The following is a 57,671-nucleotide window of genomic DNA, read 5'->3' as shown; positions in this document are numbered from 1 at the left end:
CAGGACTTTACCTTTTCAATGCCGACGGTACCGAGCTGATCCGGAAATTCACATCTACCGACAGCCCGCTGCCAGCGGATGTAATCAACGCGCTTCGGTTTGAAGCGGAAACCGGTTTGCTGTTTATCGACACGCCGGCTGGAATGGTTTCTTACCAAAGCGATGCCAAAGCGGCGACCGAAAACATTAGCCGTATCACCATTTTCCCAAACCCCGTCCGGCCAGGTTATTCGGGCAATGTGGGCATCAGCGGCCTGACCGCCCAAACGACCATTAAAATCACCGACCTCACGGGCAGGCTCGTATTTGAAACGCGTTCAGAGGGCGGGCTGGCTTCATGGAACCTGAACGACTACACGGGACGCCGGGCGCGGGCAGGAATCTATATGGTGTTCGTTGTATCGGCCGACGGCACTGAGCAACAGGCCGGTAAGTTGGCAATTATCAATTAAAATCATAAATTAATCCAGGCGTTCCGATTATTGGGCGCAGCAGACTGTATGATGTCGAATCAGGAAAAAGCACCTTACATTGTAGGAATTACCGGCGGAAGTGCGTCCGGCAAGACCTATTTTATGAAAAACCTCATCGACGCGTTTGGTACGGACGAGGTTACGCGGATTTCGCAAGACAATTATTACCGCCCCATCCATGAAATCCCGCGGGACGAAAACGGGGTTGAAAATTTCGACCTACCCGAAACTATAGACCATCATCTCTTCGCGGAGCACATTGCCGTACTCCGGGCCGGTCGTTCCGTGCAGCAAAAGGAATATACGTTCAATAATCCGCTCATTACGCCCGAGATATTACATTTCGAGCCAAAGCCGATTATCATCGTGGAAGGTATTTTTGTTTTTTATTTCCCCGAAATTGCCCGGCTGATTGATTTGAAAATTTTCGTAGATGCGAAGGAGCACGTTAAAATAAAACGGCGGATTATTCGTGATAATAGCGAGCGCGGCTATGATCTCGATGATGTCCTTTACCGTTGGGAACACCACGTCGCCCCTACTTACGATAAATTTATACTTCCGCTGCGCGCCGAAGCAGATATGATCATCAACAACAACTCCCGGTTCGATACTGGTTTACAGGTGCTGATTGGGTTTTTGAAAGGAAAACTAAAAGAGCAATACAAACATTCGTCATAGTCATCAAAATTTAACCGAGTTAATGAAGAATTCTTTACAGACGATTGGCGGGATTTTCGCTAAACACATTACTATTCTTGCAATTGCTTCAATCGCTTTTTCCGCTTGCGACGACACAACCGAATCGCTTAATCCCAACGAATATTATCCACTTGAGATCGGGCACTATATTGTCTACGATGTCAATCAGGAGGTTTATTCCGCCGGTCAGGCAGCGCCCGTTGTCACCAAGTGGCAAGAAAGGGACGAAGTCGATCGAATTGCGTCCGACTCGGCTGGGATTGTCACTTACATTATTGCCAGATTAACCCGCAATTCATCAACGGACTATTGGCAAAAGGTAAAAGAATACATCATTCACAAATACCCGGACAAGTTGGTTACCAATATAGATAATCAGCCATTCCTGTCTCTTACGTTCCCGATCGATTCACGCACAACCTGGAACGGCAACAGCTACAACAACCTCGATAAACAGGATTGTTATTATGAGCCCGGGTTCAAATCGGTTAAAATCGGGGAACAGTCGTTCGATAACGTACTGACGGTTGTTGAGCGGAACGACACCTCGATCATCAACAAATATGTAACTATCAAGCAATACGGCTTAGGCGTGGGACTTATCTCCGATGATCAGACCGCCTTTGAATTTTGCCAAAGCGACGACTGCATCGGATCTGGGAAAGTAGAATCAGGTAACCACAAAACGCGGAGAATCGTAGAATTTGGCAGCCGGTAACTAGCTAAACAGGCCCGGTTCAATCAGCCAAAACTTGTTTTTTTCATATTCGCTTGCAATAATGTTTGCAAATTCAATTTATCTATCTAAATTTACGACGGATACTGGTATTAATCATTCATTAACCGATAAACAATGAAAACATTGACATCGCACTCTACACAGACAAAAAAGTCTTACCGCAAGCCGGTCCTCGTTCAGCACGGAAGTGTTAGCAAGTTGACTAAAGGTAAATTAGGTAGCCAATTGGACGATGCTACGAACGAAATGGACTACGCACCAGATGCTTGATTTAAAGTGATCTGAGGCCTTGCCTTTTGAATTTGTCCTAAATGCTGATTCAGGGTGTTATACTACTAGGAGCAACTTTTCAGCTAGAAAAATCAAAATCAGGCCTGTCAATCAACTGGGAAACTGGGGTTCTAAAATATCCAAGCGTCTCAAATCAGCGTCTATTCCGCGAGACCACAATTGTTGGTTTTGAAGGATATCATGAAAACGATGTTAAAATATGGAGTTCAGACACTCCTTTTTTGACATCGTTTTTTGATTTTAAGACTTATCTCAAATCCTCTGGAAGCAAGCTGGGAGTAGGGATTTGGTATCAGGAAACTGAAAAAACTCTCCACCTTGCAAGGAATATCTTTGGCACTCACCCACTATACTATCTATTCATACCCGGCCAATTCTGTTTATTTTCTACCGACTTACATTCACTCCTGATATCAGCCAAAAGCGGAGGTGCAAGCGTCACTCCAAGCGATAGTCGTCTTCACTCCTTTCTTACTTTTAGGCGGGATCAGTCCATAGATTACAATGGTGAAACGTTCTACAAAGAAATAAAGAGCGTATTGCCCGGGCATATACTGTCAATAACACCTCAGGGATGTTCTTCCGCTCCGTACACTAAGTTTCAGCCTCCACAAAATGCCGGTACACTGCCTGAATATGCGGAGCAATTCAAGGCATTTCTCAAGAATTCAGTACACAATTCTCTCCCTTTCGACACCGTACCTATTGGCTCTCATCTAAGTGGAGGCCTGGACTCCTCATCCGTTAGTACATTTGCCAAGATACTAGCACCTGAAAACCACTTGTATACCTTCTATTACGACACCCAGGGTGCAGGTTCCGACGATAGAAATTATGCCTTAGAAGTTGCCAGAAATATCAAATCGGATCATAGGGAAATTGTGATATCGGATGACCCACTTGGAGCCCTCGCATCTCACACCAGAATACTTGGGTACCCTCAGGCTGCATTTGTTGCACCTACATTTTATGACGGCGTTTTGAAACTTGCTTCGCAACTCGGATGCCAGACCGTTTTAAATGGTAACGGAGGCGACTCTATCGTGGGTAGTGGCTTCGAATACCTCACGGTGCTTTTCAAAGAGAGAAAATGGGGTCTTTTGAAGGAATTACTTTCTAAACGCACTCAATACTATTCCAAAGCCGATCAACACAAAAACTGGGATCAGCTAAGCTTTGAGCAGCGGAACAATATTGTGGAACAAAACTTTTTTTATCGCAGGCTTTCCACTTCGATCAAGACCATGGGCTTCCGCGAATTCTGTGCCTTATACCGTGAAATTTCTGCTCATTTCGACCTTGCCCCAAGTTACTTCGCAACCCGTGCCCTTTCGTCCCTCGTTAAAAAGTTTAAAGGAGATACACTTCCAGCCAGTTCTCTCTTAAGGCAGGATTTTCTGAAAACCGCCAACGACTTAGCAGGTGACTTAGATGTGCTTTCTACATCGTTACGGGGTGATCTCCCAGCTATTTTTCGACAATCATTTGAGGAGATCTTTAATCAACACGCTGTATGTGAAAACGAGAGCAGGTTCATCTTTGGGCGCCATTACGGGTTCGAGAACCGCTCCCCATTTTTAGACAAATCGCTTTTTGAATTGTGTATGTCCATTCCAGAGGCCGTCAAATTTGGCGATGGTTCAGGACGAACGCATTTCCGCGAGGCCATGAAAGGCCTGTTGCCCGAGAAAGTGAGACTCAGGTCACAAAAAGCGCATGTCGGGCAACAGGGGAAAAGTGCCACCCTTCAACTTTATGCACAGGCGAAGGAAATGCTTTATGATACAAACGAGGTCTGGCGATACATCGATAGAAGGAAGTTCGATGATACAATCAGATTCCTCCAGACGGAACATCTACCAATCGAAAACTACAACCGAAGCATGTTTCATGTAACAAGAACAGTTTCGGTTGCAGCCTGGTTTGAATGGCTTAAATCAGAAAAACTCCTGCAATAGCTCCAGGAAAATTCCTCTAACGAAGTATATTCACTCTTCCTGTGATTGTTTGCTTTGAACCATCACTCTTACTCACAATAGCCTTGTAAACATACATTCCCGATCCTATGTCTGACGTCCAATACCAGTCGGAAAGAGTAGAAACCGGTTTAAAGCTATGGTCCAGGAGCTTGATGCCACGTGAATCGTAAATGATATACTGAACCTGCTGAACAGTTTCCAGCTTAAAGCCCTTTATGCGGAATCGTACATAATCAGTTGCCGGATTTGGTGAGGCTATGAGCGCTAACCCCTCGTCTCCTTCGCCTATTCTGAACTTAATCTGATATGGGTTTGCGGCCGCATTGCCTGAATTATCCTGCGTATTAACAAGAAGTTCATAACCACCGACCACAGAAAGATCTGTGCGGTATTCTACCTGGATCACGCGGTCCCCCAATTTGGTAACTACCAGATTCTTGTAACCCAATTTCTTAAAGTCACAAGTATTATCGAGGCATGGTTTAATGAAAATATCCATTAGATTAGTATCCGCCGACATCAGACGATCATCGGTCAATACGAACTTAATCGTCGGCTTAGCGCCCACATCTTCGCCATCCTCTATCACCCGCTCGTTAAAGGTTACATTCAACACCGGTGCTATGATGTCTTTTACTCTTTCAGCAGGGTAAATATGCTGCGTTTTCGCTATTTCCCAATCGACCGTAAGTTCGGTAATATTATTGGACTCATTTATTTCCTGGATCACATTCGCACGATCCAATCTCACTTGTACGAACTTCAGTGCTCCTTTATTAGGGAATGTAATCCTAATTGTGTCAGAATAAGGTATTGCAGCCACAGTCTGGCTCTTCACTTCAGTAGTGCCGTCTTGAAAACCATAGGTGAGCTCCACAGGCAGTTTTTCGCCTGCATTGTATTTACCTTGATTCTTAATGGCGATCGCAGCAGTCAATGTCGCCGACTTTTCTATTGTCTTATCAGAGGACTCGGAATAGATGAGGATACTTTCGTCGGGATCAACCGAGTAGTCGGGTGAAGCGACGTATATCATTTTTAATGCAGGATCTCCCTGTAACAATGCCTGATGGACATTAGCAACGTCATATGCATTATAGCCGTCTGCAAAAATACGTTTGGCAACTTCCAACTGAACTTTCCCAATCGATTGCTTTGAGGTGTTTGCATCAAGAAACAGCGTCGTATAAAGCTTATCGAGATAATTGCTGGTGGAAGAAACATACGTATCAAACGTATTTGCGATCAATGCTACCGTTCCCCTCTTTGCAGCTAAAATCCAGTCGAGCGACAATGCAATCCGATCCGAAGATGAAGGGCTCGTATTAAAACGTGCACTAAACACATTCCCAACTCCGCAACCATTGAAATACAGCAATGGATATTTTCCTTGATTATTATAAGCACGCGCCGCGTCCGTGATGTAACCAATGTCCAGGTCCGTAACAGTAGTGGAACCGTGCCCGAAATAAGTCAAAAGCCCTACACCTGCATTAATTTCCGGCGTAATATTAACCGATTCGACCTCACCTATTCCTTGTTTTTTTACGAAGGGCGTAACTTTTGCGCCGATATATCCCTTTTCGGCCTGAGGAGCCAAGCCTGCAAGGATATTCTTGAGCTGAGTGATCTCCGACGACGATTTGCCCCCATTCAAATGCAGGATGTTCTTTTTCCAGCTTACATCCTGGACATTGCTATGCTCATATTCCTTAACTTTGGCCAGATAGTCATACACGTGTTGATTCGTTAACGCGGAAAGCCTTCCGACGGGGATTGCCGGCACTTCCCTGGGAGCTCCTGCCAGCCCCTCTACCAATAGTACGTCCGATCCGGGAAACCCGATCGTCGGAACTTCTTCCGGAAGTTCGCGTACCATTCTTTCGTTAAAGGTGATCGATTTACCCATCAGAAACAGGTACTTTTCACGGTTATTATCCGAAAGCATGTAGTCAACAAAGCGCCGTATTCCCACCGGGCTCGGCTCTCCGTAGTTGAATTGATCATAGATGTCAGTGATCCTGATAACAAGAGGAACAAATGCTCCGCCCTCTGTCGAGGCACGATAAGCTGCATAAGTTTTGGCACCTTCTTCCAGCGTCTGATTTGTAACGATCAGATAATTATATTTCTTAACGTCCGGTTTAATTAGCGTGACTGAGTTGATCTTATTAGCACTAATGCTCAGCACTTCATTCGTCAAGAGTAATTTTAGTGCCTTGTCTTTGATGCGAGGCACTGTAAAATCAGCTCCTGTACCGGGAATAATTCTTGGAATATCCGGATTAGAAATGTCGTAGAGTTTGCTGGTAGGTAAAGTCCCCGCAATTTTTGCGTGTGTGGTAGCATCCGACGTCTTCGGAAAATTAAATTCCAGGCTCTTTTCAGTACCAATACTTGATGCCTGGTTATAAGTAATAGCATAGTAAGCCAATGAAAACCTATCACGTGAATCTGAGGACACAGATTTTAGAAGAAATATGCCGCTACCGTCTGCTGTGAGGTCGGCCTCTTCGAGTTCAAATGAATATACGGAAGCTACAAAGTTCGCATTGGGAATGGCTCCAACTTTCCGAACGGCGCTTTCCGTTTTACCCACATACACTTCAATCGAGCGTGAGTTGTTGCTACGCCCATGTACCATCAGTTTTACCTGCGGCTTTGTTCCCGTCACGCGTTTGGTCAATTGGAAGTTGTAAGTGACAGATTTCCCGGGCAGGACTGTAACACCGGTTTTACTTGCACCATTTTCAAAAAAGCTATTAAAAAAATTGGCCCTGATGGCGCTTAGCGTACTAAGGGAATATTCGTTGGCAAAAGCCTTCACATCCGTTTGCATATGCGACTCTACCGCCACACCACTTCCGGACGCAGACCCGACAGTTTCAGCCCGTAACCCGTTGACCTTTCCTACGGTAAGGAAATACGAACTTTCATCGGAATATAGGCTCGTATAAGGATTTAACCGGCTGCTCATCGGCCGGTACAAAAGCGAATCGAGGGCACCATCATTGGGGATACCGTAAAACAGAATTTCATTATTTGCTACGCTGAGAATCGCAACTTGAGTGCCTCTATGCCAAAGTTGAAGCTTTTCAGGCTGGTTAACCGGAAAACCCGCCGGCAAGGCCGAAAACGGCACCCTGTAAACGCCCTTCTGGGATACTTTCAACTTAACATAAGGCTGATCGTATGTGATCCATGAGTTAGTGTATGGTGCTCCCCATTGAGCAAAGGCTCCCTCGCACACTCCCATCATAAGCAACAGAACAAGTTGCAAATACCGTAAAACTCTCAGTGACATAGCTCAAATAAAAAATTGGGGCATGAGTATGATACCCATGCCCCTAAATATTACAGTTTGATTACTTTCTTGATGTATTTATCGCCATTGACGGTAACAACTTCGATAATATATTCACCCGGAGAGAGGTTCGAAAGATCCACCCGGCTGCCGGTCCCGTTGTCTTTTACCAACCGGCCATTGATATCGACCAGTCTCCACTTGCTGATCTTCGTCGGAACGTCGAGTTTGATTTCAAAGTACTCTATCGAAGGATTCGGCGCAACCGACATTGCAGAGGTTTTATCAAGTTCCACTGAAACGATTCTTGACAACGTCTCTTCTCCCTTTTGAACAGAGCCTTCTACCACCGAATCAAAATCAACCTGCTTCAAACGATAGTAACTCGTGCCCGCCAAAGGCTTTGAATCAGTAAATGAATAAGAAACTTCGGAATTTGAATCTCCTTTACCTTCAACTCTACCGATTTCCTCAAAGTTGCGGGCATTGTAACTTCTCTCGACTATAAAGTGGCTGTTATTCCTTTCAGAAGCAGTCTTCCAGGTAACTTCCACCTTGGTTCCCGCAGCCTTCGCATTGAACGAGATTAAATTAACCGGTAGCGGAGCTTCATTAATCAGAATCTTAAGAGCTGGATCACCTTGTAGAAGCACCTGGTGGATGTTCGCGCGATCCGCATCGTAGAATGCCGCTACACGGCTATTCTGCCCTGGGTTGTAGGTATAACCCTTTGCTATTTTAGTTTGCAGTGCAACTTCCTTCAGGATCTCCCCGATCGTTCCACGCGCTTTATCCGATTTCGAGAAAATCAGCGGGTAAAGACGATCAAGGTATTCATTCGAAGTGCTTGCATAGGCATCCCAGGTATTTCCGAAGACAACAATGGCTCCTTTACCTGGCGCAATGAGCCAATCGAGTGAAAGAGGACGTGAAGTACTGGTATTCGGTGTACTTCCAAAAAGGTTGCTGAAAATGTTATTCACACCACAACCGTTGTAAAACAACACCGGGAATTTCGTCGTGTTGTTATAATTTTTGGCGGGATCAGTTACATAGCCAGGGTTGAGGTCCGTGCGGTAAGTTGAACCATGCCCAAAATAACTGATCATACCGAGCCCGGCGCCATTCAATTCAGTCCCGATATTCACCTCTTCGATGACATCAGCCGCCTGTGTCTTGATTTTCGGGATTACGGTCCCATTAAAGGGAGAAGTATTAACGATATTACCGATTGTCGAAAGATAGCTCGCGAATTGATTGATTTCCCCTGTGTCTTTACCACCGCTCACGTGCATTACATTCTTTCTCCAAGCAATGTCCTTTTGAGCTTCGTAGTCCTTCACCTTCTGTAAATAGCCATTTACTTCAGCGTCGGTCAGAGCGGAAATACGGCCTACCGGAATTGCCGGAACATCTTCCGGAGTACCAGCAAGACCATCCACGAGTAGTAGGTCGGAACCTGGGAAGCCGACGGTTGGAACTTCGTCGGGCAATTCTTTCACAATTTTGTCGGGACGTGTAATTGATTTACCGATCAGTAATAGAAACTTTTCCTTGTTTCCGTCTGAAATCATGTAGTCAACAAAGCGTTTGATAGCAACAGGGCTTGGCTCACCGTAGTTAAACTCATTGTAAAGATCCTTAGCCTTGATCACAAGTGGCGAATACTTGACGCCCGGAGAGTCATTTTGGCGATAAGCACCAAAAGCCTGTGCTGAACCAAGAAGGTTATCGGCTGCTATAATCAGATAGTTATACGACGCGGGATTAATGTTCTGAAATGTTACAGTCGATATGTTCCCGGCTTGAACATTGATGTTCTGGCTATCATTTGTCGTCAGCAATTTTAAGGCGTTGCCATTGCGACTTACCATCAAGTTGGCCGCAGCCCCTTGAATAATACGCGGGTTATCAACACTTGATATGTCATAGAACAGCGCATTGGCCGGTGGGTTTGCGATGGGAATTCTTGATTTTGACCCGGCCGAAGCAGCAGGAAAATTGAACTCATACGAATTTAACCCCTGGGCATCGATCGTCTGATTGTATGATACCGTGAAGTAGCTAACTGAAAACCAAGCCGACGGGATAACACTCTGAAAACCGAGGGTACCCCCGTTAGCATCATAGTCTTGCGCCGGATCAAGGTCGAAATTCACCTCCAACGGACCAAAATCAAATGTGTTGGCAGTAGTAACTTGCCGCAGGGCAGAAGAATTCTTACCCACTTTGATCTGAACCTGTGCACTTCCTCCCCGCCCACTCAGTAGTATTTTAACCTTTGGAATGGAGCCTCCATAAACATTTTTAGCTGCAAAATTAAAATTGGAAGCAGGAGTAGCCGGTTGCGCACTCGATACCGGGTTGGCTGTATAAACCGGGCTGGTAGCCTGGGCACCAACCGGAAGACGCGTTCCCGTTCCGGTTTTCCCATCTTCAAAGAAGCTGTTAAAAGTAGCCGGACGTGTCGAATAGAAAGTAAAGTGAGTATACTCGGTCTGATAAGTTTTTAACTCAACCTGATTATGAAATTCAGATGCAGGTACGCCGTTATCAACGGGTGTATTCTCCACTTCTGCACGCAAGCCGTTATCGGTCCCAATGGTTAGAAAATAAGCACTTATGTTCGAATAGGTGCTAAAATATGGGTTCTTTCGTGAAGTCGGCAAGCGGTACAACAATTCATCGGACGCACCGTCATTGGGCACACCATAAAAAAGTATTTCCGTATTGTCGGCTTTCAGAATGCTGACCTGATTTCCGCGGTGCCACAGCTGAAGCTTCGCTTTGTCGGCAGACTGGAACGCTGCAGGCAATGAAGAAATGGCAATGCGATGAATTCCCTTAGTGGAAACACTTACACGCACCCACTGCTGCCCATACTTACCCGCAAGCCATTCATTCCCATTAGCTCCGCTCCATTTTTGGGAAAATACATTGGATATGCCAAGACCGAAAAAAAGTAAAAGCACACCAAAAAGTGAAGTAAAATTTTTTAACCTCATAAGTTCAAATTTAATAGTGCATAAATTACACGATAGTATATATAATAAACGATAAACTCTTTAATGATTGCAACGTGGGAATTGGAACTGTATTATAGTTAAACAAAAATACAACAATTTCAAAATAGAACAATGAACCGCAAACCTCCCGATTTAAAGAACGAATCATTTCGACAACCGCCGAATGATGTTGCCGCAGGCATGATTTTTTCAACCGGCGAATAATTTCATCCTTATATTTGTCCACAACAAGTACTCTAATATTCTAACCAAACCAACGATCAGTATGTTGAAACGACTAATTTTCTTTGCTTCGGTTGTCTTAATCGGCATGTCACTAGTAAACTGTGAAGGCGAAAAAGGCGATGTGGGGCCAGCAGGTAAAGATGGGGCCACCGGGCCCCAGGGCCCGAAGGGCGACACAGGCGTAGCTGGTAAGGACGCGCTCGGTGCGAGAGTTATTACTACCGGTCCTCTCAAAACAGAACCTGATGGCGGTTATACATTCGGTATCAGCAACCTGACACCCGCAGACACACTGATGCTTGACGACGCAGGCATATTTGTCTACATCAAAAGCCAGAACTCGTGGTGGTCTATTCCTGGACCGGTAGGCTTCGCAAGCGGTGATAGCACCACATTCCATTTTCGTTATGCACTTCGCAATGGCCGGACTTTCTTCGTCTTCATAAAGCCCACCAGCTGGACGACTGACACACCGAAAGCACCAGCAAGAGATCTGGAATCCGTAAGGGTTGTTATCGTTCCAACGGAGAAATTCAGACGTAGCGCAGCTATCGATTGGAAAGATTACAATGCAGTTGTGAAAGCCCTGAATCTTAACGAATCTGACGCGATTAGTGCTGATCTTTAATCGTTAGCCATCGTATTGAAAAAGCTGCCGCCAATCGGCAGCTTTTTCTTTTTTGAACCCCTGCTTTTGCAACATAGAAAGTTTTAATTGCCCCCTGCCAAGAACTTACACCCCGTCATAACTTTTATTTTTGAAATTATACTATTTTCGAAACAAATATTGTTAGGATGATTGTTACCTAATAGCAATTTGTACTTTTCCGGGCTTAGGCCTTCTTACCATATTTCCTTTTTTCGTGATGAATACCAAAAAGTCTTCAAAAACGAGCTCACCTGACGTGGTTTTGATTGGGGCAGGCATTATGAGCGCTACGCTCGGGGTTCTACTGAAAAAGCTTAATCCGTCCATTACTATCTCCGTTTTCGAACGTCTTGACCGCGTCACGGCGGAGAGCTCAGACCCGTGGAATAATGCCGGTACCGGCCATTCCGCTTTCTGTGAGTTGAACTACACGCCACAGCTGGCCGATGGTTCCGTCGAAACCAAAAAGGCTATTAAAATCGCTGAGTCATTCGAAGTTTCGAAGGAGTTCTGGGCATACCTGGTCGAAAATGGTGTAATTGACTCGCCTGATGAATTTATCCACAATATTCCTCACTTGAGCTTTGTGTGGGGAGAGGAAAACGTGGAGTACCTCCGTAAGCGTTACAAGGCCTTAACCAGCCACCATTTGTTCCACGGAATGGAATACACCGAGGACAAGGATAAAATCGAAAGCTGGATACCGCTGGTCATGAACGGAAGAGATGCAAGCGAAAAGGTAGCAGCGACCCGCATGGAGCTTGGCACCGATGTAAACTTCGGCGCATTGACCAAAGCGATGTTCAACTACCTTGAAAAGCAGGATGGCGTAAATCTTTTCCTCAACTATGAGGTTGATGACCTTTCGCGCAAGAAGGATAACTCCTGGCTCATCGAGGTTAAGGACCGCGCCACGAAAAAAGAAAGCAAGATCACCACTAAGTTCGTATTCATCGGAGCAGGCGGCGGCTCGTTGCCATTGCTCGAAAAATCGAATATCCCGGAAGGTAAAGGATTTGGTGGTTTCCCGGTGAGCGGACAATGGCTGGTGTGCAACAAGCCGGAAATCATCGAGAGACATCAGGCAAAAGTGTATGGCAAGGCGTCGGTTGGTTCACCGCCGATGTCGGTTCCCCACCTCGACACCCGCATTATCGACGGGAAGAAAGCATTGCTTTTTGGACCGTATGCTGGTTTTTCAACCAAGTTTCTGAAAAACGGCTCCTACCTGGACCTCCCGCTTTCCATTAAACTGAACAATATCAAACCCATGCTGGCAGCAGGATTGCACAACATTCCGCTGACCAAATACCTGATCGATCAGGTTCGGCAATCGCCGCAAGACCGGCTGGAAGCGCTGAAAGACTATTTCCCTGAAGCGAAACTCGAAGATTGGGACCTCGAAACAGCCGGCCAGCGTGTTCAGGTGATCAAAAAAGATAAAAAAGCAGGCGGCGTACTCGAATTTGGTACCGAAATGGTGACTGCTGCGGATGGTTCGCTGGCTGCATTGCTGGGCGCCTCCCCGGGAGCTTCGACCGCCGTATCGATCATGCTGGAATTGATTCACAAATGTTTCGCAGAAGCCAAATCCCCCGAGTGGCAGCGCGAATTCAAGAAGATCATCCCTTCTTTCGGCAAATCGCTTTCCAAAGAAAAAGATCTGGCCGCTAAAACCCGCGCCTGGACTACCGAGGTACTGCATTTGAGCGCCTCGCGTTTGGAAGAAGAAGTGACTGCCTAATTTTTGGATTAGCATTATAAAACAAAAGCCCCGGGAAAGTCGCGGGGCTTTTGTTTTACTCTGAAAATACTTCGGAAAGATTGATAACAAGTTCCGGAAAAACAGTAGAGCGCAGCAATTCTCCGTTATTCTTAGGATGTTGGCCTATAAATTTGCCCGATTCATCCAATAAAAAGATATTGACGTGGCTATATTCCGGATAAACGACCCAATATTCCCGCACGCCGCTTTCTTCATAAACATTAAACTTCTGATCTATTTCCCTCAGTGAATTGCCGGGTGACAGCACTTCAATCACCAGATCCGGAGCCCCTAGGCACCCTTTGTCGTCTAATTTTGACAGATCGCATATTACACAGATATCCGGCTGCAAGACTGTTGTAATTTCCTGGTTGCTTTTCTTATCCTTAACGGGTAGTCTTACATCAAATGGGGCTGAATAGGCTTTACAAGGCTGTCCCTTAATATGGTTACCTATCGCTACGTTCAGGTTCCACACTATATCCTGGTGACGGCGCGACGGAGCAGGCGACATCTTATAAATATACCCCTTAATCAGTTCCAGACGCTCCTTGAACTGCCATTTCAGGTAATCTGCGTAAGTATACTGCTTAGTGAGGTCCAGCTGGTCAAAACTTGTGATCATGAGCCGATTCGTTTTTACAATATTACCGAATTCCCGCACCTATTCCCACAACAAATGCCCTACCTCCTGTTTCAACTCGCAAAACAGCCAATTGAATAATCCACCGGTTAAAACGCCAGCGACCGCAAAAATCGCAGCCCTTCTACCGCAATAGCCTCACGCGAGGGCTCGACCTGCCGCCAGATGGAAGCGGCTTTGGCAATGACCTTCACATCCGGCGTGAATGACTCAATCGCGATGTCTCCCTGGTAATGGATGTGGTCCAAGGCTGCGAAAATGCGATCCCAGTTGATCTGGTCGCCGCCTGGCGTGCCGCGGTCGCTGCCGGAGGCATGCAGCAGTCCCAGCTTGTCTCCCGCCTTCCGGATGGCGAGCGCCGGGTCCTTTTCTTCCAGGTTCATATGAAAAGTATCGAGGTGTACCTGCAATGCATCGCTACCAACGGTTTCGATCATCCGCAACGCTTGTTCGCAAGTGTTGATAAAATCGGTTTCATAGCGATTCAGCGGTTCTATTGCCAGCTTGACATCGTGATCGGAGGCGAAATCCGCCAGCACTTTCAGATTACCAGCAACCAGGTCCCACTGTTTACGTTTCTGATCATCGGGTACCAGCTCCGCACGGCCTACCGCAGAATAAATAGGTCCTGCCACCAGATCGCTTCCCAGTACCGGTGCAATACGGATAAGTGCCTGCACATATTCGATGGCCGTCACCTGGTCCTTACGCGTACCGCGCAGGTCGCGCCCCGGGCCGGTAGCCGCGCACACGGATCTGCATTCGAGCCCGTTATCGTCTAAAGCCTTCCGTACAAGCACGGGGTCGATATTCGCAGGATCCTCCAACGCAATCTCCACAAAGTCAAAACCCCAGTTTTTAAACTGAGAAAAAAAAGAGGTGCTTTCGTTCGTGAATGGTGAAGAAAACAGGTAGGTATTAATGCCAAACTTCATCCGAGCTTACTTCCCTTTTTGCTGTGTAAAAATGCGTACGCCTTTTTTATTGCCGGTAACGATGTCGAGCAGGCCGTCGCCATTCAGGTCTTCGACGGTCACATGCAGGCCTACACCCGAATTGTCATCAATATCATGCCTGATCCAGGTCGGTACTTTACCGGGTTTGTATTCAAACCATGATATGAATGCAGGCTCGAACTCGCCGGGGTCGTTTCCATTGTGTGCGAAATAGCGTTTACCCGTAATGAAATCGGGATGACCATCGCCGTTCATGTCTTTCAGTGCCAAACCATGCGTCTGTGAAATCGTTTTGTCGATGTCGTGGTGGATCCAGACGGTTTCATTACCCTCCTTCCGCTGCTCATGCCACCAGATGCCGTAGTTATGCGCAGAGGCGCTGAGTACGTCATTCAGACCGTCACCGTTTAAATCCAAAACATACATTTGGGAGCAATCCTGTCCCAAATCGGCCGGATGAAACTTCCAGTCTTTGTCTTTGGGATACTTGGCAGGCCCTTCCGCTGGTCCCTCCCACCATCCGTTCCGCACAAGCACATCCTTCCGGCCATCACCGTTAATGTCGCCATAGCCGATTCCGTGCGTATACATATGCGTAGAGTTATTGGGATCATTGCTGATTATGTATTTCTCCCAGGTCGTGTCGCCTTTTTTGGACGGGCATTTCAGCCAGATCACCTTCTTACCTGTCGGGTCATTGCAAAGCAAATCCAACCGGCCGTCACCATCGATATCCACCAGCTGCGGTGACTCATTCCCAACCGAAGAATAAATGGTATGCACCGGCCAATGTCCCGGTTTGTTTTGCGGGTTCTCGTGCCAGGCAGCGGCCTTCCCCGGCCAGTCGATACGAATGAGGTCTATCCATCCATCCTGGTTCACATCCATGGCGAAATCCAGGAAAGAATCGCTGTAACTGCCATTCACAATAAATTCTTGCGGCTTGGCAAGTTCATGCTCCTCCCAGTCAGGCGCTTCGAACCAATAGGCGCCGGAAAGGATGTCTTTTTTACCATCTTTATTCACATCGCCCATCGCTGCACCTTCCGCAATGAATCGTTTGGTAAGCTCCGTTTTTTTAAATGTGAGCGCAGATCCGCTCTTCGCTTTCTTCTGCGCCGACACATTCGTCCAGGCAAAAGCAACTATATTGATCAAACAAAAACATTTCAGAATTCTTCCGGTTAACAGCATCGGATTTATGGGTTAGGATTAATACTCAAATATCATTTTACCCCCAGTAGGTAGTCGAGCAATGCATAAAAGTCTTTTTCAGGAATGATATTCCGGAACTGGTCGGGCATTAGCGTGTATTTGGATGCCCGGTATTCTTTCATATCGCCTTTCGCCACCGAAAACTCCTGTCCTGTCATGTCCGCGAACACGATCGTCTCGCCTTCTGTCCTGCGGTACAGGCCCGTGAGGGTCTTTTCATTTTTCAACGTGATATTATAAGTACGAAACGCCTCAGTTATATTCCTGTTAGGATCAAGGATTTTTTGGGTCAATGCCTTGTGCCCCCAGTTTCCGATTCCGTCGAGCTGCGGGCCAACGAGCCCTCCCGAGCCCTGGATCTGATGGCAGCCGCTGCAATTTTGCATGAAAATGACTTTTCCCGCATCCGAAAACGCAGTAGCCGGTTTGAAATTTGCGATGCGCGCATCAATTAGCTTCTGGCGCTCCTCGCGCTCGGATGCGCCGGCTTGGAGCAACTGCCGCATTTGTGTTTGCTGCGAAGCGTCCGCGTTATTGGTAAGCCGCTCCTGCACCGCCACCTCGGTAGCAATATCCGCTCCAAGCTCTTCGTCCTTGAATGCGTTCAGCAAATAACTGATACCTTCCGAAGTATTTGCCAGCACACTCGCGATCACGATCTGAAGGTTTCGCGCCCCACTCGCTAATTGCTTTTTCAATGTCTGATAAACGGAAGGAGACGCCGCTTGCCCCATCGCCACAGCCAGTTTCTCGCGCAAAGTAGGCAGCTCCGACGGATCATTGAACACCTCCGAAAGCACATCTACATTTCCTCTCGGATCCATGTTCATCAGCGCACTGGCTGCTGCGCTTCTTACCGTATAATCCATCCATGTGGTTTGCAAAATACTCCTCAATGTGGGTTGAAGGGATTGAATGCGATACTCCCCGGCTATTTCCGCCGCTGCAATTCTTTGCTCTGAAATAGTAGACGGCCCCTGCGCGGGAATAGTAATCACCGCCGGTTCAAAATGTCCGATTCCCACGGAGCCCGTCTGCGAGCTATCCACCGCCTCGATATACCCCATTTGCCCTTCATACCCGGCCAGGTTGAACGTCGCATTGCGAATCAGCTCTTTGAACTGCATTACCTCCGTCTGGTTAACCCGATACTCCGCAACCACCTTTCCGCTATCGGCCAGATGAATTTTAACCGAGTTTTTCGAAATGCCCTTTTTCTCCGCCCGATTAAGAACATCATTGTCAAACACATTCATTTTCAATGTCGCCGGCAGTTTGAATGGCACCGAGTACAATGCCGATTGCGGCCCATACCCTCCTTTTTCACTTAAAACAATGCGGAATGCGGGCACTACATCCACGAGAAAGTGGTCCGACACAGTCCAGGAATTCACCGGATCGGCATTCTTGTTAACCTTCCTGATTTTCCAGGTCTCAGCCGAGGGAGATATATTGTTCAAAAACTTCCCGGCCAATTGCTCGCCCCACGCGACCATCTTCGGGCTTGGTGCTACCCCGCTTTGCCGGATCCCAGCCTGAATCGTCCGGTACAGCGAAAGTTGCTTTTCCGGTTCATTCGCAAACTTCATATTGATCAGACCAATGGCCTTTTCGATCTGGTAAGGCGCCGCGAGCCGGCCAATGTATTCAAGGTTGTTTAAAAGATCTCTGGAATCCAGCTCGTGCGTAAGCGTATAGTCGAGCACAAATGCAGCGCCCGCGGACGACGGCACGTCGAGTAGTGCCTTGTTCAACAAGGCCAGCTGCGTATCCGTCCATCGCATGGCAGGGATGCGCCACATTACGCTCGTATTTTTGAGGTTATTCCGGACACCCAGCAATGCGGTATAGCGTAAATGCGTATCCTCCACCGGTGTTTTTTCATACAGATCCATCAACAACGCCAGGTTTTCAGGTTTGGGAAAGCGCGTCAAGACTTCCGCAGCCCCTCGCCGGATAAATGGGTCACCGGTCTTTAATGCTTCGGCGACCCTTTGGAAGTGCGCATCGGTAATTGTATGTCGTTCTCCCAGAATACGCAATGCATGAACTTTCACAACCTGTTCGGTACTGGAAAGCGCATTATCGAGCAGGCGGTCATCGAGCGCATTCAGGCGATGCAATATCCACAATGCGTGCACCCGAGTAACGGGATCTGCGTCGGCCAAAAGACCTTTTACGGGTATAATCGCCTTCTCTTTCCAGGTATCCACGAGCCGGTCGGCTACTTTGAGGCGCGTATTCAGTTGCGAATGCCTCAGTCCGTCCAGCAATTGTGCCACGGAAGCTTTCGACCAGTCAGTAACCGGCATGTTCTCATGCGGCTCATTGCCTTTGTAGGTAACCTTCCAAATCCGCCCGCTAATCCGATCGCGGCCGGGGTGGTTTAAGGCAACTTCATAATGTCCGATAATCCGGTTGTAGAAATCGGCGATATATAACGCTCCGTCCGGCCCGACTTTGATATCCACTGGCCTGAACCACGGGTCTTTGCTAACCAGAAGCGGCTCTTCTTTTTTTGAAGACGGTGTGGAACCATTGAAAGTAACGGTATTCCGGTCAATGCGGCAAGTAACCACGTCGCCGGTAAAGAAACTACCTCGGTACTTTTCCGGAAACTGTTTTCCCGTGTAATAAACAAGTCCCGCCAATGCGGTCGAACCCAGGTCGTAAGTCATCATCGCCGGCGCGAAACCCAGGCCGACAGGGGCCTTCTTACCAAAATGCGGATAATCCCCGCCAAAAATGAGCTGAGTAATGGGTTTGGTATGACAATCCACTGAATACAAATAGCCTTTCTCGTCATACGCATAGCCAAACGGGTTCACGCGTCCGAAGGTCGTCTGTTCCACATGGCTTCCATCCATTTTCACTCTGAAAGTATTCCCTGAATTCATGCGTATCGAATCGCCATCCGTGCCGGCGACATGCGAAATATTGGAAAAACCGTGGCATACATGCAGCCAGCCGTCGAATCCGCGCATCAGGTTATTCACCATTCCGTGCGTGTCTTTATGCCCGAAGCCGCCGAGCAATATCTCTCTGCTATCGGCCTTGCCGTCGTTATTGATGTCTTTGAAATAATAAAGATTGGGAATACTGTATCCGATTGCCCCATCTGCAACCGGCATAATACCGATCGGGATATTGAGATTGTCGTCGAAATGCGTGAAAGTGTCGGCCCGGCCATCGCCATTTTTGTCTTCCAGGATCGTAATGCGATCCTTTCCATCGCTTTCTCCCGCCGCCACCGGGTACTCCGACGATTGCGTTACCCACAACCGGCCGCGATCGTCGAATTCCATATTCATCGGCTTCGTAATGTCAGGTTCGGAAGCAAAAAGCGTTACTTCGAAACCTTCGGGCAGTATGAAGCTCAGGCGTTCTTCTTCCGGCGTTTGGAAACCGGTTGTCCGGATATGTTCTGCATAAATGTCGGTCTCAACCTTTTGAGGCGCATTGGCCACGGTCACATTCTGGCCTGACTTATTTTGGGGAGGTTTACAACTTTGGGCACTGAACAGCAGGGAGGCGGTCAGCAATGGCAGACCGATTCTGAAACTACTTCGGAATGGCAGCATACGATCGAACAGGAAAAGCAGGGTTAAGGAATCTCGTTGAATAAATACTGGTAACTAAACCCGGCAAGCCGGTGATTTTACTATGAAAATTAGGATTAAAATCAGAATCCAGGCTACTGTGTGCGTTACCAATCACACCATAGCCCGGATCAGATTACTATCAATACTTAACAAAATGCGTACGTTCAGAACTTCCGTCGCGGTACTTGATTTCCAGAATGTAGCTCCCCGGTTGAAAGCCAGTTAGCAGAATGTATTTTTCCTTTGCCCCTCTTGGACCGGCGGTTTCTTTCACAATGCTACCTCCGGCATTCAGTACGCTTATTTTCGTCACTCTTGACCAGTCTTTCACATTCATTTCAAGCCTCTCGCCTGCAGGGTTTGGAAACACAACCAGGTCCGTTCCGTCCCACGACACTTTCCTGATCTGGCTGAATGCAAAAGTCCCATCACGGTCGACCATTTTTAACCGGTAATAGCCTATACCGGCAATCGGATCCGCGTCTGTATAGGCGTAGTCTACCTGTTGACTACTTTCCCCTGCCGAGCTCACATGATCCAACACTTTCCAATTCTTCATATCCCGGCTTCGCTGGATTTCAAAGAAATCGCTGTTAGCCTCAAAAGAGGTTCTCCATGTCAGCTTTACACGCCTTTCATCCTTTTCGGCATCGAATGTCACCAGCTTAACCGGCAGTGCGCTTTGCGCATTTACGAGTGTGAGTAGCCTGATGTCCAGGTCCGCAACATCCTTGGATACGAAATGCAAGCCTAAATCACGCGTGGAGCCCGACAACGTCACAAACCCCGCCTCATCCGACCACGAATTCGCCAATTCCAGCATCGATTCCGTGTTACCATTCAATTCTGCCGGATCATAAATAATACCCACGTTTCCATGAAAATTAACCGGATTATTGAAAACATATTTCTTCTTAATACTTGCAGTCGGGTTACCGGGCACAGCCGTATGTTCTACTGTTAGCGAGTAGTTGTTGCCGAGGTTGAGATCTTCGGTGGGTACGAGTACGAGGCTGTCGACCGAAAATACCGTACCTATTTTCACATACAAATCACTGCCTGTAACAAACTGACTACGCACCTCCATCGCCCACATGCAACACAGTGCCAATGCAATTGATGTTTTGATTCCCATTTGAAAAAGTTTTGTGTGTGAATTATCTATTCGCAATAACCCCCTTCCGTTTGCCTGTGCCCCGTATCCGCGAATTCCCTGCCAATTGAGCCTTGATTTTTGATAACTCTTCAAGCAGATCATTGTTTTGTTTTTCCAACTGTTCGGTCCTTTTAACCAGCGCCTGAATGGCAATCAGATTAACACCATCAAAATCAGCTTGGTTAATCGTCGTATCCGTTCCGATCGTTCCGTAAGCATCCTGGCCAAATGCGTTATAGAAATCCTGAGCCATCGGCCCATAATGCCGGAGCGTTTTAGGATCCTGGCCTTTATAGTTCCAGGAGGTCAGGTTCATTTTGCTGATCTTTTGCAAGAAATCCTCGCCATTGACAGGAGCGAAGTTTTCCTTTTTGTTGACGTCAGAAGTAACCTGCCAGGCATTTCCATTGGCTGGAAGCAGGACTCCGACAGTGGCCATATTGTCCGTGTATAATCGGTATCCTCCTGTAAATGCCATTGTCATTTGATTATTAGAAATGCTCTTTACCTGCGTATTTCCATAGCCCAAAACAAAAGAGCCTGATTTACCGTTGGTAGAGCCGTTTCCTATCACGACAGAATTAATTGCATCTGCAATCGCGCCGCTTCCCAATGCAATCGCGTTGTGCCCGCTCGCCAGGGATTGGCTCCCATATGCATATGAATAATTACCTGACGCACTCGTGCTAAAACCACCGGCGAAGGAGCCAATTCCGCTTGCCGATGTACGTTGTCCAAAACAGAAAGCGCTGTTCCCGCTAGCGAAAGTTTCATAGCCTGCAGCGAATGAAAAAGCTCCAAACCCTTGCGGATCGAGTCCACCGACTCCTATACGCTGCCCAATTGATCGAAAAGCCCCTTTGCTCTGAGCCCATAGCAGACCATACTCTACGGGCTCCGGTGCGCTGGGGTCGTAAAACGGATCGTTTTCGGCGGGTAGTTGGGGCGTTGAGATTAAAAATGACCCATCATAAACATGCAATTTCTCCTGGGGAGTTGTAGTCCCTATCCCAACCTGAGCCTCGGAAAAGTGTGCAATTAAACTCAGAGCCATTGCACCCAATGCAATGCACCCTGCATTCTTTAAGTGTTTCATCGTGCGTGATTGTAAAAGTTAACATTTGACATTTTTATGCCGAATGTCAGCCAATTACCTTACAGTCACACAGATCGATACCCAAGTGGTACTTCATGTTTATTTACCGGAATATAGCTACTTCGCCGATACTACTTTTGAATCGCCAGTATACGTTTCTTCTTCCTTCCCTGGTCAGATCGAGCCTCTGCTAGCTCAGCCTTGATGGTAGCAATTTCCAAACTCATTTCTTCCATTCTTCGAATCAATGCCTGGACTGCGATCAGGTTCACGCCATCGAAATCCGCCTGGTTAATCGTCGTATCCGTCCCGATGGTACCATATGCATCCTGCCCGAACGCCTTGTAAAAATCCTGCGCCATTGGCCCGTAGTGCCGATATTGCTTAGGATCCTGGCCTTTGTAGTTCCAGGATGTCAGATTCATTTTGCTGATTTTTTGCAAAAAGTCTTCACCATTCACGGGAGCGAAGTTTTCCTTTTTGTTGACGTCTGAAACCATCGACCATGAGTTCCCATTAGGGGACAGAAAAACACCTGTCCCGGCATTTGCACTAGTAAAAAACTTGTATCCCCCTGCGAACCGCATCATCATCTGGTGATCGACATCGTTCTGTGAAGCACCTGTACCGTCCCCAAATATGAATGAGCCATTCTTATTGTTGGTTGAAACCTGATAACCCATTGCAACGGAACGATCTCCGCTGGCTATGGAGTACGTTCCGTGCGCGAACGACTGTAAACCACTTGCAAGGGAACTATACCCTGTTGCCAGCGAAGCTCTCCCATTTGCCTCTGTTTTGATTCCCAATGCTGTCCCTGCGATGCCTTTTGCAAAGACTTCAAACCCTGACGCAAACGAAAAATCTGCTACTGCCATCGGATCCAAAAAGCCTGAGCCGACAACTTGATTTACTACCCTGAGAGCACCCTTATCGTGAAACCATTTGATTCCGTATTCGACAAACTCTGGATTGGACGGGTCATAAAATGGATTTTTTTGCGGATCCATATTTTTACTCGTGCCCAAAATCGACCCATCGTGAACATGTAGCATCGCTTGCGGCAAAGTGGTCCCGATCCCCACCTGCGCCTCCGAAACATGCGTAACCAAACTCAGGCCAACGGCACTCAATGCCACCTTCCCCGCTCTCATTATTTTTTTCATCGTGCGTGATTGTAAAAGTTTAACATTTGACATAAAATGCCCGAATGTCAGTCAATTGACCTACAATCACACAGATCGATACCCAAGTGGTACTGACCATTTATTTCCCGGAATCAGGGCTGGTAGTGATAGTTTCCCCGACCCGCTGGCGCCGCATCACCATTCAGCCAGAAATCCATTACATCTCCGTCATTTTGCATATTATCACTCCATTTAAATTCAAAATCAGGTTCGCCGGAAATACCCAGCAGCGATTTCGGCACTTTGATTTCCAGCTTGTTTCCTGAAACAGAGTAGTCGACTTCCGCGGCCTTTTGCCAGTTCCAGGCAGCATCCGTTTTTTCCACAATGGCTTTCTGCTCCGGGTTAATGCGGTTAATCACGATATCATAGCCTTCCCAGCCGGTATTCTTGTCCCGATCGGTGTTGATAAAGAGCCGCATCCAACCCGGGTCAGTGGGGGCGCTGAGCGGTTTCGCCGTTTCAACATAAAAATAAATGTGGTCCTGGTCGCGGGCGACTTTGGATAGGACAATATCATTGCGTCCCGTGGTATTGCGATAGAGCATACTTCCCCAGCCCGGGCTATTGCGGTGAAGCGTGCTGCCTTTGTGGGCCTTGAATGCCGGCAAAATGCTTTCCCATTCTTTGAACTGCCCATCTATTTTAACGGTAACCGCCTTTGAGGATCGCTGCGGCGCAGGCAAACCCTTGAAACGCCGGATATTGGCAACCATCTGGTAGTAATAGTTATCGCCATGCCCGCCTTTCATCGGCTCGATGTCGCGGCTGCCCTCCTGGTCAAATTCGTCGGGAAATGCATTGGTTTGCTGCTGCCATACCTCGTAGCGGCCGGCGATCCATTCGTTCCAGCCGGTAATGAATACCAGTTCGGGGTTGATTTCCAGTGCGCGGTCCCACTGTTCCTGGAAATTATGCCCGTAATTCACCGCGCCTGCATCGGTAATGTGCCCTCTCGCATGCGTATAGCTGCGCCCGAAAGAGCCGGTGGCATTCAATGCAGTAAGGCCGCGTTCTTTGGTCCAATTTTGCGCGACGCCCACCGTGGCCTGCTCGAAACTGCCATCGGCATTCTTTTTAAAACCATGCTGCGGATAAATTTCCAGCCATCCCCAATGATCGGGTTTCTCGGGGCCTTTGTTGTACACCGGCTGGCCGGGGCGGAATGTAAAGAACTCCCGCATTTCTTTTTCAAGTTCCGGCTGCGCCGATTGACCTTTAATCGTTTCGGTAAATGCCGGATCGGCCATGATGAAGGGCTTTCCTTTCCATCGGAACCACAGGTCCTTGTATTTACCGGGCTTGTAAAGGTCGCGGTAGATTTCGCGGATGATCTCCTTGCCGCCGTCACTCACCCAAAACGGCAGCATAAATGCAATTTGCGGGGTATTCACCCCATCTTTTCGTGCCTGCGTGAATACCTCGCATAGCTTCATATAAGACTCCTTCCAGGTGATATTGCCATTGGTACAATCAAAAATGATCATATCCACGCCAGCATCGGCTAGCATTTCGGCGTGTTTGCGCAGTACCCATTCGTCGGTGTCGATGTAATAGCCAAACAGCGGCTCAGCCCAAAACCACGGACTGTTGCGCTTCGGCCATATCGGATTCTTGAAATCGTGGACCGCCTTCGGATCCCGTGCGAGGTATTCGGTCACGTTCAGCGGAGGATTGTTTTTGGCCTGCTGCGTGTGCCAGGTCCAATAAAAAAGCCCCACAAATTTATCCTTTTTCAAATCGCCTACTTCGGCGTGGTCCGGCAGTTTGCGGCCCACGGCGTCGGTGGCGGTCACGTCGGCGGTGTAATTCTGGGCAAATGCATTCGGGATGAAAAATCCCGAAAATAATATCCACACTATTTTACCGTATCTGATTTTCATGTTCAACAATTCTTGCGGTGCGCTGCACCTTATTGCGAATGTTATTTTCCTGATGTTCTACAATTCTTGCGGTGCGCTGCACCTTATTGCGAATGTTATCTTCCTGATGTTCTACAATTCTTGCGGTGCGCTGCACCTTGTTGCGAATGTTATCTTCCTGATGTTCTACAATTCTTGCGGTGCGCTGCACCTTGTTGCGAATGTTATCTTCCTAATGTTTCACCGTGCTCCTATTGATTTACAATAAAATTAAACCGCCCTCCCGGCGCGGCATCCCCATTGACATACCAGTCGAGCGGGTTACCGTCTTCCTGCATATTGTCCGACCATTTGAATTCCAGGTTCAAAGGGGTTTTCAAATTGGTAAGATAAGCGCGTGGGATGGTCACCATCATCCGGTTTCCCTGTACCTGATAGGTCACTTTCTTCACATCGTACCAGTTGCCGCCGCGGTATTGCTGCAAAGTATTCCCTGCCACAATGCGGTAATCGTAACCTTTCCAGCCGGTACTGGGCCTGCGGTCGGTATCCAGGTAGAGGCGCATCCAGTCGTCACCGGAGTTAGGCGTTATTTCAGCGGTGGTTTGGGCGTAGAAATAGAGGTTTTTAGCGTCATGCGCCACTTTCAGCTGGTCGAAATCGTTCCGCCCGGTTTGGTTCACGTATGTATGCGCGGGCTCGGTTTGCGCGCCTGGGTGGTTACGCGCCTGCGTGTCGCCGATGTAATCCCGGTAGGTAAGCGTTATGGTCTTCCAGTCGTCGAGTGCTTTGATGGTTTGGCCATTACCCAGCGCGGCATTAGCTTCCACCCCCTTATACCGACGAATATTCCCCACAAGCTGCATATAGTAATGATCTTTCAATCCGGCTGTCAGCGAAGGTTCAATATCACGGCTGTACTCCGGACTGGCCTGATCGCAGAACCACGAATGCTCCGGGTTCTTGTCGTGGCTCGGGAATTTGCCGGCAATCCATTCGTTCCAGCCCGTTACATAGATAAATGGCGTGTTTTGTTTGATGGCGTAGTCCCATTGTTCCTGCACATTGTAGCCGTAAACAATATCCTTTTTGGGATCGCCGTGCGAGCCATTCCGGTAGCTGCGGCCCCAGTTATCCATGTTGCCATAAAAGGCGGAGCCGCCCATTCCGGCTGTCGGGTTCGGGTGCTGGGCTACCGACACGTTGATGATCTCCCCTTCTCCTTTTGTATTATAATGTACCTTCTGCGGACGCGTGAACGAAATCCATGGCCAGCCATTCACCTTCTGTTTCTCGGTGGGCCATTGCGATTCCCGGAAAGTAAAGAACGATTCGAAATTCTTGCCTTTGGCTTCACTGGTAATGCCGATGATCAGCGGTTTGCCGTCGAGCAGGTACCAGCAATCAGGATGCCGGTAGGGAGCACCTTCTTTGTAAAACATATCATAGGCCTCCTGCATGGTTTCACCCGATTGTGTATTGGTATAAAACACAATTTTAGGCGCATTACGCCCCTGCGCACGCACGGCATCCACGGCTTTCATAAGCACATCGGCTTGCTTGGGATAAGTAAGCCTGTTGGTAGCATCAATAACGAGGAAATCTACCCCGGCATCGGTCAGAAGTTGGATGCTGCGAAGGTGGACCCAGTAATCGTCTGCCTTATAATATCCGTAGATAGGCTGTCCCCAGTAGTACATTCCCACGTTGCTCTTCGGATCGCCGCCCCAATTGGGATGGTCGAAATCTTCGAGCACTTCGGGATGTTTGGAAACGATTTCGCTGAGGTCCCAGGCTCTGGCCGGTGCCGCATCATGCCACAAAAAATAGAACATACCCACTTGCCGGTTGGCTTTCGGATTGCCTACGGCATCGTTTTGCGGTAAGGTACGCCCAAGATCGTCCGTACCAGCAAGCGGCTGGGCCTGCACGGTACGGATCACCAACAAAAGAAAAATGAAGAAATATAGCGTTACGTGTTTTTGCATTGATTCAGTCGTTTTGATGAGCGTTTGAGACATTACTGCGGCTTTTGCCGTTACGGGCTATCGTCAAGTTGTCTGACCGCCGATAGCTAATGGCCGACAGCCGACTGCCTTTTTCTCAATCCAGCCAGCCCGGGTTCTGCCAGTCGCTGCCCGAGAGGCCGATGATCTTGTCGACTTCGCTCTGGTCGATCGGGTACATCAGGTACTTATCCGAGAATGCGTTGCGGTTCTGAAATTTAAAGCGCTTGTAGACAAAGCTGGAGCCGCTTTTGGTAATACGCATGCCTGTTACGAAGCGGTCGGTCTGATCGAGGATTTTCCAGCGGCGGACGTCGAAAAAGCGGTGTTCCTCAAATGCCAATTCAATGCGGCGCTCATTACGGTATTTTTTCTCAAATGCCTCCTTGCTCATACCCAACGGAAAGCCCGGCATTCCTGCACGGGTACGCACGGCATTCACCGCTTCCCGGGCCGACATGGAGAATACACCCGCCTTCACAGGCACATCCGGCCCAGCCGACTGGTATGCCGACTCCGCGAAATTCAGATACAGTTCCGCCAGCCTCAGCAAACGCACTGCCCCGTCGGCGTCATTATCCTGTCCCGACCGGAAGTTGTTGAATTTCCTCAAATAGTAGCCCGTACGGGTATGCTTCCGGTTGATATCCGAAATCTCCTCGGCACCGCCCACGAATGTCTCCACTTTCTTCCCAGCCGGCTGATCCAGGTTACGAACAGCGCCATTGTAATAAATAGATGCGTAAAAACGCGGGTCACGGCCCGCATAGGGATCATCTTCTTTGTATCCCGATTTTGCATTGACTATGGGGACTGTCCGGCTTTCGTCGGAATAACCGGTAATCGGCGCTTCGCCGTTGGCCATTTCGTAGGCATCCACCAGCTCCTGCGTCGGGCACGGGCCGGTGCGCTCCATACCCGGGTTGGTAGGCATGCCTGCATAGCGCCACACCTGCATTTTGTCACCTACGTGGTAAATGGTTTCTTTGTCGGTAGCACGCTGGTCGTTAGAGCTGGTGAAGAAAAAGAGTGCATAGGCATTCTGAGCGATATTGGCAGCTGGTTTCTCGTCGAAGAGCCGGTAGCCATTAGCCAGGCATTGCGACAGTGCCTCTGCATTGATCTCCGTCGCCTTCGCCCAGGTGTAGGTACCGTCGCTCCAGAGCGGGGAAGCGGCGTAGGTCACGGCCTGGCTTTTGACCGCATAAGCCACCGCCCGCGTCATAATCCCGTATTGATTGTCATAAATCTCCCAGGGCAAGCCCTCACGCGTGGCCGGGTAAGACAATGCTTTATCACAATCCGACAAAATGAATGTCACTACCTCCGAAAACTTCGCGCGTTTGTCGGTCGAGAAGTCATGGTCGATGCCCAGCGGTTTATCAAAAATCGGGACGCCGCCGTAGCGTTTGATCAGTTGCAGGTAATACAATGCCCGCAGCGTGTGCGCCTGCGCTGTCCAGGCATTTTTCTCGCCCTCGCTCGCATATACGGGAGCAGTTTTAATGTTTTCAATAAATACATTGCATTTGCGGATGCCCTCGTACAAATCCCCCCACGGACTGCCGTCAGCAGAGTTTTGTCCATAAGTATTGGAGGTGACATTGCCTCCGTACCACACGATATAGCGGGAACCGGGTGTAATGTCGTCGGCATCCTGAGCCTCGTCAGTGAACGATGCGCGGTCCATGTAGGGTTTGGGAACGTAGCCGTAGCACGAATTCAGGTAGCCGCGGGTCCGGTTGTAATCGCTGAAAACCTGGTCCATGGTAATGCGGCCGTCGGTGGGCAAGTCAAGTTGCTCGTTGCAGCCAGCCAGCATGCCGGCGATCCCCGAAGCGAGCACAAGTAGTTTATATTTTTTCATATCCAAAAACCTGATTTAGAAAGTCACACTGATACCCGCATTGTAAACCCGGTACACAGGAAAAGCCAGGTACCCATCGCCTTCGGGGCCAAAATCACCGGACTTCATTTTGTCCCAGGTAATGAGGTTCTGCCCGCTTACCAGCACCCGCAGTTTATCCGCGCGGATCAATTTGGATATCGAAAGCGGCAGCGTGTAAGATAGCTCCACGTTTTTCAACCGCACATACGAGCGGTCGTACAGGTAGTAATCGCTCCCTACGTGGTTCACAGTCCGCGCCAGCGATAATGCCGGCGAGGTAATCTTCTCTCCTGCTGCATAGCGCTCCGCCGTCCATGCATTGCGGTGTAGTGAGCCGAACACGCCGTCGTAATCGGTTTCGAAAACGCCCGTCCCGCCATACATGGCAGAATAGTTTCCCACGCCCTGGAACAGCACGCTCAGGTCGAAATTGTGATAAGTGATACCAGCTGAAATGCCATAGACCACGCTGGGTAACATGCCCGTACCGATCGGCGCCTTGTCGCGCTCGTCGATTTTGCCGTCAGCATTGAGGTCCTGGTATTTCAAATCGCCGGGGCGGGGCGTCCCGAAACTGTATGCGAGGTTGCTGTTATCGATTTCCTGCTGCGAATTGAAAAAGCCGTTTCCATTGCTGTAATCCACGCGGTAACCGAATGCCTGCCCGAATGCGTAACCTTCTTCCCATTTACGATAGGCATAATCCTCCGTTTTACGCGCCTCGTTCCAGCTGACGATCTTGTTTTTAGCATAGCTCAGCATCAGGCCCGCATGGACGGAAAGGTCTTTATTTAACCTTTTGGCATAACTCACATCGATATCCACGCCCTTGTTCTCGAAAATACCCGCATTGATTTTGGGATAATTCTCCAAAGGAATGCCCTGGTAAAGCGGGATCGTCGACAGCGCACCCACCACCATGTTGTCCATCCGTTCCCTGAACACATCCACCGACACCGAGAATGCGTTCAGCAAGCCGAGGTCAATTCCGAAGTTCTGCTTTTTGGAAACTTCCGCACGGATATTCGGATTCCCCACCTGTCCTTCCTCGACCAGGTATTGCAGGGAACCGATCGGCCCGCCGCCCTTGACGGTCACATTGTCCAGGTAGGCGAAGCGCATCAGCCCGCTTTGGTCGTTGGCGGTTTTGCCGTACGAAGCGCGGAATTTCAGGTTGGTCAGGAATGCATTGTTCTTCAAAAACGGCTCGTTGGACACCACCCACGCCGCCGAAACTGCGGGTGTGCTGGTATAGCGCACATTCCGCGCATATTGCTCCGAACCCGAATAACCGAGGTCGAGCTTCACCAAATAGCAATTATCGAACCCGTAAGAAATCTCAAATCCTGAGCTTACGCGGTTGTAGGGAAGCAATCCGGGCGATGAATTATCAGCCTTTGTCAGGTTTTGATAAAACATATAGGCCATTCCACCTACCCGGTGCCGTCCGAAATCGCGCTTGTAGTTTGCCGCAATGTTGTAGGTAAGGTGGTAATAGTAGGAATGACCTTTGGAATAAGCCAGCGGTGTGTTGTTTTGAGCGCCTTTTTTGGCGAATATCAATGCCGAATCGCTCGTCTGTACCCAGCGTTCATAATCCTGCTTAGTGGAAAGGCTGCCCACCGAATTGGTCTGGTAAGCCATGGTACCCGTCAGGTTGAGGCCTTTCGTGAGAAAACCCATATCGAGATCTAAACCAAACTGAGACACGATATTGGTGACGGTATGCCTCGTGTACCCCGTGCGATTGAGCATACCGTAGGTTGGTGATTCTACGCGTTCGGTTGTAATCACTTTCCCTCCGGCATCTAGCACTTCGCCCGATGTGCTGGTTACCGCCGGCGTCACCGGGCCGTAAACGGTCGGCGGGATCTGGAAAATACTGCTGTAAACCTCCGCATTGCTTGCGCCGCCCGGCGTGCGCTCGCGCTTCACATTACCCGCGAGACGGATAAATGCTTTCAGATAGCGGTTCAGGCTCATATCGATGTTGGAGCGGTAATTGACCCAGATATTGTTCGCATTTGGATCGTAGCGAGGTTGGTCGGTTTTGAAATAGCCGCCCTGGTGCATGAAGTTGATGTTCGAGAAAAACTGCACCTTATCGTTGCCGCCCGTCACATTCACACTCGCACGCTGCATGGCCGCGAAGTTTTTGAGATAGCGGTCATACCAGTTGTTATTCGGGTACAAATCGCGGTTTTGTCCTGAGCGGTAACCTTCGATCTGCTGCTGGCTGAACAGGTAATTCGCCCCCAAACCATCGTTTAATGCGGCCTGGTTGCGCATTTCGGCATATTCTGCGGCATTGTAAAAGGCAGGCTTCGTCGTAACCTGCTGCATGGATTGGTCGAAGCGCGTTTTGATTTGCAAAGGGCCCCTCCTGCCGCGCTTGGTTGTGATTACCAACAGGCCATTTGCGCCCTGAATACCGTACAATGCCTGCGTGGAAGCATCTTTCAGCACCGTAATGGATTCGATTTCATTGGCGGTGATGTATTCCAGTGTCTGGTTACTGTTATAAGCATTGATAATGCCATCGATGATCACCAGCGGGCCGGATGTGCGGGCCGCCGACAAGCCTCGGATGGAAAGGTTCGTCGTTGCGCGCGAGAGCTCGGAGAATGCCTCCTGTGTGGTAAGGCCCGAAAGCCGGCCCGCCAAAGTTTGCGTCAGATTGGCGACGGGCGATTTTTCGAGCTCCTCTCCCTTCACAGTCGATACCGCGCCGGAGAGTTCGCTGCGCAGCTGAGAAGTGTAACCAAGCTGTACCACCTCATCTTTGAAATGCGCGTCCCATTTCAAACGCACGTCCATTTCCTGCTTTCCCGAAAGGGCGACCTTCTCATTACCGTAGCCGTACAGCGAGAATACCAGCGCACGGCTACCATCGTCGACCGACACAGTAAATTCTCCTTTGATATTGGTAGACGTCCCGTTTTTGCCGTTTTCAGAAAGGATGGTCACACCCGCAAGCGGCTGACCGGACTCGTTCAGCACCGTACCCACCACCGTCGCGGTAAATTCCTGTGCGTAAAGCGGCATACCAGCCAGCAGGCAAGCCAATGCCATGATTAATTTCGATTTGATAAAATGTATCATATTCTTGAAGATCTAGTCTTTGAAGCCATGATTACCAACCCGCATTTTGCCAGTCGGCCCCGGTAATGGAACGGAGGCGGTTCGCTTCGTTCAGCGGGATGGGCACCCACAGGAACTTGTTGGTATAGTTCTTGCGCTCGGTGGCGCGCACCGGCCTGCGGGCGTATGTGAAAGAGCCGTCGGCATTGCGGGTGATTTCCATAGCAGTTACCCAGCGGTCCGTTTTTGAGAGATCATCGGTCGGTTTCGACCAGCGCCGGAGATCGAAATAGCGGTTTTCCTCCATGGCCAGCTCCACCCGACGCTCGGCGCGAATGCGCCTGATTAAATCCGCTTTCGAAAGTGAGGCGGGTAGTGCAGGCATGCCGGCCCGGGCGCGGATCTCATTCACGGCCTTCGCGGCATCGGCCAGCTGACCGGCCTCTGCGGCGGCTTCGGCAAAGTTGAGGATTACCTCACCCAGGCGGAACAGCTTCCAGTTGGCCCCGGCAATGGGGTTATCCCCACCGGAATTCGGATGGAGGAACTTCCGCTCGTAGTAGCCTGTGCGGGTAGCCTTGCGTGTGCTCGGGTGAATGCCCGTCTGCGGCTCGTTTTTGTAAGTAGCGATCACGCGGGTACGGTTTCCGATCGGGGCGGGGTAATTTTCAAAAGACTCCGGCGCTTCGGCAAAGTTCCACATGGCTTTTCTTTTGGAACCATTGTAATAAATGGAAGCGTAAAAACGCGGGTCCCGTTTAGCATAAGGGTTTTTCGGATCGTAGGTTTTGTTGGCCGTGTTATAATTCGGTTGCAAATGCTGCTCGTCGAGGTAAGGCTTATCGAGGTCGAGTACCGGCTGACCGTCGATGGTTTCATAGGCATCCACGAGTTCCTGTGTAGGACAGGTGCCCGATTTGTAGCCGTCCTGCGAGCCTATTCCGTCGATATTCCAGATATTCCCCTGGTTTTCGCGGCTCTGAAAAATCGTTTCACGGTCCACCGGATTGGGTGCGTACTTCATCGTTTGGGTGAAATACTCGTTGTAAAGCGCCGTTTTCTCGTTCTTATCCGGCCCGAGGAATGCCACGTCCGACAAATAGGTCTGTGGCAGGTTCACTTTGTTATAGAGCTCGTACCCATTCGCCCGCAGGTTTTCCAAAGATGTTTTATTCACCTGATAAGCCTCCTGCCAGTAATCCTTGCCGGCATTGTTGAGCGGGCTGGCCGCAAAAAGGATCATTTTGGATTTGATCGCCTCCGCCAGCGCCTTGTTCACGCGGCCGCCTTCGCTGTCGGTCGTAATGCGCCAGGGAAGTTCGGCTGTGCTTAATGCCACGTCGCAATCTTCCATAATGAACTTGACAACCTCATAATAGCCGGCTTTTGTGACGTTCGAAAAGTCCTGCTGAAAGTCGTATGGCTCACGCTCGATCGGCAGCACGGCACCAAACCATTTCAGCAGTTCGGAATAATAATAGGCGCGAAGCAAATGTGCCTCGGCTTTCCAGCGGGCCCGGTCGGCCGGGTTGCGGACCGTGGCCTTGTCGATGCGGCTGATGAACAACGTACAGTTGCGGATAGCACTCCAATAGCGGGCCCAGTACTCCCCATTTCCGGCATCCGCGCTGATGTTGGTGATCGGGTGGTTGCCGGCGGAAGCGTCGCCGTTATACATCCGTCCTGACATAATCCAGGATTCGGCCTCGGCGTCAGTATCCCAGCTCTCGTCGCTCCAATTCACAGGTCCGCGGCTCCAAAAGAAATACCGCGTACCTTTTACAGGGATATTGGCATAGCAGCTGTTCAGGAATGCGCCGGTTTTATCGTTATCGGCGAAAATCTCGTCCATGGTCAGTTTGCCATCCGGGGCCATGTCCAGCACGTCCTTGCAGGAAGTGACCGTGAGCATCACCAGTATCAACGCATATCGTAAAGCTCTCATTCTCATATTGCGGCGCTATTAGAAAGTGATATTCAAACCGAAATTGGCCATTTTCGTAACCGGGTAACCCAGCGAAGCATCGTTCTCGGGGTCGAGGTGGCCCATCTTCAAGTGCGCCCAGGTGAGGTAGTTCTGCGCGCTTACATACACCCGCATTTTGCTCACGCCCACGGCCTTCAAAGCGCCTGCGGGCAGCGTGTAACCCAGTACCAGGTTTTTCAGGCGGGTGAACGAGCGGTTCATGACGAAAAAGTCATTCGCGTTATGGTTGGTATTGCTATGCGTGCTGAGGGCCGGATAGGTGATCTTCTCGCCGGCGGCATACCTTTCGGGTGTCCAGGCTGTTTTGTGGTAGTCAAAATAGGTTCCCCGGATAATGTACTCGTACACCCCCTGCTGGGAATAGTTGCTGGAATATTTGCCTACCCCCTGAAAGAATGTAGTGAGATCGAAGCCCCTATATTCGAAAGTGAGCGAGAGGCCGTAGATCACGCGCGGAATGTTGGAATAGCCAATCGGCGCCTGGTCTTTGTCGTTGATCACGCCATCCTTGTTCAGGTCGATGTATTTGAAATCGCCTACCCTCGGTTCGCCAAAACCATAAGTGGTCGTTTTGAGGTAGCTGTCCAGCTCTTCTTTTGAATTGAAATACCCGTTCCCATTGCTGTAATCGATTTTATAACCCCACGACTGGTTGAGCGAAAAGCCGGTGGAACGATAGCGGTAGGCATAAGTTTCGTCCCGCGCGGACTCGTCGAGAAACTTCACGGTGTTGTGGTTGTAACCGTAGTTTCCGGAAACCATCACCCTGAAATCCTTGGAGAATGCCTTGTTATAGGACAATTCCAGTTCAAACCCTTTATTATCCACCAAACCCATATTCACTTTGGGGATATTACCGAGGGGCACTCCCTGGAACTCCGGCACCGTTCCGCGGGATATCAGAATATTGCTGCGGCGTTCTTTGAATATATCCACAGAGAGATTGAGATCGCGTAAAACCTGCAAATCGAGTCCATAGTTCTGTTTTTTGGCGATTTCCCACGTGATATTGGGATTTCCCAGCAAGCCCTGGTTGATCGTCTGCCCCAAGCCAAGGCTGGCCAGCGGTCCGTCCCCGCTCAGCGTGATGTTGCTCTGGTAAAGAAACCGCGCACTACCCATTTTATCATTTCCCACTTTGCCGTAGGAAGCCCGCAGTTTCAGATTGGTGATGTAGCGGTTGTTTTTGAGAAAATTCTCGTTACTAATGATCCAGCCTGCCGAAAATGCAGGGAAAAAGCCGTAGCGATGCCCCGGCGCAAACTGCTCGGAACCATTATAGCCCATATTCACCTCCGCCAGATAGCGCTCGTCGTAGCTGTAAGTGGCCCTCGCCGCAACACCCAATACATTGAATGGAATCTCACCGCCTGTCGACTCCCAGGTATCGCGCTGGCCAAGGATCATGCCCGTCACATCGTGCTTACCGAAAGTCCGGGCGTAGTTGATCGAGCCCTGAACGTTGATATTGTAACGAGAATCAGCACCTTTCGTAAGCGTCAGCAGCGATTCATCGGAACGCTTCACGGCATAGCTCAGTTTGTCGTTCACCATATCCACCTCAGCCAGGTAAAGCCTTTCCGATTTCCTGCCCTGCATAGCCGTGGTAGCTTTTGAATCGTATGAAAGCATCCCTTTCAGACTCAAACCTTTTGTAACAATATTGCTGAGGTCCCATTCGGCCCCGAACGACGCGTTCAGGTTCGACCGGACTTCGTTGCGGGCGCCCATGCGGTTCATGATCTCGAATGCGGAACGGTCCATGTAACCCGGGTCGACGATCTGCCCCGGCGCTACGCCGAAGCCATCGATGGTCGTGGGGCCGGGCGTAATGGGCAATATCGTTTGCGCCTGGTAAATGAGGTCGCTCATCATCCAGCCGGTATCACTGTTGCCATAAAGCCACGCGGCGGGCATATTCACCTGTTCAATGTAGCTGCCGATGTTCAGGAAGGACTTCAGCGAATTGGTGACCTTATAATCGAGGTTCGCGCGGAAGTTGTAGCGGTCCATTTTAGCAGCGGGATCATAGCCCAGTACCGATTTCGGTTCGGTATTGAGGTTACCGCCCTGATGCAGGTAGCCGCCATTCACAAAATAGGAAACCTTATCGGTGCCGCCGGTCACGTTCATGTTGACGCGCGTCTGGGGCGCGTACCGTGAGATGTATTCCCGGTAATAGTCGTGATCCGGGTAAATGTATTTTCTCACCATCGCTTTCCGGGCATAATCCGGATCGTTCGGGTCGAGGCCGGCGAGCGGATTGGCATATTTGGCCATTACCTCCGCGGAAAAAGGTAGCGGTGTAATTCCGTCATTTTTGGAAGCCTCATTGCGCAGCGCCATGTATTCGAGCGAATGCAGGCGTTCGGGCTCGCGGGTAAAAGAGGTGAAACTTTGTTCGGCATTGATCGTCAGCTCATTCTTGCCTGCCGTGCCGCGTTTGGTAGTGATCAGGATCACCCCGTTGGCCCCTCTCACGCCGAAAACGGCTGTCGCGGAAGCATCTTTCAAAATGGATACGGAGGCTACCTCGTTAGCGTCGAGCGTGCGGATATTGTCGCGCGGGACACCGTCGATGAGGATCAGCGGACTGCGCCCATTGGTCGTGGCTGCGCCCCGGAGGTACATCGTCGCATCATCGCGTCCCGGCTGGCCCCCACCCGATTGGATGGAGGTCAGGCCCGGTAAGCGTCCCGACAAAGAATTGGCCAAGCTTGCTGATGAACTCTGCTGCAATACTTCCGACGTGACCGACGATACCGAGCCGGTCACTGATACCTTTTTTTGCTCGCCAAAACCTACGACGACCACTTCCTCCAATGCTTTTTCGTCCACTTTCAGGGTAATATCCATATTCGCAGCATTGCCGATGCGGATTTCCTGGCTGATATACCCCACAAAACTGACTATCACAATATCTTTATCCTCGGGTACCGAAAGCTGGTAAATACCCTCGATATTGGTGGAAGTCCCCACCGTTGTCCCCTTTACTACCACGCTCGCGCCGGGAATGGGTTCGCCCTTTTCGTCGAGTACTTTGCCGGTAATATCGCGGTCTGCCTGCTCTCTCGGGATGCTATTTTCAAAGGGTTCTGTCTTTAAAGACGTCTTTTTCTCCACCGCTTTTCGCAGGAGAATGGTCTTTTTAGAAACCTTGTATTCAATCCCCAGCGGGCTGAGCAGCGTTTCGAGTACCGTATCCAGCCGCTGGTTCTGGTAATCGAGCGTCACTTTGCGTTCGGCATGGATTACTTCGGCGCTGTAAATGAAACGGACCTTGGTCTGGCTTTCTATTTTCTCCAACACTTTTTCCATATCCATTTCAGTAACGGATATTGATATACGCTGGCTTAAAATCTCCTGTGCACGCAGGTCTTTGGCCAGCGAGAACTGCATACAGAGCATCCAGAGCAAACACGGGACAATGCTGATTTTCATGATCTGCCAAATGATCTCCTTGTAATGTTTTCCCATAAGTAAAAAGGTTAAGTAATGCTATTCGCAGCCTTCCGAAGTGATAGCCACCGTGCTTCCCCGCGTCTCATACCGCGCATTCACGACCGCGCATATGAGGTCAAGCTTTTCGTGCACGGGTTCGTCTCCGAGTTTAGCGGTAAGCGTGCAATGCTGAATGGACCGCGCGTCAAACTGGATATCGATGCCATAGGTTTTTTCCAGCTCGACAAATACCTCGGCCAGGGGCGTTCGTTTGAATTCAAAATTCTGGCTTTCGGCCGGCAGGTTGAGCAGCACCGGCTTCTGCACCGTTTTTGTAATCATATTCAGGCTCTTGCGGTTGAAAGTAACCTGCTCGTTCGGCTTCAAAATCAGCTTTTTACCCGCACCAACCTGGCTTCTTCCTTCATTTTCCAATGCCGAAACTTCTACCACACCCGTTTTCACCACCAGCTCCACATCGTCGTCGCCATCGTTGGCCTTGATACTGAAACTTGTGCCTTTGACCTTGGTAACCATCGAACCTGCGAACACAAAAAACGGCTGTTCCGGATTTTTCACTATTTCAAAAAACGCCTCCCCGCGCAGCGTAACTTCCCGGCGATCGGCTGCAAATACGGCTGGATAACTGATCCGTGCCTGCTTTTTGAGGATTACCGAACTACCGTCCGGCAGGTTCACGAGCTGTATGGCATTGGTTTGATTATAAATTTCCAACTGTCCCGGCTTATTACCGTCGCCGAGACCGGCTACAAAAGTTTGCAGGCTTTGAAGGTTTTCTTTTTCCTGGAATAATGCCGTCACAATACCCAATGCAAGCAACAACATGGCCGCTATTTTGAGCCAATTACTTTTCCACCAGGGCAATGCACGCAGTTTCTCATCCGGAATGGCATTCAGGATTTCGCTCACACGCAGCTTCACTTCCGAATCGGGCAACGCATCGAGCTCGCCGCGGACGGCCAGCAATAGCTCTCGGGCCTGGTCGATGTTGGCTTGCTGGCCCGGATGGTTTTGGATAATTTCTTTCCAAAACGCATCCTGCTCGCCATGATAAACCCAGCGCTGAAACGCCGGATCATCGAGCCAATCTTTCACCTGGAAATGACTATAATTATTCATGGATTTTCTTTAACTATTTGCTTTGATACGATGAGTAGCGTGTCTGCAAATAGTACCCATGGGTTTCAAAAAATTTTCAGAAATTTTTCAGTGCCAGGCAATTTCGGAGCATAAGGCGAGAAAAATAGTGACATGCTGCCAGTAATCGCGCAGTTTCTGGATGCCGTATTGCAGGTAATTGGCCACAGCCTGCCGTTGCAGTCCCATTACGGTCGCAATCTCTTCATAGGACAGATTTTCGTAATATTTGAGGTAGAGGGCTTCTTTCTGGCGCTTGGGCAGTGCGTCGATGGCTTGTTTCAGGCGGTGGCTCGTGAGTTGGTCCGTTTCCTGAATGATCCAGTCGGATTCGGGAGAAATGTCGTCCTGGACGTCGTCGTCGCGGATGTCGGAGAAAACCGATTGCCTGCGGATGCGGCGGATGAGGTTGTTCCGCAGCGATTGAAAGAGGTAGGGTTTGATGGCGGCGATGTAGGAAAGCGCTTCGCGTTTTTCCCAGATTTCGAGAAAAAGGTCCTGCAAGCAATCCTTGATCAGGTCGCGGTCGGGTGTGAAACGCGTACCGTAATGGTAAAGCGCGGCATAATTCAGTTCGGTGAGCTCACCGAACGCAGTTTTATCCCCCGCACAAAACTGCTGCCAGCGTGTGATCAGATAGGTTTCTGATGAACGTTCTGAATTTTTCACAGGATAGGAATAGTCAGCGGTCTGAAATACGCTCCTTGATGTCCGGCAAACGCCTGGCATCAGTACGTAAATATCTGTACTGACTATCCCTCAACTATCCTGCCCTGTCATGGTTTATTTAAAAAATTTCTCCGATTTGGTCAATATTTACTCCAAGTACTTTTTGCGCAATGGCATCCAATGCCGCTTTATCGCCTTCGAAATGGAACGTGCTCTGCCGATGGGTAATGGCTTCGCCTTCCTTCAACGCTTTCACCGATGAGTTGGATTCCAGTTCGTAAAAGGGTCCCATTTGTGTGCCGTCGGCCAGTTTACCATCGTTGTAGGCATTTAAAGCATCGCCGTTGTACGGATCTTTATGCAACTCCCAGGTCGACTTCATGTACTGGCCCTGTGGGTCGAGGTCGAATTGAATGATGGTAAGAATGCCCTTTTCAGCGTCATAACTTCCGGCCACATTTCTGGCCGATTTCGGTGCGATACCGATCTTGCTGCGGTGTTTTCCGTCGGCTTTGAGAAACAATACCGAGTCTTTGACAACGAGCCTGTCGGCAGGTATCCGACCAAAATAATCGTCGGTAATGAGCGGCTTGTCGGATAATGCTTTCGAAAACGGTGCAATGATGGTCGTCTGGTCCGATGGCCGGAACATCCCCAGCAGCCAAATACCCAGCATTCCCGTTTCAGGCTTCCAGGTTTCATCTTTATTGGTCACGACGTTGGTGGAACGGTACGCAACCGCCTTGATGCCGCTTAATGCAGGCAAATCGAGCAAGTTGACGATCTCCTCCTTTGCCAGCATCTGAATTTTCCGGCTGATCTCTATCACGAACATCTTGCCCGAATAATTCTCTATCATCGCATCGATCTGAAATTTCACCGAAGAGCCATCTGATTCCACCACTTGATAGGCCACCGTGTCGATCAGCGCCGGCGTTTGCCAGTTTTCGAAATCAAAGCTTTGTCCTTTTTTGAAATACACCGAAAACTGACCGCCTTCGGGCGACAGCCAGAAACGCTCTTCCCCACCAAAGCCATTCATATGCTGCTGGTACTGACCGTTTTCGATGAGCTTGTAATTGATCCAGCCATAGCTGTTGCCGCCGTCGCCATTGGCAGTACTGGTCATCACCCTGCCCTGGTATGCCGGAATGACAATAGCCTGTGCCTCTGCATTATCCGGTGCAGCGAGCACGACGGCGTCCTTATATTTCTTCAAAAATGCCAGGTCGTAGCCGAACGTGCCGGCCGCCTGTGTTTGTGTTGTTTCCAATTGCTTCTGATCACTTTTATGGTTCGACGAACAGCCTATGGCCGCCATTATCGCCATCAGGATTACCGGGTAATGCGCTTTCATAGGCTATTCTTTCAAATAGTTACCATAACCGACGATCAGCACCGAGAGGATAATCACCAGAATGCCGATGACGATCGAGGAAATGGTCTTTTTAGTTACTCCTTTCCACTCTTTCAGGACTAGTCCCCACGAGTTGGCAACGAGGATAATGAATGCCATGTGCAGGATCCACGAGCTCGGGCCATTGCCCAACTTGCTCTCTCCCATGCCATAAAAGAAGAATTGCAGGAACCACGTAGTACCGGCTAATGCAGAAAAAATATAGTTCGACAACAACGGCGTCGAAGAATCGGTATAGTTGCCGAATGTTTTGTTGCGTGCATTGAGGAGCATACACCAGATGAAATTGGTGGTAAGCCCGCCCCAGAGGATCACGACGTAGGTCACATTGTTTTGGAACAAAAATTCTCCCTGACCTGGGTTGGCCGCTTTCCAGATTTCGTTCGCCTCCTGGGCCATTACCTTGCCAGCGTCGATCCCGAATGCGAAACAAGCGCTAAGAATACCCGAAATGATCGATACCGTCAAACCAAGCCCGATTTTAAACTCGGTATTATCCGCTGCGACGTGACCGGTTTTACGCAAATCGGCGTCCTTCATCGCTCCGGCCTTCCCGCAGATAACGATACCAATCACACAAACGAGCAAACCGATAAGCACCCATTGGCCCCAGGTGTTGCTGAAAAGCATTGAAATTGTATCCTTGCCTGGCTGCGGGTTGAATTCGTAGTAAACCGATGGGATCAACGCACCAAAAACAGAGCAGAGCCCGAGGATGATCGAACTCCCGAGCGCCACACCCAGGTAGCGCACGCCCAGCCCGTACGTGAGGCCGCCTATGCCCCAGAGCACCCCGAAGAAGTAGGTCAGAAAGAGAATGCCGCCGTGGGTATGGGCGATGATTTCAGTATACCCCGGAATGGTGAGGTAAGCCGCGAGCGGCGGGACGATCAGCCAGGAGAAGAGCCCTCCGACGATCCAGTAAGATTCCCAGGCCCAGCCTTTGACCTGCTTGTAGGGAATATAAAAACTGCCGGAGGCGAAGCCACCGATGAAATGGAAGATAACACCCAGAAGAGCTTGCATGAAATAAAATTAGAATTTTATCATGTAAGAGCGATCCTCCGGGTATCTACTGACAGGCCATGGAAGTCTTTAAAATTGATATGCAGCTCAATCGCCGACAACAACCTTCCTGACAACCCGGCTGTTACCCGCTTTGAGCTCGATCAAATATAGTCCCGCGGGCCATTGCGCGGTGGATATTTGCTGCGTTTCACTGGCACGGATGCTGCGGTTCCGGAGCATCCGTACACCGCCTGCCGAGAGCACATCAAATGTGCCGGTTTGGGAAGAATATACTTTGAAAAAGTCGACCGACGGATTCGGAAAAACCTTCACCTCGCCCGCATCACCGGGCTCCACGCCCGTGACGGAAACGGGCAGTATGTTGGTCAGCAGCCGCACGCCACCGGCATTGTTGCCGATCGCGACGTCCGGCTTTTTATCGCCGTTCAGGTCAGCTACGGCCAGGGAGAGGTAGTTTCCGAGATACGGATTGCCCGCCCTGCCATTGATGCTGATGATGGCGCTGGCGCGGTCGGTCCATTTGCCCCAATCGGCGTTGTTGAACACGCGAATCGTGCCGGTGTGATCGACGGTCGCGAGATCGGGTTTACCGTCGAGGTCGAAATCAGCCACAGCTACCTGCGAAAAGCGGCCTGCAAAATTGATACCCACACCTGCGAAAGAGTCGGTTTCGAGTTTGAATGTGTATTGCTTACTGCTGCCGGTGTTGGTGTAGGAATAAATATTACCCTGCGTTTTACCGATGAGCAGGTCGAGGTCGCCATCGCCGTCGGCATCGTAGAAATAGGGCGAATCGCCTATTTGCAGTTCGGCAGGTAATGCAATGGTGACCGCGTCGGCCAAGTTTAGCTGCGCTGCGCCGCCATTGGTGCCTTTGTTAGGAATGTAGCGATATTCGAGTTTCAAGGTAGAAGAAGCTGTGGCTGCAAAACCAAGGTCGGGAACGCCATCACCATTAAAATCCGCCCATTGGGGTTTGATATTGTAAACCGAAAGTTTGGGAAGGAGTTCGAGGTAATCCTGCGATTCGAATGTAAAATTCGGTTCCGTGGCCGTTCCGGTGTTTCTCAAAAGCCAGAAGCTCCCCTTGAATCCGCCCGCATACGGCATTCCGCCCGTGCCGATGAGCATATCCAGGTCGCCATCACCGTCGATGTCAAAAAAGGAGGGCACTGCATTCTCCCCTACATCAATCATCTGGTCCTGCAAGAAGTTTTTGCGCACGAGTTTGAAAATGGGTTTATCGCTCGTGCCTTGGTTGTGATAGTACCAGCCCGAGGATTTGAAATCGGTCATATTCGCGTCGCTCGCGGGCAGGCTTGGCGCGATGAGCAGGTCTTTGACGCCGTCGAAATCCACATCTTCGTAAAAACCCGCTGGAAAAATGTGCAGCGCTACGGGATCCACAGCCGGATAGGTGTTGGTGAAAGCGGTAAAATTGGCCATGATGCCTTTGGCGGAGTTGGTTAAAAATGAAATGTGGTCGTTGCTCACGTGGCCGGCGAGGAGGTCTTTGGTACCATCGCCATTCAAGTCATGGAGAAGGATCGAATTTCCCGCGTGCCGGATGCCCAGGGGCGAGGCCACGCGCTTGGATGGATCGGTTACCACGCCGCAATCCACGCCTACCACGAAATCTTCGGCACCTCCTTTATGAAAATTCCCCCAGCAATCGCCATTGCGCTGAAAAACCGGGCTGGCCTGTGTGCCGAGGCTGTCGCGCACCCCGAATTTCTCCACACTCAGGTTCTGGTGGAGTTCAATGTAATTTCCTGAAAAATCGAAGGTGAGCAGATCGAGGTCGCCGTCGTCGTCGATATCGGTAATGGCCGGAATGTCGGTACCCGACACCTGCATATTGATATTACCCGAGAAGCCTTTGGTATACAACACATCACGAACCTTTTTCCACGACCACACATTCCCCGTTGTGACCTGCTGATAAACCACAATACCCAGCGACGTGCTCGCAAAAAGGTCTTTCAAGCCGTCGCCGTTGTAATCGGCGAGGATCATCCAATTATCCACCTGCGGAAAAAGCGTTTCGTAATAGGGCGCGTGGATGAAAGTCTTTTTACCTGCATTCAGCGGATCAGGCCCTGCCAAAAACGTGGTAACCTTGCTGTTGGTACGATCGTACACGACAAGGTCCTCGTCGGCGTCGTTATTCAAATGCATTTTCAGGAACTGCGAGGCATTGAGCCCCCCACCCCAGGGATTCGTCATTTTCACGCCGCCGGTCGACACACTTGTAAGCGTATCCAGCTTGAACCAGGCTTGCTGGGCCAGCAGGTGAGAAGGTTTATAAAAGCAAATCAGGCACAGGATGAAGGAGGTAAATTTGGTTCGCATCGTTGAGGAATAATCTATTAGTTTTGCAGGTTTCCGGCGGTCCGCCGCGGTTTAGTTTGTCCTAAACCTAACGAAATAAGCCTGCATAACTTTATAACGAGCCAACATTTCATGTATACTTCCATAGAAACACTTTACGATATATACCGCAAGGGCGCCAAAGTTTCCACCGACACCCGGCAGATCAGCGAAGGCTGCATTTTCTTCGCATTGAAAGGCGATAAATTCGATGGTAACCAATATGCCGTTGAGGCATTGCAAAAAGGCGCCGCCTATGCCGTGGTGGATGACCCGAATGTAGTCGCCAGCGACCGTTTTCTGCTGTTCGAAGACGGCCTAACGGCCTTGCAGGACCTGGCGCGGCATCATCGTAAAACTTTCGAATTCCCGGTAGTGGCATTGACCGGCTCAAATGGCAAGACCACCACTAAAGAGCTCATTGCGAAAGTGCTTTCGATGAAGTTCAATACCTACGCTACGCGCGGGAATCTGAATAACCACATCGGGGTACCGCTCACGATCCTGAGCATTGATCCCGCGAAGCATGAAATGGCGGTGATCGAAATGGGCGCCAACCACCAGCAGGAGATTGCATTGCTCGCCAGCATTGCGCAGCCTACCCACGGGCTCATTACCAATATCGGCAAGGCGCATTTGGAAGGTTTCGGAGGTGTTGCGGGCATTATCAAAGGCAAGGGAGAGCTGTTCGACTATCTTTCCAAAAAGAAGGGAACCGTGTTTGTAAACTCCACACAGGAGGTGATCATGGACATGGTAAGCAAGCGTCGGGCATTTGGTGAGATCGTATTCTATTGCTCCGAAAACAGCCCGGTGAACCCGACGCTGATCGAAGAGAACCCGAACGTCGTATTCAGCAACGGCGGCAAAGTAGTAACCACGCATTTACCCGGAAGATACAATTTCGATAATATCTGCGCCGCGCTGGCGATCGGGAAGCATTTCGGCGTGGAAGATGCCGATGCCTATGAGGCCGTTGCTACTTACGAACCCGACAATAACCGTTCGCAAATCGTCAAAAAGGGCACAAATACGGTGATTATGGACGCTTATAATGCCAATCCGTCGTCGATGGCGGCTGCCGTGGCCAATTTTGCCAGGATGGAAGCACCCAGAAAGATCCTTATTCTGGGCGACATGTTCGAGCTGGGCGATGCCGCGCCGGAGGAACATTTGGCATTGGGAAAACAAATTGCCGGTGAGAAGTTCGACGTCGTAATACTTGCGGGGAAACTCATGCAACACGCGCTGCCCGCATTGCCAAAGGCTTACTATTTTCCCGATAAATTCTCGCTGCATAACTGGATTATGGATAATCCGCAAGAAAATACATATTTCCTCATCAAAGGCTCACGCGGCATGTCGCTGGAAACGGTACTCAGTGTTATGCCCGATAAATAATTTATAATTACAGTTATTGCTAGTATAATTATATTGCAAAAATTGATGGCAACATAAATTACATCTATAACAACTCCGTTCCTATAAATAAAACTAAATCCATTTGATTAAATCAACTCTTTCCTGGCATAGTACCAGGTTAAGGTTTGACCCATGTACTCATCGTTCGTAGTTTTGTAACACCAAAAAATACAATTTATAAACAAACGAGCAATCATGGCTAATAGACTGTTATCAGTGGGATCGGTTTTCCCGGAATTCAAAAAGACATCCGTAGTATCGCTTGAAAAAGGAAACGAATTCTACGATATTACCTCAGAAGACCACAAAAATGCTGAGAAATGGATGGTCATGTTCTGGTGGCCAAAAGACTTCACTTTTGTGTGCCCTACCGAGATTGCAGAATTCAACAAACACACTGCAGACTTCGCTGACCGTGACACGATCCTGATCGGTGCCTCTACCGACAGCGAATACGTACACCTGGCTTGGCGCAAAAACCACGACGACCTGCGCGACCTGCAATTCCCGATGCTGGCCGATACTTCGAAATCATTGGCAGAAGAGCTGGGTATCCTCGAAGCGAACGAAAAAATCGCTTACCGCGTGACTTACATCGTGGATCCCCAAGGTATCATCCGTTGGGTATCTGTAAACGACCTTTCAGTAGGCCGTAACGTACCGGAAGTTTTGCGCGTACTCGATGCGTTGCAAACCGACGAACTTTGCCCTTGCAACTGGCAAAAAGGCGAAGCTACCATCGCGTAACCACCCATTGAAAGCAGTTCGCAGCGGTTAGTCATTCGCACGCCGGTTCTGTGAACTGCTTTTTTACTACCCACGGGAAAGCCTTCCCACCCAAAATTCAAACCAACATGTATCCATTTGCAGCCACAGGGAACACGAAAGAGTCCCTGTATAAAGAGGTCAATTTGCCTGCGGAATTCGAAAGTGTACTGATCAACAAGCTCGCGGCGCTTGACCACCGTTACCTCAAAGACCTGAAAATCAATGTGGGTAATGTATTGAAATCACAAACCTTGAACCGTAAGGAAGCATTGCTGCTCGCATTGTCAGTTGCGGTGAACGAGAAAAATGCGGCGCTGATCGCGGCCCTGGAAGAACTCGCGGCACAGGAAGGTGCTGACGAGAAGGAAATCGCGGAGGTAACGGCCTGCGTGTCATTGATGAACGCGAACAACGTATTCTACCGTTTCCGCCACTTCATGCACAAGGAGTTTTATGATAATGCACCTGCGGGCATCAAAATGAGCATTATGGTGAACCCGGTGCTCGGCAAAGAATTTTTCGAACTTTTGAGCCTTGTCGTATCCGCATTGAACGGTTGCGAAATGTGCGTGACTTCGCACGAGCAGTCGGTATTGAACCATGGCGGTTCTCAGGCACGCATATTCGATGCAGTAAGGCTCGGAGCGATCTTCAAGAGCTTTTCTGTTTTGATATAAAACAAAGCTAGCCAGGTCTTTAAGATCTGGCTAGTCCCAAATTATCCATCCTATTTCTCTATTGTTTCTCTTTTGAATGCGGCGACAAATGATGTATGCCGCCGACAGCCCTACTCAACCTTGCGCAGCTCGGTAGTAGATGTGCTCTCCTCCCCTTTTTCGATCGACTTCACAACCCCTACACCCGGTGCAGTCCAAAGCGTTACATTGACCACCTCCGTGGTGATCTCCGGCTGCGTCACCTCCGTTTCGAATTTGGTATAAACTTCGTAGGAATACTCCCACTTAGTGCAATTGAAATTACCTGCCGGCGTAGTTACTGATTCTTCGGCAACCGCCTTGCCGTTTTTATACGTCAGCCGTGATTCGAGCTTGCCAAGGACCGAGCCTTCATCTTCAATCGGAATTTCGAGCTCCATCAACACCTTGATAGGGTCGCCTTTGAATGTAAGAGCGCTGTTGACCTTTCCGTTATTTTCCAGAAACTGGTATTGAGGGAAACCGGTAACCTTGAAATCCGAGATGTAAGCGATGTCGTTGATTTCATTAACCAGCGCTTTCATGGCTGTCGGATAAGGCAGCTCGTTGGTAGTGGTACCGCCTTTGGCATATGCCTTCGACACCAGCGTCATTTCCTCCTCATTTTCCCGGATCAGGTTGTGGATCGTATGCACATCCATTCCGGCCGAGTCTTTGGTACTGACGATCTTCGTAATCATATCGCCCGTGGAACCGTCGGAGTCGGTAATTTTGTAAGTATAACTTTTGTCTTTGGTTGGGATAAATGCCTTCTCCGTCCCGCCGGGATTACCGCCGTCCGGATCGGGGTTCTTATCATCGTCCTTGCAGGCAGTGAATGACATAGCCAGGACGGCCAGGGCCAAAGCAGATTTCGCGAATCGGCTGATGCCCAGTGAGGGTGCTTGGATTTTCATTTTCATGGCAAATTTTAGATTTGTTTAGATTTCAATTGATTTCATAAAGTTTGATCGCCGACTGGCCGGTCGTGTCTTTTTCCAACTCCTTCCGGAGCCTTTCATTCAGGGATTTTCTAACTGAAAGTTTCCTGACATCCAGCACTTCCGGCTCGGTGGTTTCTGATACGAGGTGATTACTATGGGCATAGTACCGGACGATTGTCGATTTCTTTTCCGGGGAGATTTCCACTACCCAGAAGCCCCGTTCGGGGAATGGCTGCCTTGCCGAACGCGTGGCTTTGGATACAGCCTGATGGCGAATGCCCGCTGCGACCAGGAAGCCCGCCAGCATATAATGTGTTAGGATGTTCATGGCTACATTTCATTTCAACTGAAAAAATGGTTGATCACCGTCCGCCCCGAACTCATAAACTTGGGCTCCTGCCAATGCGCCTTCACGAGGTTACGTATCACGACCATATGCGCGCACAGGAGGATTGGCATCACGACGCCGGGCAACAGCACAAACGGGAACTGCAACACCAGCACATTGGGTTGGTCGAGACCGATCGATTGGAATACGAACGGTACAGACAATATGGTACGGAATATTTCATTGACCAGTAATCCCAGGCACAGGAAGTTCCAGAGCACCATCAGCCGCCATTTCATTCCGTTGCGCATGACGCCGAGGTAGTAAATGCAGGGCGTCGAAAGTCCGGCCAGGATATCGGGGTTACCACCTCCGAAAGTCATTTCATGCGGCACCATTTTGTCGATAAAAGCCCAGTAAAGTACCACCTCGATCGGCGCCCTTACGACGTGGATCATTGTGAGCAAGTCTACATTCATCCGGTCGATAAGCGCTTTCCCGGGCCCACTCAGAAAGAGCCAGGCCATGAGGAGAGCGGGTGGGACCACCAGTAATAGCAGTCTTGGAAAAATGGTATCGGTAACTTTGAAATATCCCGTCAGGGCGGTCCCGCATTGTATCGCTATCCAGAGGGCGACCAGCGCGGCGAAGAGCCGGGAGCCTCTCACAGCCTGGTGGAAAGTAAATACCACCAGGAGTGTGATCAGGCCGAATATGATACTGGTACAATACGTGGAGCTGTCCATTACCGCTACCTACTCTTTCAGCAGCTTCGCTTGTGCGTTGTCCTTAAAAGTGTTGACGGCTTCGACGTCGGCGTTGATGGTTCCCTGGTAGTTGACGAAGATTCCGTAGCCACCGCTGTTGGAAATCACCGACTTACGGATCGCCATACGTGACTGTCCACCGTAGATCGCGATGTTGGCCTTCTTGCCCGACACGATGGCAATGTTACCGCCTCCGGATACTTCCGCATTTTCGATCACGTTTTTGTCGCTGGTCGAGAAGCAGAGCAACCCTTTCCAGTAAGCGGCGGTGTTTTCAGCGCCACGGATGATGATCTTGTTCGTTTCGGTTCCTATTGCGTTGAAATAGCCGTCCTCAATGGTAATATAGCCCGCGCGGCCTACCTCGATGATCACGCCCGGCAAAAGTTTCCAATTGGCGTCCGAAGCAATGTTTTCAAGAATGCGGTAAGGCGTTTTATCTTTGAAGCCCTTCCAAACTACCTCCGTCGTAGCGTTTTTAGGCAGGGATGATCCGAAAATCTCTACCACGTTGCGTCCATTCCCGTTCGTGAATTTAGAATCCGTATCGAGGTTTTTCACGTTTTCCGCGCCCATGAGGATGCCCGCTTCGGTATTGTCCTTGAAATTGTTCTTTTCAAACGATGCCAGAATTACCGAATATTCGAGGTAGAGGCCATAACCTGCATTCTGCTCGAAAAGACAGTTTTTAATATTCACTTCGGCACGACCGGCCCCGAGGACCGCCATACCGGCTTTGATAGTCGCATAAAGCGGCTTGCTGCCCGCATGCATTACCTGCACGTGTTCGAGCGTGTTCGCACTGCTCGACGAGCGGAATACGATACCCGACCAGAAACCTTTGGTAGTTTCTTTACCGATAAAACGGATCGGTTTCGCCGAATCGCCCTTGGCGAGCAACACACCGCCGCCGTCGTTGATTTCAATGCGGGTATCCCGCGCAAATGCAATCACCACGCCCGGCTTGATTTCAAGCTCCGCATTCACCGACACATTCGCATTCACGATGTAATCCGGAATGGCCGGATTGTTAATGCGATCGGTCAGGGTGAGTTTAGCACGGATATTCGCGTCGATTACAATCGGTTCGATCACGGTGGCGGTGATCAGGACTTTGTCTTTACTCTGCCCGTTTGCATTGCTGATGGTCAGTTCTACTTCGTACTCACCAGGAAGGTCGGCCGTGAAGGTTGGCTTGGCGGTGGTAGCCGAGGCCAGATTGGCGGTACTACCCGCCGGTTTTTTACTGAATGCCCAACTGAATTCGAACGGCTTGTTCTCGCTGTCGGTAGATGCGCTACCGTCGAGGTTCACAACAGAGCCTGCGTTTACATTCTGGTCCGCACCTGCTTTGGCGGTCAATGTGTTGGATGGTGTTGGATCTTCGTCCTCCTTGCAGCTACCCAGCAACAGGGCAAAGGACAAGGCTGCCCAAAGAATTCTTCTTGCTTTTAACATGGCTAATAATCCAAATGATTTAAATGAATTTCACTTCCATTTTTCAATGGCGGTGCAATTTTAAACCGATTTGGCGAGCCTGGGAAGCATGGAAAAGCGAGTGTCGATCAACAGCGGGTTTTGTCGACAAACGCCATTTGCAGCGCCATTTAAAAGGTCAGTTTGAAGCGGCGCTGGCAGTCGTTACGAAAGTTGCGGCCAATCGGCAGCTCCTTTCCGGCGATTTCAAGCTTGTGCGAATGGTAGCTTTCCACCTTGTCCACCGACACAATGAACGACCGGTGAATGCGAATGAACCCGTCCTCGGGAAGGAGTTCTTCCAAAAGGCTGATTTTCTGTTTCGAAATGAGGGCCTTATCTTTCAAAACGACCTTAATATAGTCTCTTAAACTCTCGATCCAGTAAATGTCGTTGACGTTCACCTTCACCATTTTACGGTCCACTTTTAAATACAAAAACACATCCTGGCTAGCCGGTGTAGCCTTTTGCGTTATGGAAACGGATTGGTTAGAAATGTTCAAACCTGTAAATACCTTGTCCATTGCCCTCAGGAAACGCTCGAACGGAATGGGTTTCATTAAGTAATCAACCGCATTGAGGTCGAAACCTTCCACGGCATAATCCTGGTATGCGGTAGTGAAAACGACTTTCGGCGGGTTTTTAAGACTTCTCAGCAGATCGGTGCCTTTCAGTCCGGGCATTTTCACGTCGAGGAACATCAGGTCGATCTTCTGCTGCTGCAATACCTGAAATGCCTGGATCGCATCCTGGCAGCGCGCCGCGACTTCTATTTCCGCAAAATTGGCGAGGTAGTTGTCCAACACCTCGATCGCATGGGGTTCATCGTCCACCAGAATGGCTTTCAACTTCATAATTCAGATTTCCAATCGTTTGTCAAGGTCAATTTCCAGGATCACGGCAAATACATCTTCTTCGTCCATGATTTTGAGGTTATGGGCCGAAGGATAGAGGATTTCGAGCCGCTTGCGCACGTTCGCGAGGCCTATGCTGACGTGATGCGGGCGATCGTCCGGCATGGCGGTCTCGGGTTTACTGTTAGATATTTTGAATTTCAATGCATTGCTCTTCACCCGCAAATCCATATTGATCCACGCCTGCCCGATCTGCTCGCTGGCGCCGTGCTTGAATGCATTCTCCACGAGCGGCAGTATCAGCAGCGGCGCTATCTTATATTCCGGTGCCATGCCATTGATACTGAAATGGATATCCAGCCGATCTTCGTACCGGATCTTTTCCAGTTCAATATAACTTTTAAGTATACTAATATCCCTTTCCAGCTGCACCACCTCGGTATTGGCCTCGTAAAGCATATACCGTAAGATCTCCGCCAGCCCCATCACCACTCCGGGCGACTGCGGTGATTGTTTGAGGGTCAATGCGTACAGGTTATTAAGGGTATTGAACAAAAAATGCGGGTGCAGCTGACCTTTGAGGAAATTCAGCTCGGCCTCCATCGCCGCCTGCCGCCTATCGAACCACATTTTGAAAAACTTCACCGACAAGGCGATCCAGACGAAAATATTGGTCTGCTCGAATGCGCTGATCAGGTATGTAGGCTTGGCAAGCTGCTGTTCGAACGTCCCATCGAGCTTCCGCCAGACGAACGTCGGGTCGTTCTTTTTCACCGCATTATAAATAATCGGATCGGCGACGAGTATTTCCATCAACCTGAAAGCCAGCGTGGAACTGATGACGATCAGCAAAAAGAACAGTACAAACTGCACATATTTCTTGCGATCGAAGTACCGAGGGATGATGACGTAGGCGATCAGGTAAAAATAGCCGATGTGTATAGGCATGAACAGGGCCACAATGCCGATCGTGAGCCAGTAATCGGGCATACCTGCACCATAAATAATCGTCAGGATCGTCAGCACGGCGAGCCAGAACAAAATGTGCAGTAAAATTCTTTGATGTTGGGTATTATTCAGGACCGGGAAAACAGGGCGCATAGGAACAAAGATAACGATTTCGGAGGCCAATACCGGGTTAGAAAAGCATTGTCGACCAATGTCATACTATTGTCGACGAACAGCATCGATTGGGTAATGGACTGCTGTACAGACAAAATATCTTCGCTAACCGGTGAATCACAGGGCCGTCACTTTCTAATGTGGCCATATCAAGCCTTTGGAAGATAAAATATCCAAATTAAGCCCCTAAATCAGAATTTGTATCTGCATTTATTCCCTCCGGTGGTTTTTCTACTTAGTTTTGTGGTAAAATCAAGATATTAACTAAACTGTAAAATAATGGCAACGTCAACCGAAACGTACATTCCGTACAAGGTAAAAGACATCTCGCTGGCCGAATGGGGCCGTAAAGAAATCACATTGGCAGAAGCTGAAATGCCTGGTTTGATGGCGATCCGTGCCGAATACGGTCCATCACAGCCTTTGGCAGGTGCGCGTATCGCAGGTTGCTTGCACATGACGATCCAGACTGCGGTTTTGATCGAAACCCTTACAGCATTGGGTGCAGAAGTTACCTGGTCGTCATGTAACATCTTCTCTACCCAAGACCACGCGGCAGCGGCCATCGCGGCAGCGGGCATCCCTGTTTACGCATGGAAAGGAATGAACGAAGAGGAGTTCAACTGGTGCATCGAGCAGACTTTATTCTTCGGCGAAGAGCGCAAGCCGCTCAATATGATTCTCGATGACGGCGGTGATCTTACCAACATGGTATTTGACGAATATCCCGAGCTGATCGACGGCATCAAAGGTCTTTCGGAAGAAACTACAACCGGTGTGCACCGCTTGTACGAGCGCTACAAAAACGGTACGCTCCACCTGCCTGCCATCAATGTAAACGACTCAGTTACAAAATCTAAATTCGACAACAAATACGGTTGCCGCGAGTCACTGGTTGACTCTATCCGCCGCGCGACTGACCTTATGCTGGCTGGTAAAGTAGCAGTTGTAGCAGGTTACGGCGACGTAGGTAAAGGTTCTGCCGAATCGCTTCGTGGCGCAGGCTGCCGCGTACTCGTTACTGAAATCGACCCGATCTGCGCATTGCAGGCTGCTATGGACGGTTTCGAGGTGGTAACGATGGACGAAGCTGCTGATCGCGCTAATATCTTCGTTACTGCGACCGGTAACTACAAAATCATCACCGAGCGTCACTTCCTCAAAATGCGTGACAAGGCAGTAGTTTGTAACATCGGCCACTTCGACAACGAAATCGATATGGCTTGGTTGAACAAATCTTACGGCCACACCAAATCGCAGATCAAACCACAAGTGGACATCTACAACGTGGAGGGCAAAGACATCATCGTATTGGCAGAAGGCCGTCTGGTGAACCTGGGCTGCGCAATGGGCCACCCATCTTTCGTTATGTCATGCTCATTCTCGAACCAGACTTTGGCGCAAATCGAGCTTTGGACTAACACCGCTGCTTATGAGAAGAAAGTATACGTTCTTCCAAAAGCATTGGACGAGAAAGTAGCTGCATTGCACCTCGCACACGTAGGCGCGAACCTCGACAAACTGACCGAAGAGCAAGCTGCTTACATCGGTGTAACTGTCGCAGGTCCTTTCAAAGCGGAGACTTACCGTTATTAATAATAGGATTGATATTGAAAAGACCCCGCTGCACATTTGTGGCGGGGTCTTTTTTGTGCTCCTTATTTATCGTCCGGCTTCGTCGAACCAGGCGGAGCAAGGTCTGCAGGCCTTGCCGGTGTCGGAAATGCGATATTGTTTTCGTCAAAAATCCGCTTCACAACTTTCATCGCCGCACTTTTGGCCGGACCCGGGCCGATCTTATCCTGCCGGATCCAAAAGAGTATTTCAAAATCAATGCTTTTTTCCGTGAAACGGGTGAAATTGAATTCGATCGCTTTCAAAGGATCGATAAAATCCAGTTTTTTAATAACGCTTAATGCAAGGTTCTCGACGATCGCAAGGTCGTCTTTATACCCTATACTACCTTCCATGCGCACACGCCGCTCGCCCGAATGCGTAAAGTTCACGATAGGCTTCTGAAAAATATCCTTGCTCGGCAATTCCACCTGCTGACCTTCGAAGTTATCCAGCTTTACGGAGCGCAATCCAATCGACAGCACCTTACCTGTAAAACCGTTTGTCTCGATCACGTCACCTACCTGAATCGGCCGCTGAATCGCGATGAATGCACCCGAGATGAAGTTGGTCGTCAGATCCTGGAATGCAAAACCGAGCGCTAATGCCAACACACCCGCCCCCGCGAGCAGGGATGTCACTGTTTTATCCAATCCCAGAACGCCCAATGCGAAAAAGAAGCCGGTGGTGATGATTGTAATGCGCGTAATGGTCGAAATCAGCCCGACCAAGGCTACGTTTTGCGACGCGTGCCCCAATATCCGCTCGATAAACTTCCCTCCCAACCTCGACAGAATCCTAAAAACGACGAGGATAATAACGGCAATCAGCAAGTTCGGTAACAGCCGATAAGCTTCGACCGTCCAGCGGTCGACCTTCACGGCGATGGGGTCAACAATTTTGGAAATTTGTGCGAAAATCATGAGTGCTATTAATACGGCCAGCCAATCGAATTAATAAGCGGCCGGCCTTTTATAAACAAGGCAAAACTCGCAAATGTTATGTGGTTTGCAAAAATACGTCCCGTGAAATTCGGGGCTCTCTCCACCGGCGATTTAACCGAAGGCTCTTCGGCCCCCGCCTTTTGCCCATCGCTTTTCCTGGCATTTCGACGCTGCCTTATGTTTGGACCCGTTCAAAATCAATTCATTCACAATCAAAAGGATACTTATGAAACTACTTCGAAACATGGCTATTGTAGCCAACGGAATTCTGGTCGCCGGAATGCTGGGAGCTTGCCAGCCTGAAAACGGTGCGATACTCACACCGCAGACACCGGAACCAACCAGCGACCGTAACGCAAAGACCACTCAGGCGGCGGGTCTTTTAATTAAAGATGGTCAGGTTGATTTGTCTTACAATGGATCGGGCGTTTTGTGGAAGGAAATCTATGCCACCGCTTACTCTGAATTTATCTATGTACCACAACTGATCACGGCTAAGAATTATAAATATGGCACCCTCTCAGCGGAATACAAATATACCCTCAATGCCTCCGGCCGTTGTGTCCAGTCTGTCACAAACAAGACCTACATATACGAATACAATGCTGACGGGCAGCTCTCCAGATGGTACAATAAAGACAAGCCCAACGAGCGACGGGAATTTTCATATACAACGGATGCCAGTGGTTGGAAAAAATCCCTTAGCAAGGTGACATTCTATGATGAGTCTGGCACGAAAACCAAAGAGTTAAAGTTTACCTACGGTTCGGCAGCAACAGGGACGCTTCTCCTGGACAAATATCCAGTAACCCCGGATCTACTCCCTGACGGAATCAGCAGGTATCTACCGATATTCGGTACTTTCAACACATATCTTGTTCAAACAGTAACTGAAGACAAATACCTTTTGAACGGTCAAAAATTATCCAGTACCCAATACCTGTATAATTATACGCTGGACTATGCAGGTAAGGCCAAAAATATTACATTGAAGAAAATCTATGGTGCAATTGTCTCCTCGACGGACAGAACATACTCTGCACCAACGTATAACTTTTAGCACTTGCACAACCCGTGATATTCGGGGCATGCAAGTGCCCCGAAGTTTCCTTCATATTCTCTCGAGCAACTCCTTCTTCTTCGCCTTAAATTCTTCCTCGGTGATATGCCCCTTTTCAAAGAGTACATTCAACTTTTCGATGGTTGCAATAATGATATCCTGAGGCGTTTTGTCCGCGGTCAATGCCTCTGCATTCGAGGTAACGTCGTAGGCTATTTCAGGCGTAGGCTGCTTAGGCGCATCCGGGTCCGACACTACTTCCAATGCCGACAAATCCACCTGCCCCTCCTGGCTTGTAAACCGGTAAGAACTCGTCGTGCCCTGTTGCTGCGAAACACCCGTAATCTGGTGGTGTTTGGTGTCGTAGATCGTTCGTTTACCACTATCCTCGATCACCAGCCTGTGCACCGGCGCAAAGTACGCATACCGAAAATTGTTCTGCGAACCACTCGATGTCGGATTCCCGAATATCGCGGGCCAGGAACTACTTGGCTCGCTGAAAAAACCATTTCGCGTGCCTGGTTGCTCGCGCTCACCCTCGCGAACGGGAGAACCGCTTAGCGGATCATCGTTTGTCTCAAATAATACCGTAGTAGTAACCAGTTCCGAAAGCTCGTTACAGAGCTTGTCGACCGTGCTGCGGAGTGAGCTATTGAACATATCGCCCACCATCGTCATCCCGCCCTTCATCCATTGCCCCTGCCCTCCGAGCTCGGGCAGGTTGAACTGGGCCATCGTACCATTGCCGTGGATGATCGCCTTTAAAAGCGATACCACTGTTTCCGGCCGTAAGTTATATCGGTCAGCGATCTCGGTCGCTTGCTGCTGTCCGCTTGCGCTTAATGTTTTCATGATATCCAATTTTGAAAAACAACCATAAAAACAGTGCCATCCGGTCATTCCAAACCGTAAACAAACCGATTCCTGCCACTCACGCATTGGATTTCCTGGGACTTCTACACAGCGACTATGTTTGAATCGAGACTTGTCAATTTTTAAACATTTAAACACGAAACGTTATGAAAAGAATTACGCTGACCGGAAATCCGCTGAAAGTATTTGCATTAGTTGCAATGCTTGCCGGCTGCCGGAATGAAGATGTTGTGACACAACAATCTCAATCCGATATCACAACTAATGATCATAATGCTAAAATTACTTTTACACCACAATTATTAAAAGAGGGTGCAAATGAATTGGAATATTATGGCGATTACGACGTGAATAGAGGAAAATTGAAAAAAGTAACAAATACCGATGAAAATGTTTACACAGAATATAAATACAATGGATCGACAATTGTAGCGCAAAGAAAGAATATTTTCACAAACGCATTGATTTATCAGATCACCTATCAGCTTGATGGCCTTGGACGTTGTGCTGAAAGCCTAAGTACCGAAACTAACAAGTCCCTTAAATATGAGTACGGGCAACTAAGCAGGTTAGTGAAAGTCTATAATAAGGCAAATCCAAACGAGCGAATGGAATTCGGATACGACCAGAGTGCCATAACCTCCCTAAAAAGTGTCAATTTTTTCAACCAGGCAAATGCTGCGACGAAAGAAGTTAATTTCAATTATATCGTCCAGGGCGGAAACCCAATGCAAAACAAGTACCCGATCAACCCCGATGTGCTTGGAATAACGAGTAAATATCTTCCTATTTTTGGAACTTTCCATTCTTTTTTGCCAACCTACGAATCAACAAAAATTCTGCCGTGGAATGGCGATCCATTTGCCGGATATAGTTTAACCTATTTAT

At 49.3% G+C, this 57,671-nt stretch carries 42 protein-coding genes (2 of these 42 only partly in view); 13 read left to right on the top strand and 29 right to left on the bottom strand.

Annotated elements, in window-relative coordinates; all coding sequences use genetic code 11:
- From AC2YIT_RS10755 to AC2YIT_RS10735, 5 genes are all read left to right on the top strand, one after another.
- Positions 1–452, top strand: the final stretch of a protein-coding gene (locus AC2YIT_RS10755) for a T9SS type A sorting domain-containing protein (protein ID WP_430844576.1). It extends 1,375 nt beyond the left edge of the window; 452 of the gene's 1,827 nt are visible here — the last part of the coding sequence; its start codon lies beyond the left edge, outside the window; the stop codon is at positions 450–452.
- Between the two features lie 48 nt (positions 453–500).
- Positions 501–1,154 (top strand): uridine kinase family protein, encoded by a 654-nt coding sequence (locus AC2YIT_RS10750; RefSeq protein WP_430844574.1) that lies wholly within the window; start codon positions 501–503, stop codon positions 1,152–1,154.
- Positions 1,155–1,176: 22 nt separating this feature from the next.
- A complete protein-coding gene (locus tag AC2YIT_RS10745) occupies positions 1,177–1,893 on the top strand; it encodes a hypothetical protein (RefSeq protein ID WP_430844572.1) in 717 nt (238 codons plus the stop codon).
- A gap of 135 nt (positions 1,894–2,028) precedes the next feature.
- A complete protein-coding gene (locus tag AC2YIT_RS10740) occupies positions 2,029–2,184 on the top strand; it encodes a lasso RiPP family leader peptide-containing protein (RefSeq protein ID WP_430844570.1) in 156 nt (51 codons plus the stop codon).
- A 41-nt stretch (positions 2,185–2,225) separates the two neighbouring features.
- Positions 2,226–4,163 carry an asparagine synthase-related protein gene (locus tag AC2YIT_RS10735; RefSeq protein WP_487279177.1) on the top strand — a complete coding sequence of 646 codons (1,938 nt, stop codon included), beginning with the start codon at positions 2,226–2,228 and terminating at the stop codon, positions 4,161–4,163.
- A 16-nt stretch (positions 4,164–4,179) separates the two neighbouring features.
- Here AC2YIT_RS10735 and porU2 (AC2YIT_RS10730) read toward each other — a convergent pair whose 3' ends face one another.
- Both porU2 (AC2YIT_RS10730) and porU2 (AC2YIT_RS10725) read right to left on the bottom strand, forming a co-directional pair.
- Positions 4,180–7,488, bottom strand: a complete 3,309-nt coding sequence (gene porU2 / locus AC2YIT_RS10730; protein ID WP_487279176.1) for a putative type IX secretion system sortase PorU2 — start codon at positions 7,486–7,488, stop codon at positions 4,180–4,182.
- 50 nt (positions 7,489–7,538) lie between these two features.
- Positions 7,539–10,493 carry a putative type IX secretion system sortase PorU2 gene (gene porU2 / locus AC2YIT_RS10725; protein WP_430844566.1) on the bottom strand — a complete coding sequence of 985 codons (2,955 nt, stop codon included), beginning with the start codon at positions 10,491–10,493 and terminating at the stop codon, positions 7,539–7,541.
- Positions 10,494–10,824: 331 nt separating this feature from the next.
- Between porU2 (AC2YIT_RS10725) and AC2YIT_RS10720 the strand changes: the two genes are divergently transcribed.
- A complete protein-coding gene (locus AC2YIT_RS10720; RefSeq protein ID WP_430844564.1) occupies positions 10,825–11,367 on the top strand; it encodes a hypothetical protein in 543 nt (180 codons plus the stop codon).
- A gap of 220 nt (positions 11,368–11,587) precedes the next feature.
- Positions 11,588–13,132, top strand: a complete 1,545-nt coding sequence (locus tag AC2YIT_RS10715) for a malate:quinone oxidoreductase (RefSeq protein WP_487279431.1) — start codon at positions 11,588–11,590, stop codon at positions 13,130–13,132.
- A gap of 55 nt (positions 13,133–13,187) precedes the next feature.
- On the opposite strand, the gene AC2YIT_RS10710 is transcribed toward AC2YIT_RS10715, so the two are convergent.
- The 19 genes from AC2YIT_RS10710 to AC2YIT_RS10620 all read right to left on the bottom strand — a co-directional run bounded on the left by AC2YIT_RS10710 (position 13,188) and on the right by AC2YIT_RS10620 (position 43,898).
- A complete protein-coding gene (locus AC2YIT_RS10710) occupies positions 13,188–13,778 on the bottom strand; it encodes a Uma2 family endonuclease (protein ID WP_487279175.1) in 591 nt (196 codons plus the stop codon).
- Positions 13,779–13,885: 107 nt separating this feature from the next.
- Positions 13,886–14,731: a sugar phosphate isomerase/epimerase family protein gene (locus tag AC2YIT_RS10705; protein WP_487279174.1), complete on the bottom strand. Its 846-nt coding sequence runs from the start codon at positions 14,729–14,731 to the stop codon at positions 13,886–13,888.
- 6 nt (positions 14,732–14,737) lie between these two features.
- Positions 14,738–15,910, bottom strand: coding sequence for an FG-GAP repeat domain-containing protein (locus AC2YIT_RS10700; RefSeq protein ID WP_487279173.1), 1,173 nt, complete (start codon positions 15,908–15,910; stop codon positions 14,738–14,740).
- A 68-nt stretch (positions 15,911–15,978) separates the two neighbouring features.
- A complete protein-coding gene (locus tag AC2YIT_RS10695; protein WP_487279172.1) occupies positions 15,979–19,548 on the bottom strand; it encodes a PVC-type heme-binding CxxCH protein in 3,570 nt (1,189 codons plus the stop codon).
- A 160-nt stretch (positions 19,549–19,708) separates the two neighbouring features.
- Positions 19,709–20,704, bottom strand: coding sequence for a T9SS type A sorting domain-containing protein (locus AC2YIT_RS10690; protein ID WP_487279171.1), 996 nt, complete (start codon positions 20,702–20,704; stop codon positions 19,709–19,711).
- A 22-nt stretch (positions 20,705–20,726) separates the two neighbouring features.
- Positions 20,727–21,821 (bottom strand): tail fiber domain-containing protein, encoded by a 1,095-nt coding sequence (locus tag AC2YIT_RS10685; RefSeq protein ID WP_487279170.1) that lies wholly within the window; start codon positions 21,819–21,821, stop codon positions 20,727–20,729.
- A 131-nt stretch (positions 21,822–21,952) separates the two neighbouring features.
- Positions 21,953–22,987, bottom strand: a complete 1,035-nt coding sequence (locus AC2YIT_RS10680; protein WP_487279169.1) for a tail fiber domain-containing protein — start codon at positions 22,985–22,987, stop codon at positions 21,953–21,955.
- Positions 22,988–23,100: 113 nt separating this feature from the next.
- Entirely contained in the window at positions 23,101–24,891 is a 1,791-nt protein-coding gene (locus AC2YIT_RS10675) for a hypothetical protein (protein ID WP_487279168.1), read from the bottom strand.
- Positions 24,872–25,081 carry a hypothetical protein gene (locus tag AC2YIT_RS10670; RefSeq protein ID WP_430844547.1) on the bottom strand — a complete coding sequence of 70 codons (210 nt, stop codon included), beginning with the start codon at positions 25,079–25,081 and terminating at the stop codon, positions 24,872–24,874. The genes AC2YIT_RS10675 and AC2YIT_RS10670 overlap by 20 nt, the downstream gene beginning before the upstream one ends.
- Positions 25,082–25,121: 40 nt before the next feature.
- Positions 25,122–26,858 carry a hypothetical protein gene (locus AC2YIT_RS10665; RefSeq protein ID WP_487279167.1) on the bottom strand — a complete coding sequence of 579 codons (1,737 nt, stop codon included), beginning with the start codon at positions 26,856–26,858 and terminating at the stop codon, positions 25,122–25,124.
- 115 nt (positions 26,859–26,973) lie between these two features.
- Positions 26,974–28,743 carry a RagB/SusD family nutrient uptake outer membrane protein gene (locus AC2YIT_RS10660; RefSeq protein ID WP_487279166.1) on the bottom strand — a complete coding sequence of 590 codons (1,770 nt, stop codon included), beginning with the start codon at positions 28,741–28,743 and terminating at the stop codon, positions 26,974–26,976.
- 15 nt (positions 28,744–28,758) lie between these two features.
- A complete protein-coding gene (locus AC2YIT_RS10655; protein WP_487279165.1) occupies positions 28,759–31,836 on the bottom strand; it encodes a SusC/RagA family TonB-linked outer membrane protein in 3,078 nt (1,025 codons plus the stop codon).
- A 61-nt stretch (positions 31,837–31,897) separates the two neighbouring features.
- Positions 31,898–33,796 (bottom strand): RagB/SusD family nutrient uptake outer membrane protein, encoded by a 1,899-nt coding sequence (locus AC2YIT_RS10650; RefSeq protein WP_487279164.1) that lies wholly within the window; start codon positions 33,794–33,796, stop codon positions 31,898–31,900.
- A gap of 12 nt (positions 33,797–33,808) precedes the next feature.
- The gene (locus tag AC2YIT_RS10645) at positions 33,809–37,309 is read right to left on the bottom strand and encodes a TonB-dependent receptor (RefSeq protein ID WP_487279163.1); all 3,501 of its coding nucleotides are present in this window, start codon (positions 37,307–37,309) and stop codon (positions 33,809–33,811) included.
- A gap of 21 nt (positions 37,310–37,330) precedes the next feature.
- Positions 37,331–38,413: a FecR family protein gene (locus AC2YIT_RS10640; RefSeq protein ID WP_487279162.1), complete on the bottom strand. Its 1,083-nt coding sequence runs from the start codon at positions 38,411–38,413 to the stop codon at positions 37,331–37,333.
- Between the two features lie 87 nt (positions 38,414–38,500).
- Positions 38,501–39,100, bottom strand: a complete 600-nt coding sequence (locus AC2YIT_RS10635; RefSeq protein WP_487279161.1) for an RNA polymerase sigma factor — start codon at positions 39,098–39,100, stop codon at positions 38,501–38,503.
- Between the two features lie 118 nt (positions 39,101–39,218).
- Positions 39,219–40,457: a DUF6786 family protein gene (locus AC2YIT_RS10630; protein WP_487279160.1), complete on the bottom strand. Its 1,239-nt coding sequence runs from the start codon at positions 40,455–40,457 to the stop codon at positions 39,219–39,221.
- A 3-nt stretch (positions 40,458–40,460) separates the two neighbouring features.
- Positions 40,461–41,543 carry an L-rhamnose/proton symporter RhaT gene (rhaT, locus tag AC2YIT_RS10625; protein ID WP_430844532.1) on the bottom strand — a complete coding sequence of 361 codons (1,083 nt, stop codon included), beginning with the start codon at positions 41,541–41,543 and terminating at the stop codon, positions 40,461–40,463.
- A gap of 87 nt (positions 41,544–41,630) precedes the next feature.
- A complete protein-coding gene (locus AC2YIT_RS10620; RefSeq protein ID WP_487279159.1) occupies positions 41,631–43,898 on the bottom strand; it encodes an FG-GAP-like repeat-containing protein in 2,268 nt (755 codons plus the stop codon).
- A gap of 111 nt (positions 43,899–44,009) precedes the next feature.
- Between AC2YIT_RS10620 and AC2YIT_RS10615 the strand changes: the two genes are divergently transcribed.
- From AC2YIT_RS10615 to AC2YIT_RS10605, 3 genes are all read left to right on the top strand, one after another.
- On the top strand, positions 44,010–45,317 hold the full coding sequence (locus tag AC2YIT_RS10615) for a UDP-N-acetylmuramoyl-tripeptide--D-alanyl-D-alanine ligase (RefSeq protein WP_487279158.1): 1,308 nt from the start codon (positions 44,010–44,012) through the stop codon (positions 45,315–45,317).
- Positions 45,318–45,533: 216 nt separating this feature from the next.
- Positions 45,534–46,085: a peroxiredoxin gene (locus tag AC2YIT_RS10610; protein ID WP_223402263.1), complete on the top strand. Its 552-nt coding sequence runs from the start codon at positions 45,534–45,536 to the stop codon at positions 46,083–46,085.
- A gap of 107 nt (positions 46,086–46,192) precedes the next feature.
- Positions 46,193–46,783 (top strand): carboxymuconolactone decarboxylase family protein, encoded by a 591-nt coding sequence (locus AC2YIT_RS10605; RefSeq protein WP_430844528.1) that lies wholly within the window; start codon positions 46,193–46,195, stop codon positions 46,781–46,783.
- 110 nt (positions 46,784–46,893) lie between these two features.
- On the opposite strand, the gene AC2YIT_RS10600 is transcribed toward AC2YIT_RS10605, so the two are convergent.
- The 6 genes from AC2YIT_RS10600 to AC2YIT_RS10575 all read right to left on the bottom strand — a co-directional run bounded on the left by AC2YIT_RS10600 (position 46,894) and on the right by AC2YIT_RS10575 (position 52,271).
- Complete coding sequence (locus AC2YIT_RS10600) at positions 46,894–47,718, bottom strand: TapB family protein (protein ID WP_487279157.1); 825 nt, start codon at positions 47,716–47,718, stop codon at positions 46,894–46,896.
- Between the two features lie 31 nt (positions 47,719–47,749).
- Positions 47,750–48,073 carry a hypothetical protein gene (locus AC2YIT_RS10595; protein ID WP_487279156.1) on the bottom strand — a complete coding sequence of 108 codons (324 nt, stop codon included), beginning with the start codon at positions 48,071–48,073 and terminating at the stop codon, positions 47,750–47,752.
- Positions 48,074–48,087: 14 nt separating this feature from the next.
- Entirely contained in the window at positions 48,088–48,819 is a 732-nt protein-coding gene (locus AC2YIT_RS10590; RefSeq protein WP_487279155.1) for a hypothetical protein, read from the bottom strand.
- Between the two features lie 9 nt (positions 48,820–48,828).
- Complete coding sequence (locus AC2YIT_RS10585) at positions 48,829–50,298, bottom strand: right-handed parallel beta-helix repeat-containing protein (protein ID WP_487279154.1); 1,470 nt, start codon at positions 50,296–50,298, stop codon at positions 48,829–48,831.
- A 149-nt stretch (positions 50,299–50,447) separates the two neighbouring features.
- Positions 50,448–51,170 carry a LytR/AlgR family response regulator transcription factor gene (locus AC2YIT_RS10580; RefSeq protein WP_430844519.1) on the bottom strand — a complete coding sequence of 241 codons (723 nt, stop codon included), beginning with the start codon at positions 51,168–51,170 and terminating at the stop codon, positions 50,448–50,450.
- Positions 51,171–51,173: 3 nt separating this feature from the next.
- Positions 51,174–52,271 carry a sensor histidine kinase gene (locus tag AC2YIT_RS10575; protein WP_430844517.1) on the bottom strand — a complete coding sequence of 366 codons (1,098 nt, stop codon included), beginning with the start codon at positions 52,269–52,271 and terminating at the stop codon, positions 51,174–51,176.
- Positions 52,272–52,571: 300 nt separating this feature from the next.
- Between AC2YIT_RS10575 and ahcY the strand changes: the two genes are divergently transcribed.
- Entirely contained in the window at positions 52,572–53,888 is a 1,317-nt protein-coding gene (gene ahcY, locus AC2YIT_RS10570; protein ID WP_430844515.1) for an adenosylhomocysteinase, read from the top strand.
- A 62-nt stretch (positions 53,889–53,950) separates the two neighbouring features.
- Here ahcY and AC2YIT_RS10565 read toward each other — a convergent pair whose 3' ends face one another.
- Positions 53,951–54,829 (bottom strand): mechanosensitive ion channel family protein, encoded by an 879-nt coding sequence (locus AC2YIT_RS10565; RefSeq protein ID WP_430844513.1) that lies wholly within the window; start codon positions 54,827–54,829, stop codon positions 53,951–53,953.
- A gap of 265 nt (positions 54,830–55,094) precedes the next feature.
- Between AC2YIT_RS10565 and AC2YIT_RS10560 the strand changes: the two genes are divergently transcribed.
- Positions 55,095–55,910 (top strand): hypothetical protein, encoded by an 816-nt coding sequence (locus AC2YIT_RS10560; RefSeq protein ID WP_487279153.1) that lies wholly within the window; start codon positions 55,095–55,097, stop codon positions 55,908–55,910.
- A 51-nt stretch (positions 55,911–55,961) separates the two neighbouring features.
- On the opposite strand, the gene AC2YIT_RS10555 is transcribed toward AC2YIT_RS10560, so the two are convergent.
- Positions 55,962–56,762, bottom strand: a complete 801-nt coding sequence (locus AC2YIT_RS10555; protein WP_487279152.1) for an SHOCT domain-containing protein — start codon at positions 56,760–56,762, stop codon at positions 55,962–55,964.
- 167 nt (positions 56,763–56,929) lie between these two features.
- On the opposite strand from AC2YIT_RS10555, the gene AC2YIT_RS10550 reads away from it, so the two are divergent.
- Positions 56,930–57,671 carry the 5' portion of a hypothetical protein gene (locus tag AC2YIT_RS10550; RefSeq protein ID WP_487279151.1) on the top strand. 98 nt of this gene lie beyond the right edge of the window, so 742 of the gene's 840 nt are visible here — the first part of the coding sequence; its start codon is at positions 56,930–56,932; the stop codon falls past the right edge of the window.

The organism is Dyadobacter sp. SRI_021 (assembly GCF_057586235.1).
The sequence above is the reverse complement of the archived record's forward strand: the minus strand, read 5'-3'. Positions and strand labels throughout refer to the sequence as shown.

Bases quoted from the DNA above. Each gene is read 5' to 3' on its own strand.
- AC2YIT_RS10680 (WP_487279169.1), bottom strand. From the start codon at position 22,987: ATGAAAAAAATAATGAGAGCGGGGAAGGTGGCATTGAGTGCCGTTGGC.
- AC2YIT_RS10690 (WP_487279171.1), bottom strand. From the start codon at position 20,704: ATGGGAATCAAAACATCAATTGCATTGGCACTGTGTTGCATGTGGGCG.
- AC2YIT_RS10580 (WP_430844519.1), bottom strand. From the start codon at position 51,170: ATGAAGTTGAAAGCCATTCTGGTGGACGATGAACCCCATGCGATCGAG.
- rhaT (WP_430844532.1), bottom strand. From the start codon at position 41,543: ATGCAAGCTCTTCTGGGTGTTATCTTCCATTTCATCGGTGGCTTCGCC.
- AC2YIT_RS10685 (WP_487279170.1), bottom strand. From the start codon at position 21,821: ATGAAACACTTAAAGAATGCAGGGTGCATTGCATTGGGTGCAATGGCT.
- AC2YIT_RS10605 (WP_430844528.1), top strand. From the start codon at position 46,193: ATGTATCCATTTGCAGCCACAGGGAACACGAAAGAGTCCCTGTATAAA.
- AC2YIT_RS10560 (WP_487279153.1), top strand. From the start codon at position 55,095: ATGGCTATTGTAGCCAACGGAATTCTGGTCGCCGGAATGCTGGGAGCT.
- AC2YIT_RS10750 (WP_430844574.1), top strand. From the start codon at position 501: ATGATGTCGAATCAGGAAAAAGCACCTTACATTGTAGGAATTACCGGC.
- AC2YIT_RS10650 (WP_487279164.1), bottom strand. From the start codon at position 33,796: ATGAGAATGAGAGCTTTACGATATGCGTTGATACTGGTGATGCTCACG.
- AC2YIT_RS10585 (WP_487279154.1), bottom strand. From the start codon at position 50,298: ATGTTAAAAGCAAGAAGAATTCTTTGGGCAGCCTTGTCCTTTGCCCTG.
- AC2YIT_RS10655 (WP_487279165.1), bottom strand. From the start codon at position 31,836: ATGGCATTGGCTTGCCTGCTGGCTGGTATGCCGCTTTACGCACAGGAA.
- ahcY (WP_430844515.1), top strand. From the start codon at position 52,572: ATGGCAACGTCAACCGAAACGTACATTCCGTACAAGGTAAAAGACATC.
- AC2YIT_RS10610 (WP_223402263.1), top strand. From the start codon at position 45,534: ATGGCTAATAGACTGTTATCAGTGGGATCGGTTTTCCCGGAATTCAAA.
- AC2YIT_RS10595 (WP_487279156.1), bottom strand. From the start codon at position 48,073: ATGAACATCCTAACACATTATATGCTGGCGGGCTTCCTGGTCGCAGCG.
- AC2YIT_RS10565 (WP_430844513.1), bottom strand. From the start codon at position 54,829: ATGATTTTCGCACAAATTTCCAAAATTGTTGACCCCATCGCCGTGAAG.
- AC2YIT_RS10675 (WP_487279168.1), bottom strand. From the start codon at position 24,891: ATGAAAATCAGATACGGTAAAATAGTGTGGATATTATTTTCGGGATTT.
- AC2YIT_RS10740 (WP_430844570.1), top strand. From the start codon at position 2,029: ATGAAAACATTGACATCGCACTCTACACAGACAAAAAAGTCTTACCGC.
- porU2 (WP_487279176.1), bottom strand. From the start codon at position 7,488: ATGTCACTGAGAGTTTTACGGTATTTGCAACTTGTTCTGTTGCTTATG.
- AC2YIT_RS10705 (WP_487279174.1), bottom strand. From the start codon at position 14,731: ATGAAGTTTGGCATTAATACCTACCTGTTTTCTTCACCATTCACGAAC.
- AC2YIT_RS10745 (WP_430844572.1), top strand. From the start codon at position 1,177: ATGAAGAATTCTTTACAGACGATTGGCGGGATTTTCGCTAAACACATT.
- AC2YIT_RS10615 (WP_487279158.1), top strand. From the start codon at position 44,010: ATGTATACTTCCATAGAAACACTTTACGATATATACCGCAAGGGCGCC.
- AC2YIT_RS10590 (WP_487279155.1), bottom strand. From the start codon at position 48,819: ATGGACAGCTCCACGTATTGTACCAGTATCATATTCGGCCTGATCACA.
- AC2YIT_RS10735 (WP_487279177.1), top strand. From the start codon at position 2,226: ATGCTGATTCAGGGTGTTATACTACTAGGAGCAACTTTTCAGCTAGAA.
- AC2YIT_RS10710 (WP_487279175.1), bottom strand. From the start codon at position 13,778: ATGATCACAAGTTTTGACCAGCTGGACCTCACTAAGCAGTATACTTAC.
- AC2YIT_RS10660 (WP_487279166.1), bottom strand. From the start codon at position 28,743: ATGAAAAAATATAAACTACTTGTGCTCGCTTCGGGGATCGCCGGCATG.
- AC2YIT_RS10720 (WP_430844564.1), top strand. From the start codon at position 10,825: ATGTCACTAGTAAACTGTGAAGGCGAAAAAGGCGATGTGGGGCCAGCA.
- AC2YIT_RS10645 (WP_487279163.1), bottom strand. From the start codon at position 37,309: ATGGGAAAACATTACAAGGAGATCATTTGGCAGATCATGAAAATCAGC.
- AC2YIT_RS10695 (WP_487279172.1), bottom strand. From the start codon at position 19,548: ATGCTGCCATTCCGAAGTAGTTTCAGAATCGGTCTGCCATTGCTGACC.
- AC2YIT_RS10665 (WP_487279167.1), bottom strand. From the start codon at position 26,858: ATGCAAAAACACGTAACGCTATATTTCTTCATTTTTCTTTTGTTGGTG.
- AC2YIT_RS10600 (WP_487279157.1), bottom strand. From the start codon at position 47,718: ATGAAAATCCAAGCACCCTCACTGGGCATCAGCCGATTCGCGAAATCT.
- AC2YIT_RS10630 (WP_487279160.1), bottom strand. From the start codon at position 40,457: ATGAAAGCGCATTACCCGGTAATCCTGATGGCGATAATGGCGGCCATA.
- AC2YIT_RS10555 (WP_487279152.1), bottom strand. From the start codon at position 56,762: ATGAAAACATTAAGCGCAAGCGGACAGCAGCAAGCGACCGAGATCGCT.
- AC2YIT_RS10575 (WP_430844517.1), bottom strand. From the start codon at position 52,271: ATGCGCCCTGTTTTCCCGGTCCTGAATAATACCCAACATCAAAGAATT.
- AC2YIT_RS10640 (WP_487279162.1), bottom strand. From the start codon at position 38,413: ATGAATAATTATAGTCATTTCCAGGTGAAAGATTGGCTCGATGATCCG.
- porU2 (WP_430844566.1), bottom strand. From the start codon at position 10,493: ATGAGGTTAAAAAATTTTACTTCACTTTTTGGTGTGCTTTTACTTTTT.
- AC2YIT_RS10620 (WP_487279159.1), bottom strand. From the start codon at position 43,898: ATGCGAACCAAATTTACCTCCTTCATCCTGTGCCTGATTTGCTTTTAT.